Genomic DNA, 55,822 nt, shown 5'->3' on the forward strand with positions numbered 1-55,822 from the left:
ACTCGGTGACCAAGAGCAAGTTCGACAACCTGTACGGCTGCCGTGAGTCGCTGGTGGACGGCATCAAGCGCGCCACCGACGTGATGATCGCCGGCAAGGTGGCCATCGTGGCCGGCTACGGCGACGTGGGCAAGGGCAGCGCACAGGCGCTGCGCGCGCTGTCGGCGCAGGTGTGGGTGACCGAGATCGACCCGATCTGCGCGCTGCAGGCCGCGATGGAAGGCTACCGCGTGGTGACCATGGATTACGCCGCGGAGCATGGCGATATCTTCGTCACCTGCACCGGTAACTACCATGTCATCACCCATGACCACATGGCCAAAATGAAGGACCAGGCCATCGTCTGCAATATCGGCCACTTCGACAACGAGATCGACATTGCCTCGATCGAGAAGTACGAATGGGATGAGATCAAGCCGCAGGTCGATCACGTTAAGTTCCCCGACGGCAAGAAGCTCATCATCCTGGCCAAGGGCCGCCTGGTGAACCTGGGCTGCGCCACCGGCCACCCGTCGTACGTGATGAGCAGCTCGTTCGCTAACCAGACCATCGCCCAGATCGAACTCTGGCAGGAACGCGACAGCGGCAAGTATCCGGTCGGCGTCTACACGCTGCCCAAGCACCTGGACGAGAAGGTGGCGCGCCTGCAGCTGCGCAAGCTGAACGCGCAGCTGACCGAACTGACCGAACAGCAGGCCGCGTATATCGGCGTGAAGAAGGAAGGTCCGTACAAGGCCGACCACTACCGCTACTGATCCGCGCAGGTAAGGCAGGGCCCCCCTCCCGCTTGCGGGAGAGGGGGAGAAACCACATTCAAGGAGCCGTCATGAGACTACTGGTCGTCTGGGTCATCAACGCCGTTGCGCTGTTCGTGTTGCCGTACCTCATCTCGTCGATCCACATCAAGAGCTTCGGCTCGGCGATGCTGGCGGCGCTGGTGCTGGGCCTGGTCAATACGCTGATCCGTCCGATCCTGGTGATCCTGACGCTGCCGGTCACGCTGCTGACGCTGGGGCTGTTTATCTTCGTCATCAACGCGCTGCTGTTCCTGTTTGTCGGCAACCTGCTGTCGGGCTTTACCGTCGGCGGCTTCTGGGCGGCCCTGCTGGGCTCCATCCTGTACAGCGTGATCTCGTGGCTGCTGGCTAGCCTGCTGCTGGGCGAACGCACCGCCTGACGCGGCCTGCACTGTCACGAATCCCATACCGCGCGCCGCGCCAACGCGGCGCGCCACCATCATGCAAGACCGCTACTTCAGCTTTGAATTCTTCCCGCCCAAGACGGCGGAGGGCACGGAGAAACTGCGCAACACGCGTGCGCAGCTGGCCCCGCTCAAGCCCAAGTACATCTCGGTGACGTTCGGCGCCGGCGGCACCACGCAGCAGGGCACGCTGGACGCGGTCCTGGAAATCCAGCGCGAAGGCATCGAGGCCGCGCCGCACCTGTCGTGCGTGGGCTCGTCGCGCGAGAGCATCCGCGCCGTCCTGCAGCAGTACCGCGACGGCGGCATCCGCCATATCGTCGCGCTGCGCGGCGACATGCCCTCGGGCATGGGCGAGATCGGCGAGTTCCGCTACGCCAACGAACTGGTCGAGTTCATCCGTGCCGAGACCGGCGACTGGTTCAACATCGAAGTCGCCGCCTACCCCGAGTACCACCCGCAGGCCAAGTCGCCGCGCCACGACCTGGACAACTTCGTGCGCAAGGTCAAGGCCGGCGCCGACTCGGCCATTACGCAGTACTTCTACAACGCCGACGCCTACTTCCGCTTTGTCGACGATGTGCGTGCGCAGGGCGTGGAGGTGCCGATCGTGCCGGGCATCATGCCGATCACCAATTACTCGCAGCTGATGCGCTTCTCCGAGATGTGCGGCGCCGAAGTGCCGCGCTGGGTGGCCAAGCGGCTGGAGAGCTTCGGCGACGACCGCGAATCGATCCGCGCCTTCGGCCTGGACGTGGTCACCGCGCTGTGCGAGCGCCTGCTCGCCGCGGGCGTGCCGGGTCTGCACTTCTACACGCTCAATGCCGCCGGCGCCACCAAGGCGATCTGGCAGCGCCTGAAGCTGTAACGCCCGCCATGGCCACGCGCCGCCCCGATCCCTTCATCGAACATCTGCTCGAGCTGATGGGGCCGCTGGCGGCGCGCATCGGCCCTGTCAGCGCCAGGCGCATGTTCGGCGGCTATGGCCTGTTCTATGACGGGCTGATGTTTGCGCTGGTGTCGGGCGGCACCTGCTACCTGAAGGCCGATGACGCCACGCGCGGCAAGTTCGAGGCCGAGGGCAGCGAGCCCTTCCGCTACCAGTCGGCAAAGCGCGAGGTCACCATGCGCCACTACCTGAGCCTGCCGCCGGCGGCGCTGGAGTCGCCCGGCGCGATGACACCCTGGGCGAAGCTGGCGGTAGAGGCGGCGCTGCGGCTGGGGAATGCGGGCTGAGGCAAGGTGCCGCTATCGCGCCGATCTGCCGACAGTGCCATACTCGGCACCATGGTCACCGCCACCTTCCGCTTCTACGAGGAACTGAACGACTTCCTCGCGCCGGACCAGCGCCGGCGTGACCTGTCCTGCGCCTGCGCGCGCGCCGCCACGGTCAAGCACATGATCGAGGCGCTGGGCGTGCCGCATACCGAAGTCGAGCTGATCCTGGTCAATGGCGAATCGTCCGGCTTCGAGCGGCAGCTGCGCGATGGCGACCGGGTCTCGGTCTATCCCAAGTTCGAACGGCTCGACGTGTCCCCGCTGCTGCGGGTACGCGAGCAGCCGCTGCGGGTGATGCGCTTTGTCGCCGACGCGCACCTGGGCGGCCTGGCGCACCTGCTGCGCATGACCGGCTTCGACACCCTCTATGACAACCATTTCGAAGACAGCGAGATCGAGCGCATCGCCGTCGACCAGGGCCGCGTGGTGCTGACTCGCGACCGCGAGCTGCTCAAGCGCCGCGGCATCACCCACGGCTGCTATGTGCGCGCGATCAAGTCGCAACTGCAGGTGCGGGAGATCTTTGCGCGGCTGGACCTGGCGCGCAGCGCACGGCCGTTCTCGCTGTGCCTGGACTGCAACGCGCCGCTGCGCGCGCTGGATGCGGCCGGCGCGGCCGGGCGCGTGCCGGAGGGGGTGCTCGAGCGCCATCGCAGCTTTGTTACCTGCGACCAGTGCCGGCGCGTGTTCTGGGAGGGCTCGCACTGGCGCTGCATGCGTGCGCTGGTGGATGAGCTGGTGCGGAGCGCCGAGGCCGGGCCGGGTTAGTGTCCTGTTCCGCAAATACCTTGCCATGGAATCGCCCAGTTGGCCGCCAAGCGTCGTTGCTCGTCGTTGCCATAGCTACGGCTATGGCGCCTCCTCGCGCCTAGCCTGACGACCAACTGGACGATTTCATTTTGGCAAGCTATCTACGGAACAGGACACTAGAACTGGCCGGATTCCGTAACGATCCAGTCCATGGCAATGTCATGCGGCTGCGCCTGCAACGGTAGCCGGCAGCTTTCGTAGCCAATGCCGATCGCTACTGGCCGCTGCGCCATGGCCGCCAGCGTGCGGTCGTAGAAGCCACCGCCGTAGCCCAGGCGGAACTTGTCCGGGCTGAAACCGACACAGGGTATGAGCAGCGCATCGGGCGTCACGGCCTCGGTGCCGTCCGGCACCGGGATGCCGTAGTGGCCGGTGGCCATGGGCGTGTCCGGTGTCCACAGGTGGAAATCCAGCGGCGCGCCCGGGCGGCTGACCGACGGCAGCGCGGCGCTGCGGCCAGGCATGGCGGCGAGCCAGCGGCCGACCGCGTCGCGCGCATCGAACTCCTGCTGGATCGGCCAGTAGAAACCCAGGCAGCGCACGGCCAGGCCGGCCAGCAATCCGGACAGCGCGGCGGCGATGCGTGCGTCGGCTTCGGCGCGTGCGGGCAGGGCGGCGCGTTGCGCCAGCAACTGCGTGCGCAGTGCACGACGGTCGTCGGCGGCAGGGTTGGGTGCGGTCGTGACAGGAGTGGATGACATGGCGTGGGATAATGCCCCTCGTCCGAACCAAACACGGACGGCGGAGCCGCGGCTGGGCACAAGGTTGCAGGCGCCGGCGCCGCCGTCATCGACAAGGAAGCAAAGAATGCTGAAGGGAGTATATCTGCAGCGTGCCGGCCGGGCCGCCTGGATCGCGCTGGCATGTGCACTGCTTGTCACGCCCGTCCATGCGCAGAAGCGCCCGCAGGCGGTGTCGCGCCCGCAGGCGGCGGTGATCCCGAGCGATCCCGACGAGGCCTTCACCGCGCTGCGCGAAGCCGCGCGCAGGAACGACGTAGAGCGCGCCTACGCGATCTCGGCCACGCTGGTGGACTACCCGGTCCCGTCCTATGTCGAGTACTTCCGCATCAAGCCGCAGCTGTTCGACGCCAGCGGCCTGGCGCGCATCGATGCGCCCGACGATCAGGTGCGCGCATTCCTGCAGCGCTACAAGGGCGACGCCATTGCCGACCGCATGCGCAATGACTGGCTGCTGGTGCTGGGCAAGAAGCGCGACTGGGCCAATTTCGATGTCGAGTATCCGCAGTTCGCACTCAAGGACGATACCCAGGTCGAGTGCTATGCGCTGCTGTCGCGTGCACTCAAGGGCCAGAACGTGGCCGCCGATGCGCGCAATGTGCTGAGCGACCCCAAATACTACGGCGAAGGCTGTGTCGACCTGATCGGCTACCTGGCGCAAAGCCAGCAGATCCAGCGCAGTGATGTCGCCTACCAGGCGCGTCTGGCGCTGGAACAGAACTTTGTCACGCTGGCCGGCAAGATCGCCGCGCTGGTGCCCGACGCGCGTGCGGATGGCGATACGCTGGCCACCGTCGTCAAGATGGCGCGCAACGACCCGTCGCAGGCAGCCGCCTACCTCGGCACGGCCCAGGGTGCGCTGTCGCGCGACGAGCAGGGTGCTGCCTGGGGCGTGATCGGCCAGTTCGCGGCCAAGAAGCTGCTGCCCGATGCGGCCGGCTACTACCGCCGCCAGATGGACCTGGGCGGCAACCAATGGCTCTCCGACGACACGCAGGAATGGCGCGTGCGCGCCGCGCTGCGCCAGGGCGACTGGAAGCAGGTGCGCCAGGCGGTGGAGCTGATGCGCCCCGAACTGCGCGCCAAGGATCCGGCCTGGATCTACTGGTATGGCCGCGCGCTCAAGGCCGACGGCCGCGACACCGAGGCCCAGCAGAACTTCCAGCAGATCGCCGGCCAGTTCAACTTCTACGGCCAGCTGGCCAGCGAAGAGCTGGGCAACCGCATCACGCTGCCAGCGCGCACCGCCGTCAGCGACGCCGAGGCCATGGCCATGCGCACGCGCGCCGGTTTTCAGCGGGCGCAGAAATTCTATGCCATGAACCTGCGCTTCGAAGGCAACCGCGAGTGGAACTGGGAACTGCGCAATATGAGCGACCGCGAGCTGCTGGCCGCGGCCGAATATGCGCGCCGCCTGGAACTGCTGGACCGCACCGTCAACTCCGCCGACCGCACCCGCAACGAACATGACTTCACGCTGCGTTTCCTGATGCCGTACCGCGACATCATGCAGCGTGCCACCGACGATGTCGGCCTGGACATGGCGTGGGTCTACGGCCTGATCCGCCAGGAATCGCGCTTCCTCATGAACGCGCGCTCGTCGGCGGGCGCACATGGCCTGATGCAGGTGATGCCGGCCACGGCCAAGTACGTCGCGCGCAAGATCGGCATGGCCGACTTTTCGCCGTCGATGATGGCCGATCCCAATATCAACATCCTGCTCGGCACCAACTACCTGAACATGGTGCTGACAGACCTGGACAGCTCGTGGACGCTGGCTTCGGCTGCATACAACGCCGGCCCGGGCCGGCCCAAGGCCTGGCGCAGCACGCTGGCGCGGCCGGTGGAAGGCGCGATCTTTGCAGAGACCATTCCGTTCAATGAAACGCGCGGCTATGTGAAGAATGTGCTTTCCAACGCCACGTACTATGCTGCATTGATGAGTGGCCGGCCGCAGTCGCTGAAATCGCGCCTGGGCATGGTCGCGCCGTCGGCGGTGACCACTACCAGCCTGCCCTGAAGTTGCCCCTGCGGGGGCGGGCAGGACGGGCCCTGCCGGGACGATCCGGCGGGCCCGGGCTGGCGCAGGGTGCCGCGGCGTGCAGTTTTCTTGGCACGGAGGCATCATGCAGACCAGCAACGTCCTCGTCATCGGTGGTGCCGGCTTTATCGGCAGCCACCTCGTCTCGCGCCTGGCCGGGGCTGCCTCGGCCTCGGGCGCGCCGCTGGAGCCCGGCGCCAACCCCGATTCCCCCATCGCCCCGGACCGCATCGTAGTCGGCACGCGCAATATCGAGCACGCGCAGCACCTGCTGCTGTTGCCGCGCGTGGAAGTGGTGGAGCTGGGCCTGGCCGACAATGCCGCGCTGGACGACGCCATCGGCTCGCTGGGCGTGGATGGCATCGTCGTCAACCTGGTGGGCGTGCTGCACGGCGAGCGCGCCGACCCCTACGGCGAAGCCTTTGCCAGCGCGCATGTGGAGATGGTGCGACAGATCGCGGCGTCGTGCCTGTCCACCGGCGTGCGCCGGCTGTTGCATATGAGCGCGCTGGGCGCGGACAGCAACGGGCCGTCGATGTACCTGCGCAGCAAGGGCGACGGCGAGCGCGTGGTGCGCGCCAGCGGGCTGGACTGGACCATCTTCCGGCCCTCGGTGGTGTTCGGCCCCGACGACCATTTCCTGAACCTGTTCGCCCACATGCAACAGATGGCCCCGGTGGTGCCGCTGGCGTGCGCGCATGCACGCTTCCAGCCGGTATTCGTGCAGGATGTGGTGCAGGCCTACCTGAATGCCATGGTGAACCCGGCCACGATCGGCCACGGCTATGAGCTGGGCGGACCGCAGGTCTATACGCTGGAAGAGCTGGTGCGCTTTGCCGGCCGCGCGTCCGGGCATCCGCGCCCGGTGATCGCGCTGCCCGATGCGCTGGCACGGGTGCAGGCCAGCATCATGGAGCATATGCCGGGCGAACCGCTGCTGTCGCGTGACAACCTCGACTCGATGCAGCTCGACAATGTGCTGGAACACCCGGTCGCACCCGAACTGAACCTGCATCCGGCCAGCCTGGAGTCGATCATGACCGACGCGCTGGCCGGGCGCAACCGCGATACCACGCTGACCCATATGCGCGCGAGCGTGCACCGCTGACGGGCCCGGCGGCCGGTGCGCCCTATGTGACCGGATTTCATATCGGTTGCTAGCGCAATTCACTTTGACGCGGACGGCCGCGCTGGCAGAATGACCAGTCCGGCGCGCGGCCGCCACGCCGTCCTGCAGGCGGCAGGCGCCGCGCCTGCGCCGTCTCCCTCCGTTTCCTCCCCCAAGGACCCACGATGAAGCTCGTCATCGGCAACAAGAACTATTCCTCCTGGTCGCTGCGCCCGTGGCTGTTGCTGCGCCAGGCCGGCATTGATTTCGAAGAAGTGCAGGTGCGCCTGTTCACCGGCAGCTTCGCTGCCGAGATCGCGCGCTACTCGCCCGCGGGCAAGGTGCCGGCGCTGGTCGATGGCGAGGTCACGGTGTGGGATTCGCTGGCGATCTCCGAATACCTGGCCGAGCGCTTCCCGGAAAAGCACCTGTGGCCGGCCGACCGTGCCCAGCGCGCGGTGGCGCGCGCCGTCTGCGCCGAGATGCATTCGGGCTTCGGCAACCTGCGCAACCAGTTGCCGATGAACGTGACCGCGGTGCTGCCCGGACGCGGCTGGAACGTGGCCGTGCAGCGCGACGTGGAGCGCATCGCCGCGATCTGGGAAGGGCTGCGCCAGCAGCACGGCGCGAACGGGCCGTTCCTGTTCGGCGAGTTCACCGTGGCCGACGCGTTCTTCGCGCCGGTGGTGAGCCGCTTTGCCACCTACGGCATCCACCTGCCCGACGAAGCCGAGGACGCCAAGGCCTATGCCGACTTCATGCTGGCGCTGCCGGCAATGCAGGAATGGATTGCCGGCGCACGCGAGGAACGCGACTTCCTGGCCGACGACGAACCCTACCGGCTGGCCCCGGATCGTCCCGATGCGATAATCATCAACCACTAGCAATACCGCTGGTGCCGGGCGCCAGCCCGGCACCAGCCCACGACGAGGCCAGAACGATGCAGGTGTATGCCGTCGGCGGCGCGATCCGCGACGAACTGCTGGGCAAGCCCAGCCAGGACCGCGACTACGTGGTCGTTGGCGCGACCCCGGCGCAGATGGAGGCCGCGGGCTTTCGCCCGGTGGGCAAGGATTTCCCGGTCTTCCTGCATCCGCGCACCCAGGAGGAATACGCTCTGGCCCGCACCGAGCGCAAGACCGCGATGGGCTACAAGGGCTTTGCCTTCTACTGCGAGCCCGATGTCACGCTCGAGGACGACCTGGTCCGGCGCGACCTGACCATCAACGCCATGGCGCGCGCCGTCGATGCCGACGGCAACCTGGCCGGTCCCGTGATCGACCCTCATGGCGGCCAGCGCGACCTGGCCGCGCGCTTGTTCCGCCATGTATCCGATGCCTTTGCCGAAGACCCGGTGCGCATCCTGCGGCTGGCGCGCTTTGCCGCGCGCTTCCAGGACTTCACCGTTGCCGCCGAGACCATGCGCCTGATGCGCGAGATGGTGGCCGCGGGCGAAGTCGATGCCCTGGTCCCCGAGCGCGTCTGGCAGGAACTGGCGCGCGGGCTGATGGAGGCGCGCCCGTCGCGCATGTTCGAGGTGCTGCGCGAATGCGGCGCGCTGGCGCGGCTGCTGCCCGAGTTGGACCGGCTGTGGGGCGTGCCGCAGCGCGCCGACTACCACCCCGAGGTGGATACCGGCGTGCACGTGATGATGGTGATCGACTGCGCCGCGGCGCTGGGCGCGCCGCTGCCGGTGCGCTTTGCCGCGCTGGTGCATGACCTGGGCAAGGGCACCACGCCTGAGGACGTGCTGCCGCGCCATACCGGCCACGAGATGCGCAGCGTCAAGCTGCTGGAAGCCGTCTGCGCGCGGCTGCGCGTACCCAACGACTGCCGCGACCTGGCGGTGGTGGTGGCGCGCGAGCATGGCAATATCCACCGCTCGCTGGAATTCAGCGCGGCGGCCGTGGTGCGCCTGCTTGAACGCTGCGATGCGCTGCGCAAGCCGGCCCGCTTTGCCGAAGCACTGCAGGCCTGCGAGGCCGACATGCGCGGACGCAAGGGCTTTGAGGCGAGCGCGTATCCCCAGGCGGCGCGCTTGCTGGCCGCGCTGGACGCGGCGGCGGCCGTCGACGCCGGCGCCGTCGCGCGCGCATGCGGCGATGATGTCAGCCAGATCCGCGACCGCGTTCATGCGGCGCGCGTGGCGGCGGTGGCGCAGCGGCTCGGGTGCTAGCGAAAAACCAGCACTGGAATCGTCGCGTGTGTCAGCACCTTGTGCGTCTCGCTGCCGATCAGCAGCGCCTGTAGCCCGCGCCGCCCATGCGAGGCCATCACGATCAGGTCGCACTTCCTCGCCTCAGCCTCGTCGATGATGGCCTGGAAGATGTGGTCGCCGGTGGGGCAGGCGGTTTCACACGGCACGCCCGCCGCGGCGGCCTCCTGCGCGATCGTTGCCAGGTAGGCCTCGGCCTGCCGGTAGGCTTCCTGCATGAAGCGTTGCCGGGTTTCCTGGAGCATGGCGGTCTGCAGGCGCATCACGTCATAGTGCGCGACGACCTGGATCGCGGTGAGGCGGGCCTGTATCGAGCTGGCCAGCTCGATGGCCTTGCGGTAGGCCGTATCGGACAGGTCCGAGCCGTCGACCGCCACGAGCAAATGCTTGAACATTTTGGTCTCCTTGTAAGCCGGCGCCGCACCGCAGCGGTGGCTCAGGCGCCAAGAAATAGCCGGCCGACCTCCGGGTCCCGGCCCAGTTCGCCACCGGTGCCGGCCATGGCCAGCTGCCCGGCCACCAGGACATAGCCGAGGTCGGCGAAGGCGAGCCCTTTGCGGGCGTTCTGCTCGACCAGGATGATGGTCTTGCCCTCATCCTGCTGCAGCTGGCGCAGGTGTTCGAACACCAGATCGACATAGCGCGGCTCCAGCCCGATCGAGGGCTCGTCCACCAGCAGCACGGCGGGGTCCATCATCAGCGCGCGCGAGATTTCCAGCAGCCTGCGCTCCCCGCCGGAGAGCACGCTGGCGCGCTCGCCGCGCCGTTGCGCGAGCGCGCCATGGCGCTGGAAGATGCGCTCGGCCGCAGCCCTGGCGTCGCGCGGGTGCGGCATCAGGTACCCGCCCATCAGCAGGTTTTCTTCGACCGTCATGTCAGGGAAGATCGAACCCTCCTGCAGCACATAGGCTACGCCTGCCTTCCGCAGCTTCTGCTCGGCACGCAGGTGGGTGACCGGCGCGCCGGCCACGGTGATGGTCCCCGACATGACCCGGGCCAGGCCGTAGATGGCGCGCAGCACGGTGGACTTGCCCGCGCCGTTCGGGCCGATCAGGCACAGCGAACCGCCGCGCGCCACGCGCAGGCTGAAGCCGTGCACGATTTCCATGGCGCCATAGCCGGCGACCAGGTTGTCCACCGCGACCATCGGCGTGCCGCCGGCCAGTTGCTCGAGTTGCCCGATCGTTGGCCGGGGACGCGAGAGCGCTGCGGCGAGCGTGGCGGCTGGTGCGTGGACAGCCGGCTGGGCCGCGGTGTGCGCGCTGATCATGGCTGTCCTCCCAGGTAGGCCTCGATCACCGTGGGGTTGGCCGTGATCTGCGCTGGCGATCCCTGCGCCAGCACCTCGCCATGCGCCAGGCAATAGATGTGGCCGGCCAGTTGCATCATTACCCGCATATTGTGTTCGATCACCAGCAGGGTGATGCCAAGCCGCGCGTTGATGTCCCTGAGCAGCGCGATCAGGCTGTCGATCATCACCGGGTTCACGCCGGCGGTGGGCTCATCGAGCAGCAGCAGCCTGGGCTCGTTCATCAGGGCCATGCAGATCTCGAGCAGCTTCTGCTGCCCGAACGAGAGGTCGGCGCCGCGCCGGTCCCCGTGGTCCTCCAGCCCGGCCATGCGCAGGGTCTGCCGGGCCCGCTCCGTCACTGCTGGTGCCTGCCGCGTGCACATGGCGGCGAGTCCTTCATGCATATGCGGCACGCTGACCAGCAGGTTCTGCAGGCAGCTCATCTTGCCGAACACCCGCGTCTGCTGGAAGGTGCGCACTAGGCCCAGGCGGGCGATCTCGGGAACGCGCAGCCGCGAGATCTCGCGTCCGTCGAACGCGATCGACCCGCCGTCGATCGGGTGGTAGCCGACGATCGAATTGAACAGGGTCGTCTTGCCCGAACCGTTCGGCCCGATCAGGCCGACGATGCTGCCGTGCGGCACTTGCAGGGAGATGTCATGGTTGGCGACGACACCGCCGAAGCGCTTGGTGACGCCGCGCACCGCAAGCAGGTCGTTCATGGCGCGGGACTCCCCGTGATGCGCCGGCGGTTGGCACTGTAGTCGCGCAGCCAGCCCATGATGCCGGTCGGGAACAGCACCACGATCAGCACGATCAGCACGCCCAGCGCAACGCGCTGCCAGTTCAGCAGGTAAGTCCAGAACAGTTCCTGGGTCAGGTGGAACAGCGCGGCGCCGATCACCGGCCCCCACAGCGTGCCCTTGCCGCCCAGGATTGCCATCACCACCATCCACACGCCGAAGGTGGCGCCGGCAAAGGCCAGTTCGCGCGGATCGATGAAGCCCACCAGGTTGCCCGTCAGGGCGCCCGCCATGCCGAGGAAGAGGGCGCACACGCACCACGCCAGGATCTTGTAGCGCGTCGTGTGCAGGCCGAGCGCCTCGGCCTTGTCCTCGTCATCGCGGATGGCATTGAGCGCGAGACCGAACGGTCGCGCATAGAGCCAGCGCAGCGACAGCAGGGTCACTACGGCCAGCACCAGCATCGCGTAGTAGAAGAACGGCTCGCGGCTGCCGGCAGCACCCGGGAACAGCGGCAGCGTCATGCCCGATCCCGCGCCGATGAAATCCCAGCCGGCGGCACCATCGGCGCAGGCGATGCCCAGGCCCAGTGTTCCGATGGCGAAGTAGTGGCCGCGCAAGCCCAGCATGGCCGGGCCCAGCGCAAGCGCCGCCGCCACGGCCGCCAGCGCCGCCAGGCCGGTACCCACCGCCAGCCCGGCGAAGTAGCCCAGCCCGAAGTCGCGCTGCACCACCGCGCAGACATAGGCACCCACGCCGAAGAACACGATGTTGCCGAACGAGTTATAGCCCATCTGCCCGCCCATCACATCCCACGTCAGCGCAAATAGAACCATCAGCCAGAGAAAGGTCAGCTGCGTGGTGATGCCGGCGAACAGCCACGGCGCGATCAGCGCGCCCACGCTGCCCGCAAGCAGCGCCATCCAGGCCGCCCCGGCGGCCGAGGTGACCGGGAGATCCGATTCGGGCCGGCGTGCGCCGCGCAGGTGCGGGTTCATCGCAGGTAGCCGCGCCGCCGGCGCAGCATCAGGTTGCGGCTTACCAGGATCGCCACCAGCAGGGCGTAGAGGAAGGCGGTCTGGTACTCGGTGCCGAGCAGGAAGCCGGCATAGTTCTCGGCAATGCCCAGCCCGCCGCCGGCGCCAAGCACCGGCAGCATGCTGCCCAGCCCGGCCACCACCACGATCATGAAGGCGCGCACGGTATAGGGCAGGCCCAGGTAGGGGTGGATAATCCAGGTCATTGCCACCAGCCCGCCCGCCGCGCCGCAGATGGCGGCGTTGAGAGCGAAGGTCGAGGCATAGATGCGATCGGCGTCCACCCCCAGTACACGGGCAGCGCGCGCGTTCTGGGCGGTCGCCCGGATCGCCTGGCCGCGGCGCGAATGCCTGAGGAACAGCATCAGGCTGGCGCCCAGCGCCAGCGCTGCGGCGAACGCTGCCAGCTTGATCTTCGGCACCACCAGTCCGCCCGGCAGCAACAGGCTGCCCAGCCCCGCATCGACCGTACGCACATTGGCGCCGAAGGCCAGGTTGGCGAGCTGCTGCAGCACGATGCTCAGGCCGAAGGTGGCCAGCACCGAGACAAAGAGATCGCGCTCGACCAGGCGGAAGATAACGATGCGATAGAGACCCCAGCCCACGCAGTACATCACCGCCGCGGCAACCGGCACGGCCAGCATCGGGGGCACGCCCTTGCCAACCAGCCAGATCACGATATAGCCGCCCAGCATCACCAGCTCGCCCTGGGCTATGTTGATGAGATTCATCACGCCCCATACCAGCGCCATGCCGTAGGCCGCCAGCGCAAAGATCGCGCCGGCCAGCAGGCCATCCACCACGAGCTGCAGGTTCAGCTCGGGACTCTGGAAGAGGACCGCGAGATTGCTCATCTGCGTCAGGCCGCGCAGCAGCCCCCTATTTGCGCCGCGCCCAGGCAGGTGCCGGATAGATGACCTTCGACGACGCCCACTTGCCCGGCGCGACCACCTTGAACTTGCCGTCCTGCACCTGGTACAGCACCATCGACTTGGCGATATTCTTGCCGCTCTGGTCGAACCTGAGCGGGCCGTAGAACGTCATCAGGTCGGTTTTTGCCAGGGCATCGCGGACCTTCTCCGTATCGAACGAGCCGGCACGCTCGAAGGCGTCGGCGAACGCCAGCACCGCGGCGGTGGACTCGGCCGCCTGGTATGGCGCCTCGTAGTGGTACTCCTTCTCGAAGCGCTGCGCGTACTGGTCAGCCGTGCCGAACCAGCGGTCCTTGTAGCCAAGCGTGCGGTCCCATTGCGAGCCACACACCGCGAATTCGGCGCTCTTGCCGAATTTCTCGATGACCTGCGCGGAGTCGCAATGGGTCAGCGCCAGCATCGGCACGTCGATACGCATCTCCGCTACCTGCCGCACCGCCAGCGCCGCGCCCTTTTCATGGCCGGATACCACCAGGATGTCCGGCTTGAGCGCCTTCACCTTGGCCAGCGTGGCCGACATGTCGTTCAGCTCAGGCGGCAGCTTGTCGTCGATTACCATCTGCATGCCCAGGCGTTTCGCATCCTCTTCCACGCCGTCGCGCACGTCCCGCGAGAAGTTGTCGTTCTCGATGGCGATGGCCACCTTGAGGCTCTTCGGCGACTTGCCTGCCCGCTGCGCTTCCTCGGCGGCGAGCTGGATGGCCGAGCGCAGGTAGTAGTCGGAGGTGTTGAGCACCGCGAACATGTAGCGGTAGCCCTGCGTGAACAGGTTGCGGTCCGCGCCGTTGCCCTCGACCATCGGAATCTTGTACTTCTCCGTGACCGGGGCGATCGCCTTGGTGAGCCCCGAACTGTACGGCCCCAGAACGTACTTGACGCCGTCCTGGTTGATCAGCCGTTCGGCCAGCTGTGCGCCGCGGGCCGAGGTGGATTCGTCGTCGTAGTAGAGGACCTTCAACTGATAGGCCTTGCCGCCAACCTTGACGCCGCCCATCTCATTGACGCGTTTCGCGGCAAGGTTGTAGCCGTCCTGGGTGTTCTTGCCATTGGTGGAGTACTTGCCGGTCAGGGAAACCGCGGCACCGAGGACGATGGTGTCGCCCTCCACCTTGGCGGCGGCGGGGGCCGACACGGCTAGGCCAAGACCGGCCAGGGCGCAGACGGCGGCATGGCGCAAATGGATAGCGGGCCTGGGATCGCCTGGTGAGTCCTGTTTGGATGCGTTTTTCATGGCACCTCCTCACTCTCTCCAACGTAGGACTCATTTCTGAAAGCGGAAGTGCCCGTATGTCACGGGTCCATCACTCCATGAGGTGTTCCCGGGATTCCCTATTCATGAAATGAGGCCTACGCTTGAGGTGATCAGGCAGATCGTTGCTCGACCGGGATGGGAGCCGACCGCTTTCTCGCATGAGGAGATAGCCATGGCCAAGACAGCGCATCCAGGTGGTACCCACGTGGCAGTCGCCACCAGCCCCAATACAAATACCAATACCGGCAGGCGCGGATTCATCCGGGCCACTGGCGCGGTCGGGCTTGCCGCCGGCCTCGGACCTTTCGTGATCCCGCGCTATGCCCATGCGGCAAAGCACACGCTCAAGATCCTGCAGTGGAACCACTTCGTGCCGGGCTACGACAAGTGGTTCGACGACACCTATGTGAAGGAGTGGGGTCAGAAGAACGACACCGAGGTGGTGGTCGACCACGTCGGCATCCCGGCGCTGGCCACGCGTGCCGCCGCCGAAGTGTCCGCGCAGAAGGGACACGATCTGTTCATGTTCCTGTCGCCGCCCCCGGTCTACGAGGAGCAGGTGATCGACCATCGCGAACTCTACGAGGAATGCCAGCGCAAGCATGGCAAGCCGATGGAGCTGGCGATCAAGAGTACCTACAACCCGAAGACGAAGAAGTACTTCGGCTTCTCCGACAGCTTCGTGCCGGACCCGATCAACTACCGCAAGGACCTCTGGGACGAGGCCGGCATGAAGCCGCCAGACACCTGGCTGGATGTCCTGGCCGCCGGGCGCAAGATCAAGGCCAAGAGCGGCATCCCGGTCGGCGTGGGGCTGTCCGCGGAACTTGATACCGCGATGGCGATGCGCGCCATCCTGTATGCCTTCGGCGGCTCGGTGCAGGACGACCGGCACACCGTGGTGCTCAACTCGAAGAACACGATCGAAGCGGTGAAGTTCGTCAAGGCGCTGTACCAGGAGGCCATGACGCCAGATGTGCTGGCATGGGACCCGTCGTCCAACAACCGCGCCATGCTGGCGGGCAAGATCTCGCTCTGCCTTAACGCCATCTCCATCACCCGCGAGGCCGAGAACAAGAACCTGCCGATCGCGCGCGACATCTGGCTCACGCAGGCGCTGCAGGGGCCGGTGCGGCGCATCGCGCTGGAACACGTGATGGACTGCTACGTGATCTGGAAATTCGCCGAGAACATCGCCGGCGCGAAGAAGTTCCTGGTCGACTATATCGATAACTTCCGGCAGGGCTTCCTGGGCAGCGAGTTCTACAACTTCCCTTGCTTCCCCAGTACCGTGCCAGACCTGCAGAAGCTGATCGCCGACGACCAGAAAGCCACGCCGCGCGACAAGTACAAGGTGCTCGGCGCGCTGATGAACCAGGCGACCAATGTCGGCTATCCCGGCTACGCCAACGCGGCCGTCGACGAGATCTTCAATACCTGGGTCCTCAATACCATGTTCGCCAAGGCAGCCACGGGCGACGAGACGCCGGAGAACGCAGTCCGGATCGCCGATGCCGCGTGCAAGCGCATTTTCTCGAAGTGGCGCGACAAGGGCATGGTGTAGCTCGCGGCAGGATATGGCTTCAGTAGAGGTTCGCTCGCTCACCAAGCATTTCGACGGTGCCAACGCGGTCGATAACGTCGACCTTGGCGCCCGTGATGCCGAGTTCCTGGTGCTGCTGGGGCCGTCCGGTTCCGGCAAGACCACGCTGCTGCGCCTGATTGCCGGGCTCGAGACGCCCAGCCACGGCGATATCCTGGTGGACGGCCGCGTCGTCACGGCGCTGCCGCCCAGGCTGCGCAACATGGCGATGGTGTTCCAGAGCTACGCCCTGTACCCGCACCTGAATGTGTTCGACAACATCGCCTTCCCGCTGCGGGCCAGGCACATGTCGCGCGAGGAGGTCGGGCGCAAGGTGGACTGGGCCGCGCAATTGTTCGGCATCGGACATCTGCTGCAGCGCAAGCCGCGCCAGCTGTCCGGCGGCGAGCGCCAGCGGGTGGCGCTGGCGCGCGCGGTGGTGCGCGAGCCGGTGGCGTTCCTGCTCGACGAGCCCTTGTCCAATCTCGACGCCAAGCTGCGGACCTCGGCGCGCGACGAGCTGCAGCGTTTCCAGCGCCGGCTCGCCATCACCACTGTCTACGTCACGCATGACCAGATCGAGGCGCTGGGCCTAGGCGACCGCATCGCCATCCTCGACCACGGCAGGATTCACCAGATCGGCACGCCGCAGGAGGTCTATGAACGTCCCGCCGATCTCTTTGTCGCCACCTTTATCGGCTCGCCGCCGATGAACCTGATCGAGGCCGACGGGGTCGTGACCGGGTTCCGGCCCGAGCATTTCCTGCCGCGCGAAGCCTATCCCGCGGCGGATGCGCTGCGCGCCTTTGCCATGGACGTGACGCGCATCGAGAACCTGGGCTCGGACCGCCTGGTGTACGGCAAGCTGGAAGCGCCGCTGCCGCCGGCCAGCGTGGTCTCGCGCATTCCCTGCACGGTGACGGTCCCGATCGAGCCCGGCGCCGGTCACCGCTTCGTGGTGCGCGAACGCGACCTGCGCCGCTTCGATGCGAAATCCGGGGCCAGCCTGGGGGCCGCGCCGTGAAGCCGCTGCATATCGCCACCGGGCAGCCCGCGCAGGACCAGGCGCGCCAGCCCGCGCAGCGCCTGGCCGACGACGACCGCTGGCTCGGCCGCGCCATGCTGGCCCCGGCGGTGATCTACATCGCGCTGCTGGTCGGCTTTCCGTTCATGCTGTCGATCTACTACAGCCTCTCCGATGCCACGGTGGGCAGCCAGGTGCTGCACTTCGTCGGCCTGGAGAACTTCCGGCGCGTGCTGGAAAGCAATACGTTCTGGCGTTCGCTGCGCAACGCGCTGGTCTTCACGCTGGTGTCGCAGGTGCTGGTGGTGGTGCTGGCCAAGATGCTGGCAATGGCCCTGTACCAGGAATTCCGCGGCAAATGGCTGGTGCGCCTGCTGATCCTGCTGCCGTGGGTGGCGCCGATCTCGCTCGGCACCATCGGCTGGCTGTGGATCTTCGATCCGGTCTACAGCATCATCAACTGGACCCTGGCCGCCGTCGGCGTGCTGGGGCCGCGCAACTGGCCGGTGTGGCTGGGCCAGCCGGAGCTGGCGATGGCCTCGGTCATCGTGGTGGATGTCTGGCGCCTGCTGCCGCTGGCCACGGTGATCATCCTCGCCGGCCTGAGCGGCATCCCGCAGGACATCCACGACGCCGCCGCCATGGATGGCGCCGGCTTCTGGCGGCACCTGTTCCTCATTAACCTTCCGCTGGTGATGCCCATCATGCTGGTGGCGCTCCTGTTCGGCATCGTCTTCACCTTCACCGACATGATCATCATCTACGTGCTGACCCGCGGCGGGCCGTACGACACCACCCAGGTGTTGGCCAGCCTGGCCTTCTTCACCGGCATCCAGGGCGGTGACCTGGCGGAAGGGGCCGCCATCTCGCTGTTCCTGTTCCCGGTGCTGGTGGCGGTCGTGATTGTGCTGCTGACCGTGGCGCGCCGCGCGGAGGTGACCTGAAATGCGCGCCGCTGCCATCACTTACCGGCGCTGGGCTGCGCGCGGTGCCCACTTCGGCCTGCTTGCCGCCTTCGTGGCGTTCTGCGCGTTTCCCTTCTACTGGATGCTGATCACGACCTTCAAGGATGTGCACGACCTGATCAACACCGCCAACAACCCGTTCCTGTTCAACCTGCCGCCGACGATGGAGAATCTGCGGATCCTGTTCGGCGAGACCCGCTATCTGCGCTGGGTGCTCAATACCCTGGTCGTGGCAGTGGGCGTGGTGCTGATCACGCTGCTGCTGGCCGTGCCCGCTGGCTACAGCCTGGCCCGGCTGTCGGGCCGCTGGGGCCGGCAGTGGGCCATCGGCATTTTCCTGACCTACCTGATTCCGCCAACCATCCTGTTCATCCCGTTCTCGCGCATCATCGGCTCACTCGGACTGCAGGATTCGCTCTGGTCGCTGGTGCTGGTGTATCCCAGCTTCACGGTGCCGTTCTGCAGCTGGCTGATGATGGGGTTCTTCAAGGCGGTGCCGCGCGACATCGAGGAAGCCGCGATGATGGACGGCCTGAGCCGCTTCGGCGCGTTCCTGAAGGTGGTGGTGCCGCTGTCGTCGAGCGGGATACTGACCGTGGTTATCTTCAGCGCGACGCTGGCGATGCAGGAGTTCGTCTATGCGCTGACCTTTATCACCAGTTCGTCGCAGTACACGGTGAGCGTCGGCGTGCCGACCTTCCTGGTGCGGGGCGATGTCTATTTCTGGGGTTCGCTGATGGGCGCCTGCCTGATCGTCAGCGTGCCGGTGGCTGCGCTCTACAACAGTTTCCTTGATCGCTTCGTCGCCGGGTTTACCGTCGGCGCGATCAAGTGATCAGGTGGGCTAAAGCAGCTTGCCGATCACCAGCGCCACCATCGACAGCAGGATTGTCGAAGCAAACGGCAGTACAAACTCACGCCCGAACAGCCGGAAGCGCACGTCTCCCGGCAGCCGTCCCAGCCCGACCTTCTGCAGCCAGGGCAGCGCCGCGGACAGGATGATCACGCTCAGGAAAATCGTCAGGGTCCAGCGCAGCATGGGGGCTCCGGTGCCGTTACAGGGTATGGCAGCGGTCGCCGCGGGCAAAGCCGTCCATCGGTTCGCTGTCGTCCAGGGCGCGCGTGAGCGCGATCACCTTGAACAGCTCGCCCATCTCGGCTTCTGACAACAGCTTCTGCACCGCATTGGCCTGCGGCAGGAAAGCGCGCGCGTCGGACGGGTCCAGCGCCATCAGCAGCTCGGTGATGCCTGCATTCATCAGGAAGCGCGCCTGCGAGGCAAAGCCCGCCACGGTCAGTCCAGCATCCACCGCGGCGAGCGCAATGCCGCTGAAATTCACGTGGGCGGTGATGTCCTGCAGGCCCGGGTACAGGAACGGGTCCGGGTGCGCATGATGGCGATAGTGGCACATCAGCGTGCCGCCGGCGCGCTGCGGGTGGTAGTACTCGCCCGCCGGGAAGCCGTAGTCGATAAAGAAGGCTGCGCCGCGCGCCAACATGGCGCCGACCGCGCGGGTAAAGCCCTCGGCTTCGGCATGGGTCTCGGTGACGAGCTCGTGGTCGCCGGGGATGTCGCGCAGGGCCTCGGGCACGTCGGCATCGGCCAGCGGGCGGTCCTCGAAGCGGAAGGCGGATGTGGCATCGTCGCCGCGCACTACGCCGCGCTCATGCCAGCGGCCGCCGCTACGTGCGTAGAGTTGTACCGGCATCGCATCGAGCACTTCATTGCCGACGATCACGCCTTCAAAGCTGGCAGGCAGCGTATCGAGCCAGGTGACGCGGTCCGCCAGGTGCGGCGCGCGCTGCGCCAGCGTGGCCTGCTGGCGCGCGCGCAGTTCGCCCGACAGCTCGACGATGGCGTAGGTGTCCGGCAACTGGCCTTCCTGCTCCAGCCCCAGCAGCAGGTCCGCCGCCAGCCGGCCGGTGCCGGCGCCGAATTCCAGCATGCGCGGCAATCCCTGCGCCAGCAGCGGCGCGAACTGGCGCGCCAGCGTACGCGCGAAAAAGGGGCTCAGCTCCGGGGCGGTGATGAAGTCGCTGCCGTCGCGGGCATCGCGCCCGAACTTGGCCGAACCGCCGCTGTAATAGCCCAGGCCGGGCGCGTACAACGCCAGCGCCATATAGCGGTCAAAACCGATCCAGCCGCCGGCCGCGTCAATGGATTCGCCAATGCGGGCCGTAAGGGTATCGGACGCGGCCTGCGCGTCGGCGGGGGGAAGGGGTAAACTAGCGGCTTTCTGCATCCTGCGATTGTAGCAATGCCCGCATCCAAGACTCCTGCCAGCCAGACCGGTGACCAGACCCATAGCCAGACTGGTAGCCAGCGCGCCACCGCCCGCGGCGTGGCGCTGGTGACCGGCGGCGCGCGCCGCCTGGGCCGCGCCATCGCGCTTGAACTGGCGGCGCAGGGCTGGGACGTGGCCGTGCACTGCCATCGCTCGGTGGACGAGGCCGAAGCCCTGGCCGCGCAGATCCGCGCGCTGGGCCGCCGTGCCGCGGTGCTGCGCGCCGACCTGGCCGACGAAGCCGCCACCGGCCGCCTGGTGGCGGACTGCACCGCCGCGCTGGGCGTGCCCACTTGCCTGGTCAACAACGCTTCGCTGTTCCAGTACGATGTGGCGACCAGCTTCTCATATGCGTCGCTGGATACGCATATGCGCACCAACGTGGCGGCGCCGCTGCTGCTCGCGCGCGAACTGCACAAGGCGCTGGGCGCCGCTGCCGGCAACGACAAGGCCATCGAGCCGCGCGGCGTGGTGATCAACCTGCTGGACCAGAAGCTGGACAACTTGAACCCGGACTTCCTGTCGTACACGCTGTCCAAGGCCGCGCTGCAGACCGCCACGGTGCAGCTGGCCCAAGCGCTGGCGCCGCGCCTGCGCGTGGTGGGCGTGGCCCCCGGCATCACGCTGGTGTCGGGCGAGCAGTCCGAGCAGAGCTTCCGCCGCGCACATCGCGTGACGCCGCTGGGCCAGTCGTCCACGCCCGAGGATATCGCCCAGGCGGTGGCCTACCTGGCGCAGGCGCGCGCCGTGACGGGCACCACGCTGTACGTGGACGGCGGCCAGCACCTGATGCCGCTGGCGCGCGACGTGATGTTCCTGACCGAGTAAGCTGGAAGCCAGCAACCGAATACCGTAGTGCCTGATGTGCCGCGTCCGCCGGGCGCGGCTTCCTTTTTCCCCTCAGCAGCCCGCTCATGACCATGCTCGCCGCCCTTTCCCACCCCAGCCTGCAAGACTGCCGACGCATGTTCCTGCGCAACTACGAAGTGCAGATCAATATCGGCGTGCACGAATTCGAGAAGAAGGGCGAGCAGCGGGTGCTGATCAATATCGACCTGTTCGTGCCGCTGGCGCAGAGCACCCCGCAGGCCGACAAGCTCGATGAAGTGGTCGACTACGACTTCATGCGTAACACCGTGGCCGAGCGCATGGCGCAGGGCCACGTGCACTTGCAGGAAACCTTGTGCGACGACGTCGCGCGCGCGATGCTGAAGCATCCCAAGGTGCGCGCGGTGCGCGTCTCGACCGAGAAGCCCGACGTCTACCCGGACTGCGATTCGGTCGGGGTCGAGGTCTTCCATATCAAGCAGGCCTGAGCCGCGGTTCCACTGGCGCCAGCACCGTGCGGGCGCCTAAAGTAAAATGTTGCCCCTTCGCGCCGCGCCGGCCATTCCATCCGGCGGGCGCCACGCAACAGGATGCTCCATGAGCCACTCGAACAACTTCTACCGCCTCGAGACGAGGCTGCAATCGCAAACCGGCAAGGCCATCGGTGACTTCGGCATGATCGAGGACGGCGATACCGTGCTGGTCTGCATGAGTGGCGGCAAGGACTCGTACACTATGCTGTCTGTCCTGATGGCGCTGCAGAAGCGCGCGCCGATCCAGTTCAAGCTGATCGCGATGAACCTGGACCAGAAGCAGCCCGGCTTCCCGGAACACATCCTGCCGGAGTACCTGAAATCGGTCGGCGTGGAATATGTGATCGTCGAGGCGGATACCTACTCGATCGTCAAGGAGAAGGTGCCCGAGGGCAAGACCACCTGCTCGCTGTGCTCGCGCCTGCGCCGCGGCGTGATCTACCGTACCGCCAAGGAGCTGGGCGCCAACAAGATCGCGCTGGGCCACCACCGCGACGACATCGTCCAGACCTTCTTCCTGAACATGTTCTTCGGCGGCAAGATGAAGGCGATGCCGCCCAAGCTGTCGACCGACGATGGCCAGCACATCGTGATCCGCCCGCTGGCGTACTGCTCGGAGAAGGACATCGCGTCGTACGCGCGTGCCATGGAATTCCCGATCATCCCGTGCAACCTGTGCGGCTCGCAGGAAAACCTGCAGCGCAAGAAGGTCAGCGAGATGCTGCAGGACTGGGAGCGCCAGAACCCGGGCCGTATCGACAATATCTTCTCGGCGCTGCGCAACGTGGTGCCGTCGCACTTGGCCGATACCGACCTGTTCCCGTTCACCGGGCTGGCCACTGGGCTGGCCAAGGTGGATGAAGCGTCACTGTTCGGCGAAACCACTTTCCAGCAGCAGCCGCTGATGTTTGCCGGCAACGTGGAAGAGAACCGGATGGAGTTCGTGCGCTTCGAGCGCCCGCCCGCGGCTGCCGCGGCACCGGCGGCTGAGCAGGCCGGCACGCAGTAAGACTGCCCCGCCTGTTTTCTCCCTCTTCCGCAAGCGGGAGAGGGAGAAAACAATCGGCATTTTTCAATTGCCCTAATTCGCAGCCGCCGCCCGCACCGGGGCGTTTGCCTTATCGCGCATCAATGCATGCGTGTCGTCGATCCATTTCTGGAACCGGTCTTGCGCATGCGCCTTCTGCTGCGGCGTGGTCATGTTGGCGATGGCCACGGTCAGCGCGATGCCTGCGTTGTCACTGGCTTCATGGCTGGCGGCAAGCCTGGCTGGCGGGTTCTGCCAGTATTCGCGGAAGCGGTGCAGCACGTCTATCACCTGTGCCTTGGGTGGCTGCGTGGCCTGCACGTAGCGCACCATCTTGAGCCATTCCTGCTGCCGGGCGACGCGCTCGGCGTAGCGCGCCTCGGCATTCTGCGCCACCGGGCCTATCCTGGCGCGGATGGCCTTTTCCTGATCGCTGGAGAAGTTGCCGTAGACCAGCCGCGCGTACTCCATCACCTTGTCATAGCGCGCTTCCTCGCGCTCGGCAGGGTTGGGATTCAGGAATTTCTTGCGGTACTTGGCATTGCCCTCGCCAAATTTCTTCTCCATGCGGCCGATCTGCTCAGGCGTCAGCGTCAGCAACAGGTCGGCGAGGTCGGGCATCGCTTGTTCGAAGGACTTGCGCGCCAGTTGCTGCGAGGCGTCCTGGAAGTGCTCGACCGTGGCCGGTGTCACCGGTTGGCGCACCTCGGCCTTGGCCTGTTGCAGCAAGGTGGCGATTTCCGGCAATTGCGCCTTGCGATGCCAGGCAAAAAAGCGCGCAATGGCCTCGCGCGTGAGCGGCTCCTGGGCTGTGGTGACATCGACGTAGTTGTCGATCCACCAGTACGCCAGATGGTCACCCTGCTGGTATCCCAGCTTCATGGCGCTGCAGGCGCACAAGGCCGCTGCGCCCAGAATCGCGAAAATCCGCCGGGCCCAGCAATTGTGAAATTCAGAAACGGCGGCCCGATGCGCAGAAACCGCCATGTTAAAATCGGCGCGCATTGATGCCGGCCTGCCCAGGTGGCCGCCAGCCAAGTCCTGGCAAGGGTTTGCGGGGTTATGCGCAGGCCTGGCCGCACGTTTTCGCCAAACCTGGCGGCGCAGTCCGCCAAACACCCGGCTGGCGTTTTCAAGAATATTTTCGGACACACTCACTTAGGGGTCTCCTTGTGAATATCGTCATTCTCGCCGCGGGCATGGGCAAGCGGATGTATTCCGATTTGCCCAAGGTACTGCACCCGGTAGCCGGACGGCCCATGCTCGCGCATGTCCTGGACACGGCCCGTGCGCTGTCGCCGTCGCGGCTGGTGGTCGTGGTCGGCCACGGTGCCGGGCGCGTGCGCGAGGCCGTTGCCGCCGACGATGTCGCCTTTGCCGAACAGCCCCAGCAGCTTGGCACGGGCCATGCGGTGATGCAGGCACTTCCCTTGTTGGACGACAGCCAGCCCACGTTGGTTCTGTATGGTGACGTGCCGCTCACCAGCGCTGCCACGCTCCAGGCACTCGTAGCCGAAGCCGGCACGCAGCGCTTTGGCGTGCTGACCGTGGAAATGCCCGACCCGACCGGCTATGGCCGCATTGTGCGCGATGCCGCGGGCAGCATCGTCCGCATCGTCGAGCAGAAGGACGCCAGCGACGCCGAGAAGGCGATCCGCGAGATCAACACTGGCATTATCGTGTGCCCCACCGGCCACCTGCGCAAGTGGCTGTCGACGCTGCGCAACGATAATGCCCAGGGCGAGTACTACCTGACCGACACGGTCGAGCGCGCCGTGGCCGATGGCGTGGAGACCGTCTCGGCCCAGCCGGCGGCGATCTGGGAGACGCTCGGCGTCAACAGCAAGCTGCAGCTGGCCGAGGTCGAGCGCATCCACCAGGGCAACCAGGCCCGGCGCCTGCTGGAAGCCGGCGTGACGCTGCTGGATCCGGCCCGCATCGACGTGCGCGGCGAACTGAGCTGCGGGCGCGACGTTACCATCGACGTGGGCTGCGTATTCGAAGGGCGCGTGCACCTGGAAGACGGTGTGCGCATCGGCGCCCATTGCGTGATCCGCAACAGCACCGTCGGCGCCGGCGCCCAGGTGCACCCGTTCTGCCATATCGACGAGGCCAGGGTTGGCCCCGCCGGCCGCATCGGGCCGTACGCGCGGCTGCGCCCTGGCACCGAGCTGGGCGAGGACGTGCATATCGGCAACTTTGTCGAGGTCAAGAACGCCCAGGTAGCCGCGCACAGCAAGGCCAACCACCTGGCTTATGTGGGCGATGCCACGGTGGGGTCGCGCGTCAATATTGGCGCGGGTACCATCACCTGCAACTATGACGGGGTGAACAAGCACCGCACGGTGATCGAGGACGATGTCTTTATCGGCTCCGACACCCAGCTGGTGGCCCCGGTGACGGTGCGCCGCGGCGCCACGCTGGGTGCCGGCACCACGCTGACCAAGGAGGCGCCCGCCGACAAGCTGACGCTGTCGCGGGCCAAGCAGCTGACCATCGACGCCTGGCAGCGCCCGGTCAAGCAGCCGAAGAAGTAAGCGTCAGAGGGCCGTCCGCGGGCGGCCAGGGCACGCGCCGCCTCGGTGAGGCGGCGCCACAGGATTCATACCGGCGCCTGAGGTCTACGGGCAGGCGCCAGCAAACGGGGGTTCAGCATGTGTGGCATCGTCGGCGCGGTTTCCACGCGCAATATCGTTCCGGTCCTGATCGAAGGGTTGCGCCGCCTGGAGTATCGCGGCTATGACTCGTGCGGCGTCGCCGTCGTGCGCGACGATGCGGTCGAGCGCGCGCGCACCGTGTCGCGCGTGGCCGACCTGGACGCGCAGACGCAGGCTTCCGGCCTGTCCGGCTTCACCGGCGTTGCGCATACGCGCTGGGCCACGCATGGCAAGCCCGATACCGTCAACGCCCACCCGCACCTGTCGGGCGAGACCATCGCGCTGGTGCACAACGGCATCATCGAGAACTACGAGCCGTTGCGCGAAGAACTGCGCGCGGTCGGCTACGGCTTTGAATCGCAGACCGATACCGAGGTGGTCGCCCACCTGATCCACCAGGCCTACACCTATCCCAGCAGTGCCACGCGCGGCGACCTGTTCGCCTCGGTGCGCGCGGTGACCAAGCGCCTGCACGGCGCCTACGCCATCGCCGTGTTCGCCAAGGACCAGCCCGGCCGCGTGGTCGGCGCGCGCGCCGGTTCGCCGCTGGTGGTGGCGCTGGGCGAGAACGAGGCCTTCCTGGCCTCCGACGCGCTGGCCGTGGCCGGCACCGCCAACCGCATCATCTACCTGGAAGAGGGCGATGTGGTCGAGATCACGCTGGACGGCGTGACCATCCACGACGTCGACGACCACCCGGTCGAGCGCGAGGCGCGCGTGGTCGAAGCGCACGCCGCATCGGTGGAACTGGGCCCGTACCGCCACTTCATGCAGAAGGAGATCTTCGAGCAGCCGCGCGCGCTGGGCGACACGCTGGAAGGCATTGAAAGCATTTCGCCGGAGCTGTTCGGCAGCGGCGCCACCGAGGTCTTTGCCGGCATCGACAGCGTGCTGATCCTGGCCTGCGGCACCAGCTACTACTCCGGCTGCACCGCCAAATACTGGCTGGAGAGCATTGCCAAGATCCCGACCCAGGTCGAGGTCGCCAGCGAATACCGCTACCGCGAAACCGTGCCCAACCCGCGCGCGCTGGTGGTGGTGATCTCGCAGTCCGGCGAGACCGCCGACACCATGGCCGCGCTGCGCCATGCGCGCGCGCTTGGCCACGTGCACACGCTGGCGGTCTGCAATGTGGCCACCAGCGCCATGGTGCGCGAGACCGAGCTGCGCTTCCTGACGCGCGCCGGCACCGAGATCGGCGTGGCCTCGACCAAGGCCTTCACCACGCAGCTGGCCGCGCTCTACATGATGACGCTGGCGCTGGCCAAGGTGCGCGGCCTGCTGACCGAAGACGCCGAGGCCAAGGCCCTGACCAACCTGCGCCACCTGCCCGTCGCGCTGCATGGCGTGCTGGCGCTGGAGCCGCAGATCATCGCCTGGTCGGAAGACTTCGCGCGCCGCGAGAACGCACTGTTCCTCGGCCGCGGCCTGCATTACCCGATCGCGCTGGAAGGCGCGCTCAAGCTCAAGGAAATCTCCTATATCCACGCCGAGGCCTACCCGGCGGGCGAACTGAAGCACGGCCCGCTGGCACTGGTCACCGAAGCAATGCCGGTAGTCACCGTCGCCCCCAACGACGCACTGCTGGAAAAGCTCAAGTCCAACATCCAGGAAGTGCGCGCCCGCGGTGGCCGCCTGTACGTGTTTGCCGACAGCGACACCCAGATCCAGTCGTCCGACGGCATCCAGGTGATCCGCCTGCCCGAGCACTACGGCGATCTCTCGCCGATCCTGCATGTTGTGCCGCTGCAGCTGCTGGCCTACCACACGGCCTGCGCCCGCGGCACCGACGTGGACAAGCCGCGTAACCTGGCGAAGTCGGTAACGGTGGAGTAAGGCACTCCTACCATCGTCAGATTGCGGCTTTGTAACACTAGTGCACAAAAGCATCTCACGAAAACCGCACACATGAACCCGGAAAGCCTTGCGCCATAAGGCTTTCCGGGGGATGTGCTAATAGGCCGTTACCCCCAAATTTGGGCTCTCGGTACCACCCGCCAATTTTCGCAATCCGCGCGATAAAATTTCGTATTGCGAAAAATTTCCTGAAATAGTGCAATGCCTCTCGTAGGGTATGAATATACCGCATGACTACGAAGAGTGATTTATGGTGCTCGTGTGCAGGTCGCCCACCCACACCCAAGCCAAATCTCCTGGTCACCGGTCATTCCACTTAGCTAAGAGGGTCTCGACCGCTGACGCGAGCGCTTTTCCCCTGTACTGATTCCTTTCCACCGCATTTGCCCCTATTTGTATGGGGAGCAGTTGCGTCTAATCTGCCAACAATGGCGCCCCCCACCATCGGCATATTTACGCTGTCACGGCTACGAGATAGATTGTCGAAATCCATCAACAAGAAGAACAGGCCGTGCTGGACAAGACCTATCTCATATTCGAAAACCTAGGTGAGCGGCACGCAATTGACCCAGCTCAGCTCGATACATGTTCGAACGCTGCGCGGGTCCGGTTGGATGCACACCATACTGCTCCGGTGGAGTTTCAAATGGAGTCAGAGGGCGTCGCGAGAACCTAGGCGCTGGAGTGGGTGCCTGTGGACAACAAGCTCAAGCGCTCCTACCTGAATGCTGACGATGCGAAGCGCGACGGTGCATACGCTATTGCGCTTGCCGCGGTGGATGAGCTTAAGGAGCTTGTTGGGGTAGCTCGCTGCGAGACGAGGACCGGTGCCGACTATTACATTGCTCCGGCGTCGAGCAATCCCGATGACCTCGAGGAGGCATTTCGTCTTGAAGTATCTGGCTCGGACAGTGATGAGACGCAAGTTCGCTATTGGCTGAAGCAAAAGCAGCAGCAAGCTCGCGAAGGGAAGGCACCGCAATGTCAGCGGCAGCCCCCAGGCACGCAAATGCCAGTAGGACAAGAAACAAGCCTTTGACGGCCGAAAGCCATTTCACTTGGCAGCCCCAGGCGCGCTTGCCGGCGCGGCACCGAAGTCCACCTGCGGCGGCTTGGCAATTGTCGCTTCGCTAGCGACCGTGAAGTTGGGCTTCTCCTTGTAACCGAAGACCATTGCCGTCAGGTTTGAGGGAAACGACCGCACGGTGACGTTATAGGCCTGAACCGATTGGATATACCGGTTTCGCGCGACGGTTATCCGATTCTCCGTACCCTCAAGCTGGGACTGCAGGTCCCTGAATCCCGCATCGGCCTTCAGCTGGGGATAGTTCTCTGAGACCGCCAGCAGCCTCGACAAACTGCCGGAGAGCTGCTGCTGTGCCGCTTGAAATTGAGCGAAGGCTTGCGGGTTGTTGAGCAACTCCGGTGTGACCTGGATTGCGCCGACACGCGCACGAGCCTCTGTCACCTGCGTCAGGACTTCACGTTCATGGCTCGCGTAGCCTTTCACAGTGTTCACCAGGTTAGGGACCAAGTCAGCACGGCGTTGGTACTGGTTCACCACTTCCGACCAGCCTGCCTTGACCTGCTCATCCTGGGTCTGAATCGTGTTGTACCCACACCCTGTGAGGCTGACTGACAGCATCGCTGCAAGAAACAACCATAGTTTGCGCACAAAACACCTCCGTCGCTCTGCGGTCCCCAATGCAAGCCGCATGGGCTCAATAATCCGCCGAAAGGCCTGCCCCAAAATCGGGTTTTCAGCATTTATGGTAGGTGACGTGGACGGCAGCTCTATTGATTTCCCTCAAGAACGATTGGACCGGGCGTGTCAAGCTCCCGGCGGCGCACGTCTCGACCTTGGCCTTCGCCGCACATGCACCCATAGGCACACGCCTGTACGTTTCGCCTAAACAAATGCTTGGCAATTGGTTCGAAATCGATGCCTAGAATGTCTGCATGCCAACTGCGTGAAGGAGCTTTCTGATGCCCACCGCGGAGACCATTGCGTTGGCCATCTCGAGCGTGCCGTCTCGACCGAAGGAGCAAACCGAGATGTGTGAGCACAAGGGCATCGGACATCCCGATAGCCTATGCGATGGGGCTGTCGAAGCAGCGGCTCGCGCCTTGTGTTGCGCCTACCTCGAAGCCTATGGAGCAGTCCAGCACTTCAACCTGGACAAGGCGCTACTCACCGGCGGCATGAGCGCGCCAAAGTTCGGCGGTGGCAAAGTGCTGCGCCCAATACGATTGATAGTATCTGGCCCGGTTACAGAACTTCCGTCGGCTAAGGCCGAGCAGGTTGTTGAGCAGGCCATTCGCGAGTACCTGGCAACGTGCTTGGGCGGGATTGGCAATGACATCCGCATCGAGCCAATCCTCCGTCCCTCGGCGCCGAACCTTCGGCGGGTGACGGACTCCCCGTCTATCCCACTGTCCAATGACACATCCTTTGGCGTGGGTTATGCGCCACATACATCGCTGGAAAAAGCGGTGCTGTCGGCCGCGCACCTCCTGCGCTCAAGTGCATTTAGAGAAACGTTTGAGGCGGCGGGGCTCGATTACAAGGTGATGGGGAGTCGGCTGGATGAGCATCAGCGCCTCACTATTGCGCTGGCGTTTGTGGACCGATGCGTGCACGGCGTCGACGAGTATTTCACGCTCAAGGAGGAAATTGGGTCGCATCTAGCCGAGCGCATCGGCATTGAGTGTGAGATTGCCATCAATACCCTCGATAATCGAGATGCCACCGACGAAAGCGGGATTTACCTGACGGTCACTGGCCTAAGTGCCGAGCATGGTGATGACGGCCAGGTCGGCCGGGGGAACCGGGTCAACGGCCTGATTACCCCCTATCGGCCAATGTCGCTGGAGGCGGCAGCGGGCAAGAACCCCGCGTCACATGTCGGCAAGCTCTACAACGTGCTCGCCCACCGGTTAGCCACCCATATTCAAGTAAACGTGGATGGCGCGGATGAAGTCATTGTTCGGCTCCTCTCCGGGATTGGACGCCCCATCGACCAGCCCCAACTGGTTGCCATCGATGTCGTGGCCGAGCGCGGCCTCTCGAGCGCCCAGGAGCAGCAAATTCGTGAACTCGCCACGCGACAGCTGGCGGAGCTTCCCGCCTTGGTCAATGAGCTAGTCCACGGCACGGTAGCGGTCTTCTAGCCCCGCAATCTCGGCGGCAGAGCAATCTCGGCGTCTGCATCGGCCAGCCGAGCTGGCTTCAGCAGCTTCCTGCCACGTGCGTCATGTGGCGTTCTACATTCATCCCCAAGCCAGCGCCCGCAGCGTCCCCGGCTGTCCCATGGGCCCTTGATTGAAATCAAGGGGCAAATCGACTGGTCGCCCAGAATGAGAATAGAAATTATGTGCTGTCCTCCTAACCGCCCCCAAGGAGAGGATGGAATGCCGACCAGGTCCGCTACCCCTAACGCGAGGAATTACGGCGTTACCGACACCCAGACAGTCCAAACGACCGCCGAGGGCCCAGCTGCCTCTCAGCAACTCGTGCGTGACCCCGTCTGTGGCATGGAGATTTCCTCACGGGAAGCCGCTGCCAGCGCGGATTTTGACCAGAAGCGGTATTGGTTCTGCTCCTCACACTGTGAGCAGGCTTTCCTTGCCAACCCGGCGCAATATATCCCTCACCCCGTTGATAAGCGTAGCTCGGCTGGGCGCTCCCGTAGTGCTGCTCCGCCGGTCGGCACTCCTACCTCTGCGGCGGCGACGCCCGCGCTTGCTTCCAGCGCCGCCAAGCAACTCGCCAAGGACCCCATCTGCGGAATGATGGTGGACAAAGCTACGGCCCTGTCCACCGAGCGTGGCAACCGCAAGTACTACTTCTGCAGCGAGAGCTGCCTTCGGACCTTCGAATCGCCAGAGAGCGAGTTGAAAGCCATGAAGACGCGCGTGACGATTGCCCTCACGGGCGTCCTAGCGCTGGCGGTGCTGCGGGCAGGTGCTTTCCTGGCGTTGGCGGCTGGAGCGACCCTGCTGACATGGGCGCCGATTCCCGCTTTACCTTGGTTCACTTGGGGTATGTGGCTATTCCTCCTGGTCACGCCGGTCCAGTTCATTGGCGGCTGGAGCTTCTACAAAGGCGCGTGGAACGCGATACGCACGCGCAATATCAACATGGACTTCCTCATCGCCCTAGGGACGTCCGTCGCCTACTTCTACAGCGTAGTAGTGCTGTTCTTCCCCTCCTGGCTGCCCGTCAAGGTCGAAGAGCGGGACGTGTACTTTGAGGTCTCGGCGGTCATTATCGCCTTCGTGCTGCTGGGCAAGTACATGGAGGAAATCATCAAGAAGAAGTCCTCCGCTGCCGTTCGACGTCTGCTCGACCTGCGCCCCGCCATCGCTCACGTGCTTCGCGACGGGAAGGAGGTGGAAATCCCGGCCGAAAGCATCATGGTGGGCGAAGCCGTCGTTGTACGCCCCGGCGAGAAGATTCCCACGGATGGCAAGGTTATCGAGGGCCAGTCCAGTGTCGACGAATCAATGCTGACCGGCGAGTCAATGCCAGTGGAAAAGAAGCTTGGCGCTGCCGTTATTGGCGGTACCCTCAATCGCAGTGGTGCCTTCAGTTTCCAAGCCACAAAAATCGGGGCAGACACTGCGCTTGCTCAGATTATCAGGATGGTCGAGGACGCCCAGGCCAGCACCGCGCAGATTCAGCGACTGGCCGACCAGGTCACCGGATACTTCGTGCCGGCCGTTGTCTCGGTGGCCGTGCTGGCGCTGGTTGGATGGACGGTAGCAGGTCACTTCCCCCATGGGCTGCTCGCGTTTGTGGCGGTACTGATTATTTCGTGCCCGTGCGCTCTAGGTGTTGCAACACCGGCAGCACTGATGGTCGGTGTCGGCAAGGGCGCAGACAATGGCATCCTGATACGCGGCGGCGAGGTGCTTGAGCGGGCCGAGAAGCTCACGGCGGTTGTCTTTGACAAGACGGGGACGATTACGCGCGGAGAGCCCACCGTGACTGATGTCCTCTCATTGTCGAACCATGAGGAATCAACGCTATTGACCTTGGCTGCCGCTGTCGAGAGTGGGTCTGAGCACCCCTTGGGCGAAGCCATCGTCCGCGCCGCGCAACATCGCGGTTTAACCATCCCGAAAGCCAACGGTATCGTGGCCCTGTCAGGCATGGGAATTCAGGGCCAGGTCGACGGTCAGCTGGTCTGGCTAGGCAATCGGCGCCTGTTTGGACGCCAAGGCATCCCGGCCGATGCGGCCGAACCCGTACTAGGGAAGCTCGAAGCCGATGGCAAGACGGCCATGCTGGTCGGCGCTGGCACACAACTGCTCGGCGTAGTAGCCGTGGCTGACACCGTAAAACCCGAGGCCGCCGAAGCGGTCGCAGCATTGAAGGCGCGCGCCATCAAGGTTGTGCTGCTGAGCGGTGACAACCGTCGCACTGCCGAGGCAATCGGCCGGCAGGTTGGCATCGAGCATGTCATTGCCGAAGTGATGCCGGAAGACAAAGTCGAAACTATTCACGCATTGCAGAAGCAAGGTGAAGTCGTGGCCATGGTGGGGGACGGGGTCAACGACGCACCGGCGCTGGCCGCAGCGGACATCGGCATTGCCATCGGCTCAGGCTCGGATGTTGCCAAGGAAACTGGCAGCATCATTCTCATTCGTGATGATGTGCGTGACGTGGTCGCCGCCATTGAGCTGTCCCGCGCGACGATGCGCAAAATCAAACAGAACCTCTTCTGGGCGTTCATTTACAACACCATCGGCATCCCTGTCGCCGCATTTGGACTCCTGAACCCCATCTTTGCAGCAGCGGCGATGGCGCTGTCTTCGTTGAGTGTGGTGGCCAACTCGGCACTGCTGAAGCGCGTACGACTCGGCTCCTTGATTACCAGCCCGGAGGCGAGATGAAACACGCACTGGCCTGGATTTGCGCCGCCCTTGCAACGCTGCTCGCGGCGGCTATCGTCTACCGGTTTGGGATTTCGCCACTCACGATATTGGTCGCGCTACTCCTGCTTTCCTGTCCAGTCGTGGTCGTCTGGGTAAGTCTTCGACTCTCTCGACAGTGCGAACAGGACATCCGAAACGCAGTAGAAGGTGAACTCAAAAGTCGCGACAAACCTTGAAGAGGAGGTCCGTCAATGGACTGGCTTACACAGAACTCTGTATGGCTCCTGATTGCTGCGGCATTGGCGTTATTGATGTGGCGTCGATTCATGGCCCGCCCAAACAGCGAGCATCGCGACGTCTCGTACACAAGTCAAGGGAGCGGGAACGATGCACACGACCCCGTCACCGGCAACAAGGTAGATGCCGCCCACGCCATCACGGCGAATTTCGAAGGAAAGACGTTTTTTTTCGAATCCGAGAGTTCGCGCGCGGTGTTTCAGCAAAACCCTGAACGATTCGCCCACCAGCACCATCGCCACCACGGCTGCTGTTAGCCGGCACCGTGAATAGTGTCCATTCCATCGGAGGAAAGTATGAACCACGACAACCATGAAGGACCGGAGCATACCCAACGAACGGTTTCAAGGTCCAAGGTCGTTACGATTGGCTTTCTACTGGTAATTGGATACTTCCTGTGGACAGAACACCGGGCGCACTTCATTCAGTTCCTGCCATTCCTCCTGCTGGCCGCCTGTCCGCTAATGCACCTCTTCATGCACGGGGGGCATGGTCACGGTCAAGGCCATGGAAAAGACGAAACGCCGAAAGATATGAACACTAAGGGAGAGCGATGATGCAACACGATACGCAATCCGGCTACGGTCTGTGGTCTCTGGTCATTATCAACTCAGCCGTCTTCATCATCTTCGCCTTCAGCTTCACCAAGCCGAAGACCCAGCGTGACTGGCGGTCCTTCGGCGCATTCTCGGCGTTCATCGTGGCGCTCTTTACGGAGATGTATGGCATTCCCCTGACTATTTATCTCCTGCTGCCGTGGCTTTCGGCGAAGTTCCCTAGTATCGATTTTCTGTCCCACGATGCCGGTCACCTTCCGGAGATGATTTTCGGCTGGCGCGGCAACCCCCACCTGGGGCCATTTCACCTCGCCAGCGACATCCTGATTTTCGGCGGCTTCGTCATGCTGTCTGCCGCGTGGCGCGTTCTGTACCTGGCCCAGCAGCAGCACCGCCTGGCGACCACTGGTCTCTATGCACGCATGAGGCACCCCCAGTATGTCGCCTTCGTCCTGATTATGTTCGGCTTCCTGCTGCAATGGCCGACGATAGTCACCCTGGTGATGTTCCCTATCCTGGTCTGGATGTACGTTCGGCTCGCCAAGGCGGAGGAGCACGACGCGCTAGCCGAATTCGGGCAGGAGTATGACGAATACCGCCGAAAGACTCCAGCGTTCATTCCGCACATCTCTGGCGGAGATGTTCCTCGGACACGCCCTCATTGAAGTCAATCGCTATCTTCCCTGCACACGGAGGCTGCTATGAAGCCCTTCAAAACAGGTGTGACGCTATCTGCCACGGTCGTGCTTTTCTACGCTCTATGCACGGTTGTATGGATGGCTCTTCCTGAGCCTTTCATGAATTTCATGAACGCGCTGTTTCACGGTCTCGACTTCCGGCGCCTGCAGACGGGTGAACCGTTGTCGTGGTGGTCCATCATCTACCCGGCCTTTGTGTTCGCAGTGTGGTTCTTTGCTGCCGGTGCATTCTTTGCGTGGCTGCACAACAACCTCCGAGGAGAAAACTGACCCCGGGGCCTGGAGTGTATGACTGCAAGGTGTAGCACCGCGCCCCGACCGGCGGCCGGCTGCGAACAGCAGCGACCGCCGATTCTTCTTGCCTTTACCCGCTAACTTGAAAGGCCCCAATGGAACCGCGTCAACAACAGTTCTCCCTCTTGTATGTACTTGCGGCGGTCCTGATGATGCTCGCCATACAGAGCTACGTAGGCACCTCTCATGTCGAAACGCTGCCGTACAGCGATTTCAAAGTGCTGCTCAAGGCTGGCAAGCTCAAGAACGTCGCGCTTGGGGAGGCGGCCATTACCGGTACGCTCAGCACCGACGGCATCGAGAAGCTACTTCCCAAGCAGCAGGTCGACGAGATGCTGCGCGAGGGGAAAGGCGACCATCAATTTTCCACGCTCCGGGTAAATGACCCCAATCTGGTTCAAGACCTCGAAGCGGCCAAAGTGCGCTTCGTTGGGCAAGCTGACAATAAGTGGATTGGTGTCCTGCTCTCGTGGATTGTGCCAGCCCTCCTGTTCTTTGCAATCTGGAGTTTCATGATTAAGCGTATGGGCGGGGCTGCCAGCGGGATGATGGAAATAGGCAAGAGCAAGGCAAAGGTCTACATGCAGAAAGAAACCGGCGTGACGTTTGCCGACGTCGCCGGCATCGACGAAGCCAAGGAAGAACTTGCTGAAATCGTCAACTTTCTGAAAGACCCTCAACGCTATCGGCGCCTGGGTGGAAAGATTCCAAAGGGCGTACTGCTCCTGGGGGCTCCCGGCACAGGCAAGACATTGCTGGCAAAGGCAGTCGCCGGGGAAGCTGGCGTGCCGTTCTTTAGCTTGAGCGGCTCGGAGTTCGTTGAAATGTTTGTTGGCGTAGGGGCGGCGCGGGTGCGCGACCTATTCAACCAGGCCGAAACCAAGGCACCCTGCATCATCTTCATTGACGAACTCGACGCGCTAGGCAAGACCCGTGCCCTCGGTGCAGTTACCGGCAATGACGAACGCGAACAGACCCTGAACCAGTTGTTAGTTGAGATGGACGGCTTTGATACCAACAAGGGCGTCATCATCATGGCGGCCACCAACCGGCCAGAAATCCTGGACCCGGCGTTGCTGCGCCCCGGCCGCTTCGACCGCCATATCGCCCTGGACCGCCCTGACCTGAAAGGGCGCGAGCAGATTCTCAAGGTACACATCAAAAATGTCGTTCTTGCCCCGACCGTCGACCTGACCAAGCTGGCCGGGCGCACGCCCGGATTCGCGGGCGCCGACCTCGCCAACCTTGTCAATGAGGCCGCACTCCTGGCGGCCCGGAAGGGCAAGGATGCCGTGGAGATGATTGATTTTGACGAGGCGCTGGACCGCATCGTAGGCGGCTTGGAGAAGAAGAACCGCGTGATGAATCCGCAGGAGAAGGAAACCATCGCCTACCACGAGGCCGGTCATGCCATCGTGGCTGAGTCGCGGCCACATGCTGACAGAGTTTCCAAGGTCTCTATCATTCCCAGAGGCGTCGCGGCATTGGGGTACACGCAGCAGACCCCGACAGAGGACCGCTATCTCCTGAAGCAAAGCGAGCTGCTCGACCGGCTCGATGTCCTGCTCGGTGGCCGCATTGCCGAGCAAATTGTCTACGGAGACGTTTCGACTGGCGCGCAAAATGACCTGCAACGCGCAACAGACATGGCCCGCCAGATGATTACGCAGTTCGGCATGAGCGAGCAGCTTGGACTTGCCACTTACGAGGACAGGCCGAACCCGCTCTTTACTGGACCAGAACTGATGCCTCGGCAACGCAAGGAATATAGCGAGAGTACGGCGCAAATTATCGATGCAGAAGTCCGGACGATTCTGGGCGACGCGAGCCAGCGAGTGAAGCGGACGCTGCTGGCAAACCGGCATAAGCTGGACGCGCTGGCAAAGCTGCTGCTCGAACAGGAGGTCGTAGACCGACCTGCCCTGGAGTTGCTGCTCTCCGAAAAGGTCACGCCGCTCACCCCCGGAAAGCCTCACCCAGGCACGCCCAATGTGCCCGATTCGCGGAAGGTGAACCATGAAAATGAAGACAAGTAAAAAGGATGCTCCGTCTGAGGTGAGCGCAATCTCCCATGAGGCCTACGAGGAGAATCTCCACCTGCTTCAAATTGAGCTGGTCAAACTACAGAAGCACTTCATTTCCTGCGACGACCGGATTCTGGTGATTTTCGAAGGCAGGGACGCCGCCGGGAAGGACGGCACCATCAAACGTATTGTCGAGCATCTCAGCCCTCGTGAAACCCGAGTCGTCGCGCTTGGTAAGCCGTCCGACCGCGACAGAGACTCATGGTACTTCCAGCGCTATGCGGCCGAACTGCCTGCGGCCGGCGAGTTCACACTCTTTAATCGCAGTTGGTATAACCGCGCGGGAGTGGAGCATGTGATGGGCTTCTGCACCGATGATGAGCATGAGGAGTTCATGGCAAGCGTCCCGGAGTTCGAAAAGATGCTTGTACGTTCAGGAATACGTCTTATCAAGTACTACCTTGACATCAGCAAGGCCGAACAGAAGAAGCGCATCGAAGAGCGTCACCGGGACCCGCTAAAGCAGTGGAAAGTCAGCCCCATTGACGAACAAGCGGTATCGCTTTGGAAGAAATACAGCAAGGCACGGAACGAAATGTTTGCTCGAACCAGCGACATCGTGCCATGGAACGTCGTGCGCGCCGACGACAAGCGCGTCGCGCGCCTCAGTGTCATCAAGGATTTACTGACCCATCTTCACTATGCGCACAAGGACGCTGAACTGATTCGCCCTAATCCGGAAGTTGTGTTTCCTTATGCAGAGGAACATCTGCTGAGCGGCGCGATGGCGAAATGAGGCGATAGTCCACCACGGGCCTGTGAACTGCAAGGATGGATGAGATGAAGACCAGCATCATTGAAGTTGGAGGCCTGCTGTCCGTTCTGAGCGCTCGCGGGGTGGAGAAGCGCCTTACCAGACTACCCGGCGTTGTCAGGGCGGAGGTTAACTGCGTCACTGGCAGCACTACGGTGGAGTATGACGAAGCCGTAACCAGCCTGATGGAGATAAAGGCGAGATTGGAGGAGTGCGGTCATCATTGCCATGGCGAGCTGGTTCCACGGCATATTTGCATGCCCGAGGACCCGCCTGTCGAACTCGCAGCAAGCACTACACCCCGGCTGGCTGCGCTTGGCAGACGGCGGGACCATGTACATCCGGCCGCCCACGATGCCAAAGGGAGAGCCCACGCGCACGCGGCACACGACCAGATGGCCCACGAGATGGGTCACGGGGCCGGTATGGACATGAAGGAGATGGTTCGCGATATGCGTAACCGTTTCTGGATTTGCCTGGTATTCACGATTCCCATCTTTCTCTACGCGCCGATGGGAATGCAGATTCCCATGCCGGCTCCGCCATTTGGCCTAGCAATGAACCAGTGGCTATTTCTGCTGGCAAGCGCTGCCATTCTTTACCCAAGCTGGCCCTTCTTCGTTTCCGCCTGGCGAGCACTCCGGGATGGCACGCTCAACATGGCGACGCTGGTTGTCCTATCTGTCGGCACAGGCTATCTGTTCAGCGTCGGGGCCACTTTCTTCTTTGCCGGCGAGCAGTTCTACGAAGCATCGGCGGTACTCCTGGTGTTCATACTGCTAGGGCATTGGCTGGAGATGCGCGCACGGGCCGGCGCCTCAGACGCTATCCGCACGCTAATGGACCTGGCCCCGCCAAAGGCCACAGTGCTGCGCGATGGTCGCGAAATCGAGATACCCACAGCAGAAGTCCAAGTAGGCGACGTCATCATCATTCGCCCGGGCAATAAGATTCCGGCGGACGGTGCTGTTATCGATGGCGTCTCCCAAGTGGACGAATCGATGCTGACCGGCGAGTCCCTGCCTGTTCGAAAGGGGCCAGGCGATAACGTCATCGGCGCGACGATTAACAAGAGTGGCAGCTTCCGCTATCGCGCCACAAGAGTCGGCAGTGACACCGCACTCGCGCAAATCGTCAAGCTGGTGCAGGAGGCGCAGAACTCCAAGGCACCTGCGCAATTGCTGGCGGACCGCGCCTCGCAGTGGTTGGTGCTCGCGGCGCTTGGTATTGGCATAGTGACGTTTGTTACCTGGTATTGGTGGTTAGGCCAGCCTTTACTTTTCGCTCTTACGCTTACGATTACAGTCTTCGTCATTGCCTGCCCCGACGCACTCGGACTGGCAACTCCAATGGCGGTGATGGTCGGAACGGGGCTTGGTGCAATGAACGGCATTCTGTTCAAGAATGCTTCAGCCTTGGAGGACGCCACTAAGTTGGATGTTGTCGTCTTCGATAAGACTGGCACGCTGACCATGGGTGAACCTGAGGTGGTGGACATTTTTACCCCGCAGGATGTGGACGTGAATGCGATGCTCGCACTCGCGGCCTCTGTCGAGCAGAGCTCTGAGCATCCATTAGCCCAAGCTATCCTCAAGCGGAGTGGCACCCTGGCCAGGCCGGTCTCTACCGGCTTTACCAATATCGATGGAATGGGAGCCAAAGCGGAGGTCAACGGGCGGCTAGCTCTGCTTGGCAACCGCAAGCTGATGGCCACACAAGAGGTGGACATGAGCGGCCTTACCGAGAAGGCGGACCTGATGCAAGGCGCAGGCCGAACGGTCATTTATGTCGCACACGGTGGCAAATTGATTGGCTTGATTGCCATCGCCGATGCACCACGACCAACCTCAGCAGCGGCAGTAAAAAAACTGCGCGAGCGAGGTGTACGGGTAGCCATGCTGACAGGGGACAACAAGGCCACTGCAGAACGCATCGCAGCCGGCCTCGGCATCGAACTGGTGCTTGCCGATGTTCTCCCCGGGGAAAAAGCAGAAAAGGTCAAGGAGTTACAGGCGCAAGGCAAGAAGGTTGGTATGGTCGGCGACGGAATCAACGACGCTCCTGCGCTAACTCAGGCGGACGTGGGCTTTGCTATCGGCGCAGGCACCGACGTCGCAATGGAGAGCGCTGATATCGTCTTGATGAAGAGCGACCCGTTCGACGTGGTGGGCGCCATCGAGTTGTCGCGCGCCACCTTGCGAAAGATGCACCAGAATCTCTGGTGGGCTGTGGCCTACAACCTGGTCGCCTTTCCGCTGGCAGCGGGTCTGCTCTATCCCTTCACCTTAAGCCCCGAGATTGCAGCACTCTCCATGTCGGGTAGCTCCGCCTTAGTGGCAGTCAATGCGCTGTTGCTCAAGCGCACCAAGCTGGCCGGCATCCGCGCCACATTGCCGCCGGTGCCGTCCACGGATGTAGCTGCACCGATTGCCGGATGAGCCGCATTCCAATGCCGGAAGCTCAAAGAAGAGTGACTAGGAGCCTCATGGCCGAAGACACGATACTGCGTAATCGACGCCAAGTGCGTCCCTCGTCGCCCAGCGGGGCACAGGAAGGGGAATTAGTCGCTGCCCACTGATTGACGATGCCTCGCAACATTCCGTTCCAGCCGTGGATGCATTGCGGCAGTGGTGGGACTACTCCACCGATTTGGCTCAGCGCTGGATACTCTTCGTGGATATCCTGCGGCAGCGAGCAAACAATATGCTCGCTCATGAAGAGGCCGAGGCCGACTTCCACCATTGCTGCACTTCGACTACGAGATGTTGCTCGATGCCAGAACGTTCGAGCGCCCGGCTAACTACGCGCTGCTCCGTATCACGCGCTGTGGCACGGACCATTTGGAGGAACTCGTACGACTTGACGCAACGCCAGTCATTATCATCGACCCACGTGCTGGTCACGTCCCTGGTATCGGAGGCTTCCAGCGTGACTCCGAAGTCGACATGGCACTCGCCGAAGGACACCCCGTCTACTTCGTAATCTTCTTCCCGATTGCGTGCCCTGGACAGACCATCGGAGATGTCCTCCATGCTTTGCGCACATTTGTCCAAGAGGTCGCACGACTCGACACGTGATTCAGTCGCCAAGGCAACATTTCTATGGCTATATGGACAACCATGGTCATACCTGCCGGCTCAACGGGACAACCCCACAACGTGCAACTGCGCACGCTGAGAGCCAGACCAGAGGCCTATGATTGCATGGGGTTCGATATTGCCCGGCGTTGCCGACGAGCAGGCTGGTCGAACTACGTCTTGCCTACGAGGAACCCTGAAAAAGGGGTACCTTGAGGGCGGCGTTTCCATTTGCGGTAGGCTGCAGCTTCACTTTACAATGACCGTGCCGCGCATACCCGCATCATAATGGCCTGGCAATAGACAGGCGAATGACACCGTACCAAGCTTTGTAAATTGCCAAATGATGTGGCCGGACTGACCCGCCTCAACTGTGAGGGCGCTTGGGGTCGCATATTCCTTTTCCGGCGTTTGCATCCTGGTGTGATAGAGCTCTTCCAACTGGCCCTCGGTCCCGAGCACCATCTCATGCTTTACCTTTCCAGAGTTCTTCAAGATGAAGCGGATTGTCTCGCCTCTCTTAACCGTTATCTTGGAGGGGGTGAAGCGCATGTCATCGGTCATGTCCACATTGACGGTCCGGCTTACTTTTTCCGGGTCGCCCGGCTTTCCGAAGGCTGTCACTCCACCACCACCGTGCCCGTGGCTGTGCCACCATGCCGGTTGCTCGCCGGCTGCCAACACCACGCTTGACAGCGCTGTGGCAGCGATAAAGGCAGCCAGTTGGAGCTTCATCAATAGCTTCATTGAACCCCTCCTTCAATGTCTGATTGTAAAAAGCGTAGGCATATCTCAGGTCGTACCAGGCAGCGGGCTTGCTGCAAGCACTGCAGCAGTAACCAACACCCCCGCGAGCACCCAGGACTCCACATGTAAGACAGCGGCAAAGCGCTTGATGTATCGAGTGCGCGATACTGATGACCAGTTTTGCAGCGACTCCAATAAGCGAGGCATTTCAAAGAATCGGTTGTGCCCCCCGAGGGCCACGGCCTGCGCAAATACGGAAGCCCAGACAACCGCCAGGCTGGCGCCGGCCAGCATGCGTGTCAGAGACATGTCAATCCTTACAAATGGAAAGCTTGGAGTGTCGCGTTAGCCACTGCTGTGGCAACGCCCGGTGTGTGCGCCCAAAAATGGACGCACCTAGGGCATCAAACGACCGAGGCAGGCGGACGCTGGAGCGCGTCCGAGATATGACTGACGAATGCTTCCGTCAGGCCAGAAGGAGCCTGAGCTGGCGCATTGTCGAGGTGAACAAAAAGCGGGGTAGCGTAGGGGACGACCGAGCAAAGCGAACAAGCGGCGCAGCCTGGGCACGCATGGCCTGCATGCTTTCCAGATTTGCCTTGCTGCTTAGTATCTGCATCGCTCATGTGCGCGATGCAGTGGTCGTCGTCTTCATCTGAAGATACTGAATTGACGCCTTCTTGGCCATCAGACTGCACCTGCACCCCGCCCGCGTAAGCCTGCGTCACGCCCTTTGCCATCATCGTGGCCGCAGTCACTCCTTGCAGCGGAAGCGCAGCAATCAGGAGCAAGAGAAGGAAACGTGTGACGAGTCGAAGCATCGGGGGCGGTAGCAGCCCTGTGACTGCGGACTCGTAGTTTAGCGAACGTGGCCCGGCATTCCAATAGGAATCGTTCGCAACACGCCACTCCCGTGGGACAGTCAATATAAGACTTGACCCTCCTACTGTGGGAGGGTGTGGGCCTCTGCTGCGAACCGGCTTGCTACTTCCTCATCATGCCGCCGCCCATCGGCTGGGCCATCCCAGGCCCCATTCCACCGCCCATCCCCTGGTAGTCCGTCATCGCCTGCATCATTTCCTGCATCAGGGCCACGTGCTGCTCCGTCATCTCATTGCACATGCCCGCCTGAGCGGTCCTCACCTTGCTCGTACCCGTTGGTGGGCGCATTCCAGCGCGCCCGGGCATTCCGCTGGCCTTGTGCACAGTAGCCATGGCTTCCTGCATGACCTTTGCCCGTTCGGCCATGAGCGCTTGCCGCTCTTCCGGAGTATTAGCCCGCGACAACCGCTCCCGGATTGCGCGCAGATGGGCAATCTGGGCGTCAAGGTCAGGGTTCCCCTGAGGCGCTGCGGCCGGCGACTCAGGACGCTCCGGGGCATGGTGCTTCTCGTGGGCGGCGTCTTTGGCAGGCGGTGCGGAGAAAACCAATGGAGTCCAGACCACGGCGGCGAGCGTAACAAGGAGAGAAGCGCACCGATTCTTCGCCATGATGATATTCCTTTGCTGGTTAGGATTAGGCTGATTCGCCCTTTAACGAAGGTACGATATTGCTCTCGAGAGAAGTTGATTTGCATCAACGAGCCGATGTGCCACACGCCGTTGCAAGGCTGGGCAGCGCGAGCTCAGCTGACAATGGCGATAACTACGAGACCTAACGGTTCCGGTATTCCGTGGTTGCCTCTTGCTGGGCAGCCCGCAATTCAGCAGGCCACGTGCTCTTGATATAGGCAAGGACGGCGGCGATGTCCGCGTCCGACAAGGAAGCTTTGAATGCTGGCATATCACTTTCATAGCCAGCTGGCACTGTTACGCCAGGAACCAGGCCATCCTTGGTAATGGCAAATAGTATTTGGTCCGGATGGTGCCAGGTGTGGCCGCTGGCGTCGTGCGGCGGCGCCGGCAATCGTCCGTTTGGTCGGCGATTGCGCCAGTCCGGCTGGCCCTCGAGATTTGCGCCATGACACGCGGCACAATGGCTTGCGTAGACGACTTTCCCTCTGCCAACCAGCACTCTGTCCCCGGCGTCTAGCTTTGGGAAGCCCTCTCCGCCGCCCCTCCAGTTCAGCGTGGAAATCAATGCTGCAATGACGCCCACCGTGGCCAGCACGGTACTGGCCCATCTCAGAATCTGCCAAACTCTCATAGCCAGCTGTTCCGTGCTCTTCCCAGGGCCTCAACCATGCCCAGCTTTAGCTGTCGTGGCTGAGGAAGATGATGGCCATCAACATTCCGTAGTTCTGGCAGATGGTCGTAACCCCTGCGAGGCACGACGCGGTCGCTGGGCATGGCCACCCTCGCCAGCGCGCAAGTCGGCGCTGCGGTGGGTACGTCGTGCCCGCGTTGGCGGGCTAGCCTGTCGAGGACTGGGAAGCCCTTGACGAAATCGAGCAGTCTGGAAGGCTGCCCGTCTTGACCATGGCAGGTCAATGGGGGCAAATGTGTGCCGCCCTAATGAAATAGCGCGTTTTAGAACGCGCTATTTCACAATATCTCCCCCTGAGAAATCGCGGTAGCCCTCAAGGTTGGCGCGGCTGCATCCAGTTCTGGTGCATCATCATGTGGTTCATCATCATCTGCTGCATGCCCATGTACTGGTCCGTCATGTACTGCCGCTGCTTCATCTGCTCAGGGGTGAGCTTCGAATAGTAGCCGCCCATCTGTCCCCACCCCATCATGGGGCCGCCCATCATGGGGCCGCCCATCATGGGGCCGCCCATCATGGGGCCGCCCATCATGTGCCCGCCCATCATCCCAGGCCCCCACATGCTGTGCATCATGCCCATCGTGCTCTGCATGGCCGTCCAGTGCTCCTGAAGTAACTTCTGGCGCTCTTGCGGGTCCTGCGTTTGGCGGATTTTGTCCATCTGCTCCTGCATCTTCCGCATGTTTTCCTGAATTTGCGCCGCCTGCTTATCAAACTCGGCGACGTTGGGTTGCTCCTGTTTTGCTGGGGCACTCTTGGCAGCAGGCTTACTTTGTTGAGCTAGCGCAGGAGTAACGCAAAGCACGATTGCGGATAACGCTGCCCCTATGAGTTCCTTCTTCATCTTGTCTCTCCTATTGGCCTTTCTACCCCAGTCGACGGCGTCGGTCAGTCTCAAGGCTACTGATTCGAAGCCAGGACAAAGCTCAAAACATATGAGCGTCCCTTCTCCTATGCAAAGGATAGTCTCCTCAGGCAAAGAGAGTTGATGCAAGACAACAATTGAAAACAGCCCGCCTCAACGCGGACCGGTCCACTGTCGCCCATCGAGGTGCTGCTCTCATCCGCCACCCATCGGTATGGTCGGTCACTGACTTGGATCAGATGACGTTAAGCGGGATTTTTAGATAGCGCATGCCATTCGCATCGGGCGGCGGCAACTCTCCGGCCCGAATGTTGACCTGCACCGACGGCAGTATCAGGGTGGGCATCGCCAGCGTCGCATCGCGTGCCTGGCGCATGGCTACGAACTGCTCTTCACTCACACCGTCGTGCACGTGGATATTGCGTCCGCGCTGGGCACTGACCGTGGTTTCCCATGTCGGGGCACGGCCCTCGGGCGGATAATCGTGGCACATATAGAGCCGGGTATTGGCCGGCAAGTCCAGCAGCTTGCGGATGGAGCGATACAACTCGTGCGCGTCGCTGCCCGGGAAATCGCAGCGAGCCGTGCCGACGTCCGGCATGAACAGCGTATCGCCGACAAAGAAGGCATCCCCAATCTGGTAAGTCATGTCGGCGGGTGTATGCCCTGGCACATGAATCGCCCTGCCGGTCAGGCCACCGATGGCAAACGTCTCTCCGTCTTCAAACAGGTGGTCGAACTGCGACCCGTCGAGCCGGAACTCCGGTTCCAGATTGAAGAGCTTCAGCAAAACCGGGGCAATTTACCATTGGGTACCGGGAGGTCGCCGACGGCGCCGAACTCGACTACCGAACATCAGATGCCAAGTTGGTTGCGGCATTGCACAACTGGTTCGAGGCACAACTCGCCGACCACGGACCGGATGCCATCGAGGGGCAGCGGCATAATCATGGTGACATGCCCGAGCGTGGAGGTGTCATGCGGCGCCGTTGGGTTCGGCTCAAATACCTCGAGCATGCGAAAGAAGCTCCGCAGTGACGTCCTTTGTTGTCAAGAGGCACTCATCAAACACCGCACATAGCGAGACGAAGTACTCGGCTGCTGCCGCGGGCCCGGGCGCTCCGACAAGCAGGAACTGTCGTCCATCAAGCGTGAAGCCCCTGCGGCGAGCGAAGTCCAATTGACTGATTGGAGGGGTTGCCCAGTATCTGCCGGTGTCTGAGAATCTCCCAACAATATGCCGTTCGCCACGGTAGGTCTCCAGCAAGCGCCAATTTTCGACATACCTCTGCTTGACCTGGGCCGACCGCAATGCAATGACCGTCGGCATGCTGAAACTCCTGGTTCGCCCTCTTTCACGTCCTGCACCCATGGATGCAAAAAGAGGACCGCACTACAGCAATAGTGCAGCGTTACATCCACACATACTCGCCCGTAATATCTTTCGTGCCCGTGACTTTGTTATCCCATGTCGCCACCAGCCAGAAGAGCGACCATAGCCCATTCTCCCGACCCGGGGGACCGGCTAGAACAAAGCGAAGCCCCTGCTCGGTAACACCTGTCCGCGTATCCCAATTGAAAGACGTAATAGGCGGGGTGACGCGGTAAGGACCAGTACGAGTGCAAATGCCAACAAAGTGCCGGCTCCCGCTATAGGTGCTGCAGCACTCGCCATTCTTTTGGCGTTGCGTCGCCGGCCGTATCCTCCGGCTTCGAAATCCACGCAGGCATGGGGGCCTCCTGCAACGACGCCTCATCTGACTCCCGACCACATCCTGTCGGGAGAAGGCCGATAGCATTCGTTCCTGACTTCAGTAACTTCGACAAAGCGTCAAAGGCAAGCGTGGTGCTCAACGTGAAGCGCCGAGGCGCTCATCGTCGACGCCGGCGCTGAGTACCAGACGTACCCTCCGAAGGCGGGAACCGACTGGTCATTCCCTGACAGCAGCGGCGCTGGCTCTACCAGCATGGAACGAGTTCGGGAATCTTCCAGCCCGGCCGCGGGCGAGCGAGGCTTCAGTTTCGGGGCCGCCAATACGTCGGTTCTGCTTCCTCCGATCGGGGCTTCGCGTCCACGGTCGATACACCCCATGCAGGGCCGGACGGAGAGCGAAGGCCTGCTTTGCCTCCTCCGGGATTTGCTCCTATCGTGAATGTGCGTGTCGCTCTTATTTCAAAAGCCGAACCGGTGTGGATTTCCTGAGCTGACAAGTGTCGTTTGCCGCATTCGCCAGCAGCGGAACCTAGGGTGGCAGGGCAAGCATGCACTGACCTTGTAAGGTCTCGGCGTCTGGGACGACGAACGTGGTGAAGAAGGCGGTCACCGATGTGCCGCCTGGCGTCGGAGAAAGCAAGTGAAGAATGCCCACCATGTGCCGCCCGATAAGCTGGCGCCGCACAGCCAGTCCATCCAGCCTGCATGGGTTCGCATCACGCACTGGCTGAATCTCATCGCTGTGCTCATCATGATGCTTAGCGGCTGGCGCATCTACAACGCATCGCCGCTGTTCGGCTTCCACTTTCCCAATGCAATCACTCTGGGCGGCTGGCTTGCCGGGGGCCTGCAGTGGCATTTTGCGGCGATGTGGCTCCTTGTCGCCAATGGCCTGTTCTATTTGGTGATGAATATCGTCACGGGCCGTTTCCGGCGGCGCTTCTTTCCGCTTTCCGTCCCAGCGGCACTGCGTGACATTGCAGCAGCCATGCGTGGCAAGCTCGCGCACCCCAATCTGGCCGAATACAACGCTGCCCAGAAGCTCTTCTATGTGGGCGTGGTGGTGGTGATTGTGCTGACGGTGCTGTCTGGCCTTGCAATCTGGAAGTCGGTTCAATTTCCCTTGCTGCGTGTATTGATGGGAGGCTACGACGCTGCGCGTTGGGTGCACTTCATCGGCATGAGCGCGATTGCGCTATTCCTTGTCATCCATGTGGTGATGGTGTTGCTGGTACCACGCACACTCATCATCATGTTGCGCGGACGCTAGTTCTCGATGCGGAGAATGGTCATGAGCAAAGCTGAGCAAATCGTCAGGCTCGACCGCAAGCTGATATTGCACGATGCAACGCGCGAGCTGAGCATGCCATCTCGCCGACTGTTCGGAAAGCGTGCCATTACGCTTGGTGGCTTGCTACTGCTGACGGGCTGCAGCATTACCGACAAACCGTCGGTTGAGTCCTTTCTGATGGCAGTTTCGCGCTTCAATGACCGCGTGCAGGGCTGGCTGTTCGACCCTAACCGGCTGGCGCCGACCTATCCCGAGTCAAGGCTGACGCGGCCGTTTCCTTTCAATGCCTACTACGGCCTCGCTGATGTACCAGAGGTAGATGCCAACGCGTTTCAACTGGAAGTCGGTGGCTTGGTCTCGCGCAGGACGGCATGGACCCTCGAAGAACTCTACGCGTTACCGCAGACGGCGCAGGTGACTCGCCATATTTGTGTCGAGGGGTGGAGTGCCATCGGCAAGTGGGGCGGTACACGCTTCTCTGATTTTCTCCAGCGCGTCGGAGCCGATACCACTGCAAAATACGTGGGCTTTCTCTGCGCCGATGACTACTACACAAGCATCGACATGCCCACTGCGCTGCATCCACAGACCTTGCTTACTTTCACCTACGATGGCGAACGCCTGCCGCCGAAGTATGGGTTTCCGATAAAGCTGCGCATGCCCACCAAGCTTGGGTACAAGAACCCGAAGCACATTGTCGCGATTTACGTCACAAACAAGTATCCCGGCGGTTACTGGGAAGACCAGGGATACAACTGGTTTGGGGGCTCCTGACCCCCCGAAACCTGACCGGCAAGTCTGCCGGCTTCTCCCTACCAATCCAATCAAGGGGTACAACATGAACAAACGCCTGGTTTTGCTGCTTTCCTCCGCGGTGTTGCTTGCCAGCCATGCATGGGCACAGGACGCGATGAAGAAGGACGAGATGGGAAAGGGCGCCATGGGTGCCAGCGGCAGCATGGCGAAAGAGTCCATGGGGAAGGACGATATGGACATGAAAAAAGAAAAAATGAGCAAGAGTCACGCCAAGAAGCCCCACGAAAAGAAGGAGGGCATGAGCAAAGGTACGATGGAAAAGGATTCCATGAGCAAGGACGCCACGAAGCAATAGTAGGTCGTACGCACCATCCCGTGGACTATCAGGCGAAAGGAAGCCTCGACATCCGCCGGCCGACAGCGGTTGAGGTTTCCGGCCAGCAAATTGCTCGTGGAGTTTGATGGGCTCGTGATTCAAGTTTGCTGGTTGCAGAACTTACGGATTGTCACGACTTGTGGGTCAACTCGGACGCCGACCGTACCGTTTGTATCCGGTAAGCAAGGCGCATCGCCGAGCTGCTGAATTTTTCCCAGGAGTCCACGTCATGAAGAAGCTGTTCGCTGCACTCGCTTCCGCCGCCCTCGTCGGTACCGTTTTCGCGCAGACTGCTGTGCCAGCTTCCGCGACTCAGCCGCAGGGCGGGGCGTCGAAAGACCAGGCGAAGGTCGTCAAGGAGAAGAGCGCCACGCAGGCAAAGGCCGACAAGAACCACAAGAGTGCCGGCGCGCATGAAGTAAAGGCCCAAGCCAGCACCAATAAGGAGAAGGCTGACGTAAAGGCCGATGCCAGTAAGTCAGCCGCCAAGGGCAGCCACCACAATGCGAGCAAGACGAAGGCCGCCCATACCGAGGCTGGTATGGCGAAGCCTGACGCAAAGAATGATTCCGACACGGCGAAAGCCAAGGCGGATGTGGCGAAGCCTGTGGCGCAGCCCGACGCCGCGAAGGCCGCGGCCAGCGTGGACAAGACGAAGAACCAGTAAGCTGCTCCTATCGGGCGTACCGAGGGGCCGTTGCCAGGGCGAAAGCCGTGGCGATGAAGCCTGAGTGCAGGAGCTTTGCGGAGAGCGCAGGTTAGCCGGAATGCCAGCCTGGTCTCTCCGCGCTTGTCACGTTTGGGGGCTTTCCCATGCCAATTCATGACGTCGGGGCTCGCCGACTGCATGGCGGAGTTCGCGGTCTTCGATGATTCCTTCGCCGTATGCAGGGCACTGCATCGCCCTCTGAGTACGGAGTCAAGTGATGGAGTCGACCCTGATAAATGGGTAGTTGGCCAAGGTGGCCAACGTTGGCGTGGAAACGGTTCGCTATTACCAACGATGCGCAATGCTGTCGATACCCGAACGCGTGCATGGCGCCATTCGTCAGTATTCCGGGGACAGCCTGCAGTGGCATCATTTCATTCGCCGGGCCCAGGCACTTGGGTTCACCCTGGACGAGGTTCGTACGCTGCTGCAACTGAACGACGGCAGCAAATGCGGAACTGCGCGTGCGCTGGCCGAACAAACGCTGCAAGTCGTCGAGGAACGGCTGCGCGATTTGCGGATGCTGCGGACCGAGTTGAGAAGTCTTGTTGGGCAATGCCGCGACAATCGCGATGAGGTCCTGTGCCCGCTCATTGCCAACCTGTGTGAGGCCAATTGGCCAAAGTAGTCGCGGCTCAAGCCCTTGTGCGTCGTGCTCCGTGGCGAGGGCCGGCCGTTATGCCGCGTACAGCAGGAACGCCCGCGCCATCTCCATATCCAGCCGCCGGTCCGACAGCGCAAAGGTGCTGTCGCGGTTGATCAGCGCGTACAGCAGGGTGCCGGCCAGGGCCTGGTGCGCAAAGCGGATGCGCAGTTCCAGTTCCGGCGAGGCGCCCGCCGGGTGCAGCCGCGCCAGGCGTGAAGCCAGGTCGTCCATGTATTGCCGGTTGAGGTGCCGGATCGGATCCTCGCCGCTGGTGACGCGGGCCACCAGCGAGGCACGCAGCACCCCGGCATTGCGGTAGGCCCAGATGCGGCTGTCGCGCGCCAGCGTGCACACGGCGTCTTCCAGCGTCGGCGGGCATGTGTCGAGTTGCGCAAGGCGCTCGGCCATGGCCTTGCGCAGCGTGGTCAGCACCAGGGCCTGCAAAGCCTTGAAATAGCTCTCCTTGCCTTCGAAGCGGCTGTAGAACGCGCCGGTCGTGACGCCGGCGTGCGCGCAGATTTCCTGGATCGAGACCTGTTCCAGCGTGCGCTCGCGCAGCAGCCGGCGGCCGGCTTCCAGCAGCAGCAGCGTGGTGCGCAGGCCACGCGAATAGCGCGGTGCGGCATAGCCGGCGTGGCCTTCCAGCCCGGTCAGCTTGTTTTCCATGACGACCCTTTCTCCCCGCGGGGCGTGGCTTGGGCCCGCCCCGGCATGTCCGTGTTTTTACGGATGTCGTGAACCGTATCCGGCCAACATACTGGCCCGAAAACGTAATCCATATTACGAATTGAGCGGCGCCGTGCCTATCAGGTGCCGCCCGGAGACCGATGTCCGCCCTTAGGGAGACCTCGCATGACCATGTCTTACCAGCCGCGCCGCGCGTGGTTGACCGCAGTGCTGTTGTTCTTCTTCCTGGTGGTCAACGCCATGGACAAGATGGTGGTGGGCCTGCTGGCCGCGCCGATGATGGATGAACTGGGGCTGACGCCGGCGCAGTTCGGCCTGGTCGGCAGCAGCTTCTTCTGGCTGTTCGCGGTGTCCGGCGTGCTGGGCGGCTTTCTTGCCAACCGCACGCCGACCTCGCGGCTGCTGGTCTGCATGGCGCTGGCATGGTCGCTGTGCCAGATCCCGCTGGCGCTGTCGTCCAGCCTGGCGGTGCTGATCATCTCGCGCATCCTGCTGGGCTTCATGGAAGGGCCGGCTGCGCCGGTGGCGATCCACGCCTGCTACAAGTGGTTTCCGGACCGCCGGCGCAACCTGCCCGTGGCGGTGCTGACGCAGGGGGCCGGGATCGGCATCGTGCTGGCGGGCTTTCTGATCCCGGCGGTCGCCGTGCATTGGGGCTGGCGCGCCAACTTCTACGTGCTGGCGGCGCTGGGTGTGCTGTGGGCCGTGGCCTGGCTGACGCTCGGGCGCGAAGGGACGCTCGACGAACACCCGGCGGGGCATGGCGCCCCCCACGCCCCCGCGGCCGCCGGCGCGCCGCAGCGCCTGCCATACCGCGTATTGCTGAGCGATCCCACGGTGCTCGGCTGCTTCGCGCTGCGGCTGGCGGCATACTGGGGCCTGGCGCTGTGCCTGACCTGGATCCCGGCCTACCTGCAGAGCGGGCTGGGCTTCGGCCACGCCGTCAGCGGCAAGCTGTTCGCGCTGATCATCGGCACCAACCTGCCGTTGACGCTGGCCATTGCGTGGTTCTCTGAACGGCTGCTGGCGCGCGGCGTGTCGTCGCGGGTGGCGCGCGGGCGGGTCTCGGCCGGCATGCTGCTGCTGGCCGGCGGCTTCTTCCTGTTGCTGCTGTGGCCGGACACCACGCCGGCCATGCGGGTGAGCCTGCTGGTAGTGGCATGCGTGTGCGCGCCGGCGATCTATTCGCTGGGCCCGGCGATGCTGGCCGAGGTCGTGCCGGCGGGGCAGCGCGGTGCGATCCTCGCCATCGATGCATCGGTGTCGTCGCTGGCCGGCGTGCTGGCGCCACTGGTCACGGGCGTGCTGGTGCAGAACGTTCCGGGGGCACGCGGTTTCGAGCTGGGCCTGGCCGTGTGCGGCGCGATCATGGTGGCGGCGGCGCTCGCCGGGCTGTACGTGGTCAACCCCGAGCGCTCGCGCCGCCGGCTGGCCGTGCACCCGCCGTCGCGTGTCGAAGCGGGGCACCCCGCGGTGGCTGCTGGCTGAATCCCGAACGCCCGGGCGATGACCCGGGCCTACGGCCCGGCACCGCCGCTGGCTTGCGCCACCGCTTCGTGCACCAGCGCCGCGAATGCGCGCATGGCCGGCGACGGTGAGCGCCCGGCCAGCGACACGATCCCATACTGCGCCCTCAGCTCGGTTGGCGGGTGCATCGGCAGGGCCACGGCCATGCCTTGCGCGCAGGCGTCGGCCATCATCGCCACGGGCACCAGCGCCACGGCATCGACGGCCAGCAGCAGCGAGCGCAGCGCGTGCATGTCGTTGCAGGTGACGGTCATCAGCCCGGGCGCGTCCTCGGAGACCGGGCCGCTGCCACCGCGGGCTTCATGCAGTGCCTGCCGGAAGAAGCGCAGGATATGCGCCGGCAGCCGGGTCCCGGCCACCGGATAGGCGCGCAGCTCAGCCAGGGTGACTTCGCGCTGCCGCGCCAGCGGATGCCCGCTGCGCACGAAGAATGCCGTTTCCAGCGCCGGCAGCCGGTCAATCTGCAGGTGTCCCAGTTCCGCCAGGCTGCGGCTTTCGCCGACAAAGACATCGAGGCGTTCCGCTTCGAGCGAACGCCGCATGGCCGGCGTGTCCGCGGTCTCCAGGTCGATGCGCAGCTGCGGGTAGCGCCGCACCAGCGCCTCAAGCACGGGATCGAGCAGGAACGATGCCGCAAACGGCCCGAAGCCAGCGCAGATCGTGCCGATTTCTACTTCCTCCAGCAGTTGCAGGTCGCGCCGCAACTCGCGCTGTTCGCGTAGCATGCGGCGCGCGCGTTCGAGCGCCAGCATGCCGGCGGCGGTTGGCCGCACCTTGCCGTAGCTGCGGTCGACCAGCGGCCCCAGGTCCGCTTCCAGCGCCTGGATGCTGCGCGTGAGCGCCGGCTGCGACAGGTGCAGGGCGCTGGCGGCACGGGCAAAACTGCCTTGCTCGACCAGCGTGACGAAGTGATGCAGCTGCCTTAGCCCCACGTCAGCCCCAGTAAGTTAACCAATTCTGCATCAAAAACTGAAAAATATTGCATTGGACGTAATTTCTCAAGCCCGCTAACGTTGTCCTCCAAAACCATAAAGACGACCTGGAGACGACATGAACCGACGCGCATGGCTCGCGCTGGCCGCTGGCGGGCTGATTGGCGGGTTTTCGCTCAGCCTGGCCCTGCCCGCCGCGGCACAGACCTATCCCGCCAAACCGATCCGCATCGTGGTGCCTTATGTGGCCGGCGGCGGCACCGACACCATCGCCCGTGCCATGGGCGAAAAGCTCAGCAAGCGCCTGGGCCAGCCCGTGGTGGTGGACAACAAGGCGGGCGCCTCGGGCATCATCGGCACCGACGCCGTGGCCAAGGCCGCGCCGGATGGCTACACGCTGTTGATGACCCTGACGCAGTCGGTGCTGACCAACCAGTTCCTGTACCAGAAACTGCCCTACGACCCGCGCAAGGACCTGACCATGATCAGCGTGCTGGCCGATGCGCAGCTGGTGCTGGTGGCCCATCCGTCGGTGCCGGCGCGCACCGTGCGTGAACTGGGCGAATACGCGCGCAGCCGGCCAGGCAAGCTCAGCTATGCCTCGTGGGGCGTGGGTTCGCTGTCGCACCTGAGCGGCGCCTACTACAGCAAGCTGGTGCACGGCCAGGCCACGCACGTGCCCTACAAGGGCGAGGCGCCGATGATGCAGGACCTGCTGGGCGGGCAGGTGCAGTTCGGTTTTGCCAGCATCCTGACCGCCAAGCCCTATATCCAGAGTGGCAAGCTCAAGGCGCTGGCGGTGACCGGCACGCAGCGCAGCAGCGCATTGCCTGACATGCCTACCTTCGCTGAGTCCGGCATGCAGGACAGCGCCTTCAAGACCGTCGGCTGGATCGGCCTGGTGGCGCCGGTGGGCGTGCCCGCGCGGATTCTCGCCAGGCTTGAAGGCGAAGTGCGCGCCATCCTGCAGGCGCCCGACATGCAGGAGCGACTGGTCGCGCTGGGGCTGCGCACGGTGGGCAGCTCGCCGGCCGAGGCGCAGGCGCTGTATGCGCGTGACTGGCCGGTGCTGAAGACGCTGGTGGCGGATTCGGGCGCGAAGCTCGACTGATTTACACGACTGGTTTCCGATGGCGGGCGGTGCGGCAATTGCCGTGTGCGCCCGCTTTTCTATTTGCACAATGCCGCGCGGTGCGCTTTTGGAAATCGAATGGAAACCATTGGTATTCGCATCCGCAATGGCGCGTGAAAACCCGGCGAAAATGCTGCAGCAAGGCCGAATTTGCTTGATGTCCGCTTTTGCCGGACTACCATGAAATGCGCGGCGGGATTATCACTGCGGGGTTTTCGTGATTACGAAAATGAGAGTGGGTCCATCGGTTTTGAGGGGTCGTTGGGGGCAGTCATGAAAAGCGACAAAAAGGTGATCCAGTTGCTCAATGGCCAGCTCCGCCATGAGTTGACCGCGATCAACCAGTATTTCCTGCATGCCCGCATGTACCGGCATTGGGGGCTCGGTGCGCTGGGCAAGCACGAGTACGAGGAATCGATCGAGGAAATGAAGCACGCGGACAAGCTGATCGAGCGCATCCTGTTGCTCGATGGCCTGCCCAACCTGCAGGACCTGGACAAGCTGCTGCTCGGCGAGAACACCGAGGAGATGCTCGGCTGCGACCTGAAGCTCGAACAGGTGTCGCAGGCCAGCTGCAAGGAAGCGATCAAGTTTTTCGAATCGGTCGGCGATTATGTCTCGCGCGAGATCGTGGTCGATATCCTGGCCGACACCGAGGAACATATCGACTGGCTCGAGGCGCAGCTGGAGCTGGTGAACAAGGTCGGGCTGCAGAACTACATCCAGTCCGCGATGGGCTAGGGTCCGGTACCGTCTCCTGCAAAGATTTCCATTTCCCGCTACACTGCGGCCCGCAGCACGTAGCGTCGCACAGACGCGGCGTCAGCGGCGGGGTGGCAGAGTGGTGATGCAACGGCCTGCAAAGCCGTACACGACGGTTCGATTCCGTATCCCCGCCTCCAGTTTTTTCTTTGCCCGGCACATGTTGCCGGGCAGTCTTGCGCGCGCCCGCGCAATTTCCCCGTTTTTCATGCGCCTGTCACAGTGACCCGCCATGCACGGCAGCCATGCCGTGGCGCGCGTAATGCCCGCGATGGCTCGGGCCATTTCGGCCTCGCTGTTCCGTTACTTCCCCAATAGAACAATGCCACCGAATCAGGTAATGTTGCCCGATAGGCCACATGGCCTGCGTGCAACCCGTGCCGCCGGATGGCGGCACAACCATGTCCGGGCTTCCATGGTGTCCC

At 63.3% G+C, this 55,822-nt stretch carries 57 protein-coding genes, 1 tRNA gene and 2 pseudogenes (1 of these 60 running past the window's edge); 39 read left to right on the forward strand and 21 right to left on the reverse strand.

Translation table 11 applies throughout. The features are described from left to right. The 5 genes from ahcY to KB879_RS01120 form a co-directional block, all read left to right on the forward strand. On the forward strand, positions 1-755 hold the 3' portion of the coding sequence (gene ahcY, locus KB879_RS01100) for an adenosylhomocysteinase (protein WP_010813332.1). It extends 664 nt beyond the left edge of the window; the window shows 755 of its 1,419 coding nt (coding positions 665-1,419); the start codon falls outside the window, past its left edge; its stop codon occupies positions 753-755. 71 nt (positions 756-826) lie between these two features. Beyond that, positions 827-1,177, forward strand: a complete 351-nt coding sequence (locus tag KB879_RS01105) for a phage holin family protein (protein ID WP_013955325.1) — start codon at positions 827-829, stop codon at positions 1,175-1,177. A 61-nt stretch (positions 1,178-1,238) separates the two neighbouring features. Then, on the forward strand, positions 1,239-2,069 hold the full coding sequence (gene metF / locus KB879_RS01110; RefSeq protein ID WP_114131115.1) for a methylenetetrahydrofolate reductase [NAD(P)H]: 831 nt from the start codon (positions 1,239-1,241) through the stop codon (positions 2,067-2,069). Between the two features lie 8 nt (positions 2,070-2,077). Beyond that, the gene (locus KB879_RS01115) at positions 2,078-2,437 is read left to right on the forward strand and encodes a TfoX/Sxy family protein (protein ID WP_211980563.1); all 360 of its coding nucleotides are present in this window, start codon (positions 2,078-2,080) and stop codon (positions 2,435-2,437) included. A 51-nt stretch (positions 2,438-2,488) separates the two neighbouring features. Next, positions 2,489-3,247, forward strand: a complete 759-nt coding sequence (locus tag KB879_RS01120; protein ID WP_211980564.1) for a Mut7-C ubiquitin/RNAse domain-containing protein — start codon at positions 2,489-2,491, stop codon at positions 3,245-3,247. Positions 3,248-3,405: 158 nt separating this feature from the next. Here KB879_RS01120 and KB879_RS01125 read toward each other — a convergent pair whose 3' ends face one another. Further along, positions 3,406-3,990, reverse strand: a complete 585-nt coding sequence (locus KB879_RS01125) for a 5-formyltetrahydrofolate cyclo-ligase (RefSeq protein WP_013955329.1) — start codon at positions 3,988-3,990, stop codon at positions 3,406-3,408. A gap of 106 nt (positions 3,991-4,096) precedes the next feature. Here KB879_RS01125 and KB879_RS01130 point away from each other — a divergent pair, with 106 nt between their 5' ends. The 4 genes from KB879_RS01130 to KB879_RS01145 all read left to right on the forward strand — a co-directional run bounded on the left by KB879_RS01130 (position 4,097) and on the right by KB879_RS01145 (position 9,354). Next, complete coding sequence (locus KB879_RS01130) at positions 4,097-6,049, forward strand: lytic transglycosylase domain-containing protein (RefSeq protein WP_211980565.1); 1,953 nt, start codon at positions 4,097-4,099, stop codon at positions 6,047-6,049. Between the two features lie 106 nt (positions 6,050-6,155). Then, positions 6,156-7,178 (forward strand): complex I NDUFA9 subunit family protein, encoded by a 1,023-nt coding sequence (locus tag KB879_RS01135; protein ID WP_153954929.1) that lies wholly within the window; start codon positions 6,156-6,158, stop codon positions 7,176-7,178. Positions 7,179-7,363: 185 nt separating this feature from the next. Next, the gene (locus tag KB879_RS01140; protein WP_013955332.1) at positions 7,364-8,062 is read left to right on the forward strand and encodes a glutathione S-transferase family protein; all 699 of its coding nucleotides are present in this window, start codon (positions 7,364-7,366) and stop codon (positions 8,060-8,062) included. 56 nt (positions 8,063-8,118) lie between these two features. Beyond that, a complete protein-coding gene (locus KB879_RS01145) occupies positions 8,119-9,354 on the forward strand; it encodes a multifunctional CCA addition/repair protein (RefSeq protein ID WP_013955333.1) in 1,236 nt (411 codons plus the stop codon). On the opposite strand, the gene KB879_RS01150 is transcribed toward KB879_RS01145, so the two are convergent. Genes KB879_RS01150 through KB879_RS01175 form a run of 6 tightly spaced genes read right to left on the reverse strand, consistent with a single transcriptional unit; the run spans position 9,351 to position 14,627 of the window. After that, positions 9,351-9,788: a universal stress protein gene (locus KB879_RS01150; RefSeq protein WP_013955334.1), complete on the reverse strand. Its 438-nt coding sequence runs from the start codon at positions 9,786-9,788 to the stop codon at positions 9,351-9,353. The two genes, KB879_RS01145 and KB879_RS01150, sit on opposite strands and share 4 nt — an antisense overlap. Before the next feature lie 41 nt (positions 9,789-9,829). After that, entirely contained in the window at positions 9,830-10,663 is an 834-nt protein-coding gene (locus KB879_RS01155) for an ABC transporter ATP-binding protein (protein WP_153954931.1), read from the reverse strand. Further along, positions 10,660-11,406 carry an ABC transporter ATP-binding protein gene (locus tag KB879_RS01160; protein WP_153954932.1) on the reverse strand — a complete coding sequence of 249 codons (747 nt, stop codon included), beginning with the start codon at positions 11,404-11,406 and terminating at the stop codon, positions 10,660-10,662. Before KB879_RS01160 ends, KB879_RS01155 begins: the two co-directional genes overlap by 4 nt. Further along, positions 11,403-12,425: a branched-chain amino acid ABC transporter permease gene (locus KB879_RS01165; protein WP_148271556.1), complete on the reverse strand. Its 1,023-nt coding sequence runs from the start codon at positions 12,423-12,425 to the stop codon at positions 11,403-11,405. The genes KB879_RS01160 and KB879_RS01165 overlap by 4 nt, the downstream gene beginning before the upstream one ends. Then, the gene (locus KB879_RS01170) at positions 12,422-13,318 is read right to left on the reverse strand and encodes a branched-chain amino acid ABC transporter permease (protein WP_013955338.1); all 897 of its coding nucleotides are present in this window, start codon (positions 13,316-13,318) and stop codon (positions 12,422-12,424) included. The genes KB879_RS01165 and KB879_RS01170 overlap by 4 nt, the downstream gene beginning before the upstream one ends. A 25-nt stretch (positions 13,319-13,343) precedes the next feature. Further along, entirely contained in the window at positions 13,344-14,627 is a 1,284-nt protein-coding gene (locus KB879_RS01175) for an amino acid ABC transporter substrate-binding protein (protein ID WP_249221232.1), read from the reverse strand. 193 nt (positions 14,628-14,820) lie between these two features. Between KB879_RS01175 and KB879_RS01180 the strand changes: the two genes are divergently transcribed. The 4 genes from KB879_RS01180 to KB879_RS01195 are packed head-to-tail and all read left to right on the forward strand — an operon-like array spanning position 14,821 to position 19,054. Then, positions 14,821-16,212, forward strand: coding sequence for an ABC transporter substrate-binding protein (locus KB879_RS01180; protein ID WP_153954934.1), 1,392 nt, complete (start codon positions 14,821-14,823; stop codon positions 16,210-16,212). Between the two features lie 13 nt (positions 16,213-16,225). Further along, positions 16,226-17,254, forward strand: a complete 1,029-nt coding sequence (locus tag KB879_RS01185; protein WP_153954935.1) for an ABC transporter ATP-binding protein — start codon at positions 16,226-16,228, stop codon at positions 17,252-17,254. Then, positions 17,251-18,198 (forward strand): carbohydrate ABC transporter permease, encoded by a 948-nt coding sequence (locus KB879_RS01190; RefSeq protein WP_249221233.1) that lies wholly within the window; start codon positions 17,251-17,253, stop codon positions 18,196-18,198. The genes KB879_RS01185 and KB879_RS01190 overlap by 4 nt, the downstream gene beginning before the upstream one ends. Position 18,199: 1 nt before the next feature. Continuing rightward, complete coding sequence (locus tag KB879_RS01195) at positions 18,200-19,054, forward strand: carbohydrate ABC transporter permease (protein WP_013955343.1); 855 nt, start codon at positions 18,200-18,202, stop codon at positions 19,052-19,054. Between the two features lie 9 nt (positions 19,055-19,063). On the opposite strand, the gene KB879_RS01200 is transcribed toward KB879_RS01195, so the two are convergent. Together KB879_RS01200 and KB879_RS01205 are read right to left on the reverse strand one after the other, a co-directional pair. Further along, complete coding sequence (locus KB879_RS01200) at positions 19,064-19,258, reverse strand: DUF2905 domain-containing protein (protein ID WP_013955344.1); 195 nt, start codon at positions 19,256-19,258, stop codon at positions 19,064-19,066. A gap of 16 nt (positions 19,259-19,274) precedes the next feature. Then, entirely contained in the window at positions 19,275-20,462 is a 1,188-nt protein-coding gene (locus KB879_RS01205; RefSeq protein ID WP_153954936.1) for a class I SAM-dependent methyltransferase, read from the reverse strand. Between the two features lie 15 nt (positions 20,463-20,477). On the opposite strand from KB879_RS01205, the gene KB879_RS01210 reads away from it, so the two are divergent. The 3 genes from KB879_RS01210 (at position 20,478) to ttcA (ending at position 22,874) form a co-directional block, all read left to right on the forward strand. Next, on the forward strand, positions 20,478-21,332 hold the full coding sequence (locus KB879_RS01210; RefSeq protein ID WP_153954937.1) for an SDR family oxidoreductase: 855 nt from the start codon (positions 20,478-20,480) through the stop codon (positions 21,330-21,332). Between the two features lie 86 nt (positions 21,333-21,418). Further along, positions 21,419-21,820, forward strand: a complete 402-nt coding sequence (locus KB879_RS01215) for a dihydroneopterin aldolase (protein WP_011614433.1) — start codon at positions 21,419-21,421, stop codon at positions 21,818-21,820. Positions 21,821-21,929: 109 nt separating this feature from the next. Beyond that, positions 21,930-22,874, forward strand: a complete 945-nt coding sequence (ttcA, locus tag KB879_RS01220) for a tRNA 2-thiocytidine(32) synthetase TtcA (RefSeq protein ID WP_013955347.1) — start codon at positions 21,930-21,932, stop codon at positions 22,872-22,874. Between the two features lie 72 nt (positions 22,875-22,946). Here the strand turns inward: ttcA and KB879_RS01225 are convergent, their stop codons facing one another. Then, positions 22,947-23,774 carry a DUF6279 family lipoprotein gene (locus KB879_RS01225; protein WP_153954938.1) on the reverse strand — a complete coding sequence of 276 codons (828 nt, stop codon included), beginning with the start codon at positions 23,772-23,774 and terminating at the stop codon, positions 22,947-22,949. A gap of 290 nt (positions 23,775-24,064) precedes the next feature. On the opposite strand from KB879_RS01225, the gene glmU reads away from it, so the two are divergent. The 3 genes from glmU to KB879_RS01240 all read left to right on the forward strand — a co-directional run bounded on the left by glmU (position 24,065) and on the right by KB879_RS01240 (position 28,445). Then, positions 24,065-25,429, forward strand: coding sequence for a bifunctional UDP-N-acetylglucosamine diphosphorylase/glucosamine-1-phosphate N-acetyltransferase GlmU (gene glmU / locus KB879_RS01230; protein WP_013955349.1), 1,365 nt, complete (start codon positions 24,065-24,067; stop codon positions 25,427-25,429). 117 nt (positions 25,430-25,546) lie between these two features. Continuing rightward, the gene (gene glmS, locus KB879_RS01235; RefSeq protein ID WP_153954939.1) at positions 25,547-27,385 is read left to right on the forward strand and encodes a glutamine--fructose-6-phosphate transaminase (isomerizing); all 1,839 of its coding nucleotides are present in this window, start codon (positions 25,547-25,549) and stop codon (positions 27,383-27,385) included. A 715-nt stretch (positions 27,386-28,100) separates the two neighbouring features. Further along, the gene (locus KB879_RS01240; RefSeq protein WP_211980566.1) at positions 28,101-28,445 is read left to right on the forward strand and encodes a hypothetical protein; all 345 of its coding nucleotides are present in this window, start codon (positions 28,101-28,103) and stop codon (positions 28,443-28,445) included. A gap of 15 nt (positions 28,446-28,460) precedes the next feature. Here the strand turns inward: KB879_RS01240 and KB879_RS01245 are convergent, their stop codons facing one another. Continuing rightward, a complete protein-coding gene (locus tag KB879_RS01245; protein ID WP_249221318.1) occupies positions 28,461-29,051 on the reverse strand; it encodes a LemA family protein in 591 nt (196 codons plus the stop codon). A 341-nt stretch (positions 29,052-29,392) separates the two neighbouring features. On the opposite strand from KB879_RS01245, the gene KB879_RS01250 reads away from it, so the two are divergent. The 11 genes and pseudogenes from KB879_RS01250 to KB879_RS01300 all read left to right on the forward strand — a co-directional run. After that, positions 29,393-30,577, forward strand: coding sequence for a methionine adenosyltransferase (locus tag KB879_RS01250; RefSeq protein ID WP_211980568.1), 1,185 nt, complete (start codon positions 29,393-29,395; stop codon positions 30,575-30,577). 240 nt (positions 30,578-30,817) lie between these two features. Beyond that, entirely contained in the window at positions 30,818-33,304 is a 2,487-nt protein-coding gene (locus KB879_RS01255; protein WP_211980569.1) for a heavy metal translocating P-type ATPase, read from the forward strand. Beyond that, complete coding sequence (locus tag KB879_RS01260; protein ID WP_211980570.1) at positions 33,301-33,522, forward strand: hypothetical protein; 222 nt, start codon at positions 33,301-33,303, stop codon at positions 33,520-33,522. Before KB879_RS01255 ends, KB879_RS01260 begins: the two co-directional genes overlap by 4 nt. A 15-nt stretch (positions 33,523-33,537) precedes the next feature. Continuing rightward, positions 33,538-33,840, forward strand: coding sequence for a YHS domain-containing protein (locus tag KB879_RS01265; protein ID WP_211980571.1), 303 nt, complete (start codon positions 33,538-33,540; stop codon positions 33,838-33,840). 39 nt (positions 33,841-33,879) lie between these two features. Further along, positions 33,880-34,140: a DUF2933 domain-containing protein gene (locus tag KB879_RS01270; protein ID WP_211980572.1), complete on the forward strand. Its 261-nt coding sequence runs from the start codon at positions 33,880-33,882 to the stop codon at positions 34,138-34,140. Next, positions 34,140-34,805, forward strand: a complete 666-nt coding sequence (locus KB879_RS01275; RefSeq protein WP_211982090.1) for an isoprenylcysteine carboxylmethyltransferase family protein — start codon at positions 34,140-34,142, stop codon at positions 34,803-34,805. The genes KB879_RS01270 and KB879_RS01275 overlap by 1 nt, the downstream gene beginning before the upstream one ends. Positions 34,806-34,841: 36 nt before the next feature. Next, positions 34,842-35,108, forward strand: coding sequence for a DUF5676 family membrane protein (locus KB879_RS01280; protein ID WP_211980573.1), 267 nt, complete (start codon positions 34,842-34,844; stop codon positions 35,106-35,108). 119 nt (positions 35,109-35,227) lie between these two features. Continuing rightward, entirely contained in the window at positions 35,228-37,168 is a 1,941-nt protein-coding gene (ftsH, locus tag KB879_RS01285; protein ID WP_211980574.1) for an ATP-dependent zinc metalloprotease FtsH, read from the forward strand. Continuing rightward, entirely contained in the window at positions 37,155-37,952 is a 798-nt protein-coding gene (gene ppk2, locus KB879_RS01290; protein WP_211982092.1) for a polyphosphate kinase 2, read from the forward strand. The genes ftsH and ppk2 overlap by 14 nt, the downstream gene beginning before the upstream one ends. A gap of 44 nt (positions 37,953-37,996) precedes the next feature. Further along, a complete protein-coding gene (locus tag KB879_RS01295) occupies positions 37,997-40,408 on the forward strand; it encodes a cation-translocating P-type ATPase (protein WP_211980575.1) in 2,412 nt (803 codons plus the stop codon). 265 nt (positions 40,409-40,673) lie between these two features. Next, a pseudogene (locus tag KB879_RS01300) lies at positions 40,674-41,035 on the forward strand (DUF3141 domain-containing protein); the annotation flags it as partial. 261 nt (positions 41,036-41,296) lie between these two features. Here KB879_RS01300 and KB879_RS01305 read toward each other — a convergent pair. The 8 genes and pseudogenes from KB879_RS01305 to KB879_RS01340 form a co-directional block, all read right to left on the reverse strand. Beyond that, on the reverse strand, positions 41,297-41,794 hold the full coding sequence (locus KB879_RS01305) for a plastocyanin/azurin family copper-binding protein (RefSeq protein WP_211980576.1): 498 nt from the start codon (positions 41,792-41,794) through the stop codon (positions 41,297-41,299). 45 nt (positions 41,795-41,839) lie between these two features. Beyond that, positions 41,840-42,103 carry a hypothetical protein gene (locus tag KB879_RS01310; protein ID WP_371827385.1) on the reverse strand — a complete coding sequence of 88 codons (264 nt, stop codon included), beginning with the start codon at positions 42,101-42,103 and terminating at the stop codon, positions 41,840-41,842. Positions 42,104-42,198: 95 nt separating this feature from the next. Further along, positions 42,199-42,585 (reverse strand): hypothetical protein, encoded by a 387-nt coding sequence (locus tag KB879_RS01315; RefSeq protein WP_211980577.1) that lies wholly within the window; start codon positions 42,583-42,585, stop codon positions 42,199-42,201. A gap of 193 nt (positions 42,586-42,778) precedes the next feature. Continuing rightward, positions 42,779-43,285 carry a hypothetical protein gene (locus tag KB879_RS01320; protein ID WP_211980578.1) on the reverse strand — a complete coding sequence of 169 codons (507 nt, stop codon included), beginning with the start codon at positions 43,283-43,285 and terminating at the stop codon, positions 42,779-42,781. A gap of 163 nt (positions 43,286-43,448) precedes the next feature. Continuing rightward, on the reverse strand, positions 43,449-43,940 hold the full coding sequence (locus tag KB879_RS01325; protein ID WP_211980579.1) for a cytochrome c: 492 nt from the start codon (positions 43,938-43,940) through the stop codon (positions 43,449-43,451). A 373-nt stretch (positions 43,941-44,313) separates the two neighbouring features. Next, positions 44,314-44,844 carry a hypothetical protein gene (locus KB879_RS01330; RefSeq protein WP_211980580.1) on the reverse strand — a complete coding sequence of 177 codons (531 nt, stop codon included), beginning with the start codon at positions 44,842-44,844 and terminating at the stop codon, positions 44,314-44,316. 256 nt (positions 44,845-45,100) lie between these two features. Beyond that, positions 45,101-45,658 (reverse strand): annotated as a pseudogene (locus KB879_RS01335) (MBL fold metallo-hydrolase); the annotation flags it as partial. Positions 45,659-45,720: 62 nt separating this feature from the next. Beyond that, complete coding sequence (locus tag KB879_RS01340) at positions 45,721-45,882, reverse strand: hypothetical protein (RefSeq protein ID WP_211980581.1); 162 nt, start codon at positions 45,880-45,882, stop codon at positions 45,721-45,723. A 1,337-nt stretch (positions 45,883-47,219) separates the two neighbouring features. Here KB879_RS01340 and KB879_RS01345 point away from each other — a divergent pair. The 5 genes from KB879_RS01345 to KB879_RS01365 all read left to right on the forward strand — a co-directional run bounded on the left by KB879_RS01345 (position 47,220) and on the right by KB879_RS01365 (position 50,339). Then, complete coding sequence (locus tag KB879_RS01345; RefSeq protein WP_013955351.1) at positions 47,220-47,849, forward strand: cytochrome b/b6 domain-containing protein; 630 nt, start codon at positions 47,220-47,222, stop codon at positions 47,847-47,849. Between the two features lie 21 nt (positions 47,850-47,870). Continuing rightward, the gene (locus KB879_RS01350) at positions 47,871-48,644 is read left to right on the forward strand and encodes a molybdopterin-dependent oxidoreductase (protein WP_013955352.1); all 774 of its coding nucleotides are present in this window, start codon (positions 47,871-47,873) and stop codon (positions 48,642-48,644) included. A gap of 64 nt (positions 48,645-48,708) precedes the next feature. Then, the gene (locus KB879_RS01355; RefSeq protein ID WP_041227697.1) at positions 48,709-48,981 is read left to right on the forward strand and encodes a pentapeptide MXKDX repeat protein; all 273 of its coding nucleotides are present in this window, start codon (positions 48,709-48,711) and stop codon (positions 48,979-48,981) included. A gap of 250 nt (positions 48,982-49,231) precedes the next feature. Beyond that, entirely contained in the window at positions 49,232-49,669 is a 438-nt protein-coding gene (locus tag KB879_RS01360; RefSeq protein ID WP_211980582.1) for a hypothetical protein, read from the forward strand. Between the two features lie 295 nt (positions 49,670-49,964). Next, entirely contained in the window at positions 49,965-50,339 is a 375-nt protein-coding gene (locus tag KB879_RS01365; protein ID WP_249221320.1) for a MerR family DNA-binding protein, read from the forward strand. Positions 50,340-50,387: 48 nt separating this feature from the next. On the opposite strand, the gene KB879_RS01370 is transcribed toward KB879_RS01365, so the two are convergent. After that, positions 50,388-51,023: a TetR/AcrR family transcriptional regulator gene (locus KB879_RS01370; protein ID WP_211980583.1), complete on the reverse strand. Its 636-nt coding sequence runs from the start codon at positions 51,021-51,023 to the stop codon at positions 50,388-50,390. 186 nt (positions 51,024-51,209) lie between these two features. Between KB879_RS01370 and KB879_RS01375 the strand changes: the two genes are divergently transcribed. Continuing rightward, positions 51,210-52,532 (forward strand): MFS transporter, encoded by a 1,323-nt coding sequence (locus KB879_RS01375; protein WP_211980584.1) that lies wholly within the window; start codon positions 51,210-51,212, stop codon positions 52,530-52,532. A 29-nt stretch (positions 52,533-52,561) separates the two neighbouring features. On the opposite strand, the gene KB879_RS01380 is transcribed toward KB879_RS01375, so the two are convergent. Beyond that, entirely contained in the window at positions 52,562-53,503 is a 942-nt protein-coding gene (locus tag KB879_RS01380; RefSeq protein ID WP_211980585.1) for a LysR family transcriptional regulator, read from the reverse strand. 118 nt (positions 53,504-53,621) lie between these two features. Between KB879_RS01380 and KB879_RS01385 the strand changes: the two genes are divergently transcribed. The 3 genes from KB879_RS01385 to KB879_RS01395 all read left to right on the forward strand — a co-directional run bounded on the left by KB879_RS01385 (position 53,622) and on the right by KB879_RS01395 (position 55,537). Further along, the gene (locus KB879_RS01385; protein WP_153954945.1) at positions 53,622-54,614 is read left to right on the forward strand and encodes a tripartite tricarboxylate transporter substrate binding protein; all 993 of its coding nucleotides are present in this window, start codon (positions 53,622-53,624) and stop codon (positions 54,612-54,614) included. A gap of 294 nt (positions 54,615-54,908) precedes the next feature. Next, the gene (gene bfr, locus KB879_RS01390; RefSeq protein ID WP_013955362.1) at positions 54,909-55,376 is read left to right on the forward strand and encodes a bacterioferritin; all 468 of its coding nucleotides are present in this window, start codon (positions 54,909-54,911) and stop codon (positions 55,374-55,376) included. An 86-nt stretch (positions 55,377-55,462) separates the two neighbouring features. Beyond that, a tRNA-Cys gene (locus KB879_RS01395) sits at positions 55,463-55,537 on the forward strand. Positions 55,538-55,822 lie beyond the last annotated feature (285 nt).

It is taken from the genome of Cupriavidus sp. KK10, from assembly GCF_018223725.1.
In the GTDB taxonomy this organism is placed as follows: Bacteria; Pseudomonadota; Gammaproteobacteria; order Burkholderiales; family Burkholderiaceae; genus Cupriavidus; species Cupriavidus necator.

Coding starts and splice junctions, on each gene's coding strand:
- KB879_RS01170 (WP_013955338.1), bottom strand. CDS start 13,318: ATGAGCAATCTCGCGGTCCTCTTCCAGAGTCCCGAGCTGAACCTGCAG.
- KB879_RS01245 (WP_249221318.1), bottom strand. CDS start 29,051: ATGCTGTCAGTCAGCCTCACAGGGTGTGGGTACAACACGATTCAGACC.
- KB879_RS01215 (WP_011614433.1), top strand. CDS start 21,419: ATGACCATGCTCGCCGCCCTTTCCCACCCCAGCCTGCAAGACTGCCGA.
- bfr (WP_013955362.1), top strand. CDS start 54,909: ATGAAAAGCGACAAAAAGGTGATCCAGTTGCTCAATGGCCAGCTCCGC.
- KB879_RS01105 (WP_013955325.1), top strand. CDS start 827: ATGAGACTACTGGTCGTCTGGGTCATCAACGCCGTTGCGCTGTTCGTG.
- KB879_RS01120 (WP_211980564.1), top strand. CDS start 2,489: ATGGTCACCGCCACCTTCCGCTTCTACGAGGAACTGAACGACTTCCTC.
- KB879_RS01270 (WP_211980572.1), top strand. CDS start 33,880: ATGAACCACGACAACCATGAAGGACCGGAGCATACCCAACGAACGGTT.
- KB879_RS01340 (WP_211980581.1), bottom strand. CDS start 45,882: ATGCTCGAGGTATTTGAGCCGAACCCAACGGCGCCGCATGACACCTCC.
- KB879_RS01250 (WP_211980568.1), top strand. CDS start 29,393: ATGCCCACCGCGGAGACCATTGCGTTGGCCATCTCGAGCGTGCCGTCT.
- KB879_RS01260 (WP_211980570.1), top strand. CDS start 33,301: ATGAAACACGCACTGGCCTGGATTTGCGCCGCCCTTGCAACGCTGCTC.
- KB879_RS01375 (WP_211980584.1), top strand. CDS start 51,210: ATGACCATGTCTTACCAGCCGCGCCGCGCGTGGTTGACCGCAGTGCTG.
- ppk2 (WP_211982092.1), top strand. CDS start 37,155: ATGAAGACAAGTAAAAAGGATGCTCCGTCTGAGGTGAGCGCAATCTCC.
- KB879_RS01165 (WP_148271556.1), bottom strand. CDS start 12,425: ATGAACCCGCACCTGCGCGGCGCACGCCGGCCCGAATCGGATCTCCCG.
- KB879_RS01305 (WP_211980576.1), bottom strand. CDS start 41,794: ATGAAGCTATTGATGAAGCTCCAACTGGCTGCCTTTATCGCTGCCACA.
- KB879_RS01265 (WP_211980571.1), top strand. CDS start 33,538: ATGGACTGGCTTACACAGAACTCTGTATGGCTCCTGATTGCTGCGGCA.
- KB879_RS01320 (WP_211980578.1), bottom strand. CDS start 43,285: ATGGCGAAGAATCGGTGCGCTTCTCTCCTTGTTACGCTCGCCGCCGTG.
- metF (WP_114131115.1), top strand. CDS start 1,239: ATGCAAGACCGCTACTTCAGCTTTGAATTCTTCCCGCCCAAGACGGCG.
- KB879_RS01225 (WP_153954938.1), bottom strand. CDS start 23,774: ATGAAGCTGGGATACCAGCAGGGTGACCATCTGGCGTACTGGTGGATC.
- KB879_RS01135 (WP_153954929.1), top strand. CDS start 6,156: ATGCAGACCAGCAACGTCCTCGTCATCGGTGGTGCCGGCTTTATCGGC.
- KB879_RS01280 (WP_211980573.1), top strand. CDS start 34,842: ATGAAGCCCTTCAAAACAGGTGTGACGCTATCTGCCACGGTCGTGCTT.
- KB879_RS01360 (WP_211980582.1), top strand. CDS start 49,232: ATGAAGAAGCTGTTCGCTGCACTCGCTTCCGCCGCCCTCGTCGGTACC.
- KB879_RS01295 (WP_211980575.1), top strand. CDS start 37,997: ATGAAGACCAGCATCATTGAAGTTGGAGGCCTGCTGTCCGTTCTGAGC.
- KB879_RS01175 (WP_249221232.1), bottom strand. CDS start 14,627: ATGAAAAACGCATCCAAACAGGACTCACCAGGCGATCCCAGGCCCGCT.
- ttcA (WP_013955347.1), top strand. CDS start 21,930: ATGAGCCACTCGAACAACTTCTACCGCCTCGAGACGAGGCTGCAATCG.
- KB879_RS01255 (WP_211980569.1), top strand. CDS start 30,818: ATGCCGACCAGGTCCGCTACCCCTAACGCGAGGAATTACGGCGTTACC.
- KB879_RS01385 (WP_153954945.1), top strand. CDS start 53,622: ATGAACCGACGCGCATGGCTCGCGCTGGCCGCTGGCGGGCTGATTGGC.
- KB879_RS01310 (WP_371827385.1), bottom strand. CDS start 42,103: ATGTCTCTGACACGCATGCTGGCCGGCGCCAGCCTGGCGGTTGTCTGG.
- KB879_RS01150 (WP_013955334.1), bottom strand. CDS start 9,788: ATGTTCAAGCATTTGCTCGTGGCGGTCGACGGCTCGGACCTGTCCGAT.
- KB879_RS01140 (WP_013955332.1), top strand. CDS start 7,364: ATGAAGCTCGTCATCGGCAACAAGAACTATTCCTCCTGGTCGCTGCGC.
- KB879_RS01210 (WP_153954937.1), top strand. CDS start 20,478: ATGCCCGCATCCAAGACTCCTGCCAGCCAGACCGGTGACCAGACCCAT.
- KB879_RS01155 (WP_153954931.1), bottom strand. CDS start 10,663: ATGATCAGCGCGCACACCGCGGCCCAGCCGGCTGTCCACGCACCAGCC.
- KB879_RS01350 (WP_013955352.1), top strand. CDS start 47,871: ATGAGCAAAGCTGAGCAAATCGTCAGGCTCGACCGCAAGCTGATATTG.
- KB879_RS01160 (WP_153954932.1), bottom strand. CDS start 11,406: ATGAACGACCTGCTTGCGGTGCGCGGCGTCACCAAGCGCTTCGGCGGT.
- ftsH (WP_211980574.1), top strand. CDS start 35,228: ATGGAACCGCGTCAACAACAGTTCTCCCTCTTGTATGTACTTGCGGCG.
- KB879_RS01185 (WP_153954935.1), top strand. CDS start 16,226: ATGGCTTCAGTAGAGGTTCGCTCGCTCACCAAGCATTTCGACGGTGCC.
- glmS (WP_153954939.1), top strand. CDS start 25,547: ATGTGTGGCATCGTCGGCGCGGTTTCCACGCGCAATATCGTTCCGGTC.
- KB879_RS01200 (WP_013955344.1), bottom strand. CDS start 19,258: ATGCTGCGCTGGACCCTGACGATTTTCCTGAGCGTGATCATCCTGTCC.
- KB879_RS01330 (WP_211980580.1), bottom strand. CDS start 44,844: ATGAAGAAGGAACTCATAGGGGCAGCGTTATCCGCAATCGTGCTTTGC.
- KB879_RS01130 (WP_211980565.1), top strand. CDS start 4,097: ATGCTGAAGGGAGTATATCTGCAGCGTGCCGGCCGGGCCGCCTGGATC.
- KB879_RS01145 (WP_013955333.1), top strand. CDS start 8,119: ATGCAGGTGTATGCCGTCGGCGGCGCGATCCGCGACGAACTGCTGGGC.
- KB879_RS01125 (WP_013955329.1), bottom strand. CDS start 3,990: ATGTCATCCACTCCTGTCACGACCGCACCCAACCCTGCCGCCGACGAC.
- KB879_RS01205 (WP_153954936.1), bottom strand. CDS start 20,462: ATGCAGAAAGCCGCTAGTTTACCCCTTCCCCCCGCCGACGCGCAGGCC.
- KB879_RS01275 (WP_211982090.1), top strand. CDS start 34,140: ATGCAACACGATACGCAATCCGGCTACGGTCTGTGGTCTCTGGTCATT.
- KB879_RS01195 (WP_013955343.1), top strand. CDS start 18,200: ATGCGCGCCGCTGCCATCACTTACCGGCGCTGGGCTGCGCGCGGTGCC.
- KB879_RS01115 (WP_211980563.1), top strand. CDS start 2,078: ATGGCCACGCGCCGCCCCGATCCCTTCATCGAACATCTGCTCGAGCTG.
- KB879_RS01355 (WP_041227697.1), top strand. CDS start 48,709: ATGAACAAACGCCTGGTTTTGCTGCTTTCCTCCGCGGTGTTGCTTGCC.
- KB879_RS01370 (WP_211980583.1), bottom strand. CDS start 51,023: ATGGAAAACAAGCTGACCGGGCTGGAAGGCCACGCCGGCTATGCCGCA.
- KB879_RS01325 (WP_211980579.1), bottom strand. CDS start 43,940: ATGAGAGTTTGGCAGATTCTGAGATGGGCCAGTACCGTGCTGGCCACG.
- KB879_RS01180 (WP_153954934.1), top strand. CDS start 14,821: ATGGCCAAGACAGCGCATCCAGGTGGTACCCACGTGGCAGTCGCCACC.